Source organism: Halorubrum sp. Ea1 (assembly GCF_002252965.1).
GTDB lineage: Archaea > Halobacteriota > Halobacteria > Halobacteriales > Haloferacaceae > Halorubrum.
On the sequence record NZ_NHPG01000117.1, the window covers coordinates 53,910 to 101,600 of the forward strand.

Consider the following 47,691-nt stretch of genomic DNA (forward strand, 5'->3'; position numbering starts at 1 on the left):
GAAGTACTCGGCGTCGTCGGTGAACTCGAAGGTCGCCGACGACACGTGACCGACCGCGGAGCCGGAGATCATCGCGTCCCGCACCTCGTCGGCGTACGGTTCGGCCACGGTCCCCTCGCGGTCGCTGGCCCCGATCACGCCGTCGGACTGGACGATAGTGGTGAACGAGCCGTCGGTCGGCTGCCGGAGGTCTCCGACGATCGACGCGAGCGACACCTCCATGACGAAGTAGTTGCGCCGCGGCGTGTACGCGACGTACGAGACGTGCCGCTCGTCGTCCACCTCGTACGTCGGCGACGTGTAGGTGTCCTCGCCGATCAGGAGACCGTCGTTGAGCCAGTTCGTCTCGGTGATCGCGGTGCCGCGCTCGTGGTCGGTCGAGGCGATCAGCGTGCCTTCCTGCCGGTTGACGTAGTGGAAGGCGACGATCTCGTCGGGCTGCCACGAGAGCTGCGAGGTGAGATAGCTCTCCACCTCTTCGGGCTCTCTCGTGAACCCGAAGGCGTCGCTGTCGGCCGTCTCTCTGGCGATCGAGCGGTGATCGCTGGTCCACACGTCGATCTCCGTGGCGCTCAACTCAGCGACCGCGGTGTAGTCCTGTTGGGCGTTGGCCTCCAGGCGGTCCGTCGTCTCCGCGTAGGTGACCGCGCCGACGGCGCCGATGGCCAGGACGACGAGGATCACGACGACCGCGAACTTGGCGAGGTAGCTCCGAGTGATCGCGCCTGGACTCAGGCGCCGGAGGAGGCGATCGAGGCGAGTCGAACTCATTGACTCGACGGCCGCGGCACCGATGCTTTAAACCTCTCCCCGCGGTATCCGTCGTGATAATTAGGGGCGAGGTCCCGTGACCACGGCGTAGCAGTTCCCGCTGGAGACGGTCGATTCGACGACTGAGAGCCGGCTGTTATCGATATCGGCGTCGAACTCGTCGGGCGCGTAGACGTGATAATACCGCGGGACCGTCTCGCCGCCGGGGAGCGTCCAGTCGACGGTCGTGTCGAACCCCTCCGTCCGGTCGAAGCGGTCGTGGGCGGTGCTCCACGCGCTCACGAGCGCGACCCCGCCCGGCGCGAGGACCCGCGCGAGTTCGTCGAGGCTTCGAACGCGGGCGGCGCGGGGCGAGAGGTGGTGGAGCGTGGCGACGTACGTGGCGAGCCCGACCGCGTCGTCGGCGATCGGGAGGGCGGCGGCGTCGCCGTGAACGAGGTCCAGCGCGTCGGCGAAGTCGCGCTCGCGGGCCCGCGTCGCCGCCTCGCGCAGGAGCGCTCGGCTCAGGTCGATACCGACGACCGACTCCGCGCGGGCGGCGAGCAGCTCCGCGTGGCGGCCGTTGCCGCAGCCGACGTCGAGCGCGCGCGTCGCCGACCGACCGTCCAGGAACGACTCGACCTCCGGCCACGCGTACTCGCGGGTCTTCGCGAAGTGCGCGGCGATGCGGTCGTACGTCGACTGCGGGTCCGTTTCCATGCCGGTCGGTCGGCGCCGAGCGACATAGCTCCGGTGACTGGCGGTCCGGCGAGAGAGGGCGGTCCGGCGGGGAGACGACCCGGCGAGAGAGGGCTGCCCGACGCGCGTCCCGTCACACCATGCCGATGACGGCGAAGGTGAGGAGCGTCAGCGCGAGGAGGACGACCACGTGTTTCACCCCGTCCCTGACCGAGCCCTCGCCGAGCTGGCCGGCGACGATCCCGGAGCAGACGGCCTGCACGGCCGCGGCGTGGAAGAACAGCTGCTCGTAGGCGAACGCGTCGATGTCGCCGAGACCGTCGGTGATCCCGGTCGGGCCGCTCGGCGCGCCGGGAACGGTGCCCGCCCCGCCGCCGCTCGGGATCGCGGCCTCCTCGATGGCCGGGATGAAGGAGACGGACAGCGCGGTGATGATCCCGAGGAAGACGAGGAAGGAGATGTAGATCACGATGAGGTACGTGAGCATGACCTGCCGGCGCTCCCGGCGGAGCGACCACGTCGCTCGCGACTCGTCGGCCGCGATCCGGAGCACGGGCCCGATGTCGCCGCTCGCGTGCATCGCGTTCGTCACCAGCGCCACGGCCCGGGAGGTCATCGGCGATCGGACCCGGCGCTCCAACCGGCGGAGCGCGGTGCTCACGTCGGCGCCCCAGTTGATGTCGCGGCGGGTGCGCTTCAGGTCGGCCGTCAGCTCCTCGAGGTTCGAGTCGGCGACGCGCCGGACGCTCCCGACGACGGAGGTACCGGCCTCGTTGACGCTCGCGAGGCGGTCGAGGAAGTCGGGCACCGACGACTCGATCCGGCGGACGCGCCGCTTCCGGACCTCGTAGACGACCGCGTAGACCGCGAGGACGAACGCCGTCGCGACGACGATCGGCGTCTCGATCTGCGCGACCATCTCGGTCGGCGACCCGAGCGTGACCGGGAAGGCGAAGGCGAGCAGCCCGAGGACCGCGAGCGGCACGGTCAGGAGGAACGACGTCCACGGGGCCTCGACCGCGTTCTCGACTGGCGACGCGGCCCACCGTCGCAGTCGCCGGACTCGGTCGTACGCCCGGAGCCGCTCCCGGCTGACGGCCCAGCGGTCGGCCTCGCCCGCGACCCCGCCGGCGCCGCCCGGGTCGCTCTCGGTCCCCTCGGCGACGCCGCCGTCGGATCGGGCTTCGGCCGTCGCCGCGCTTCCCGCGCCGTCGGTCCCCGTGAGTCGGCCGTCGCTCTGACCGCCGGGAGCGGTTTCGCCGCCCCCGATGTCGCCGGTCACGCCGGTCGCGCTGTCGTCGGCCGGCTCCGAGAGGTCGACGCTCTCCGTTCCGCCTACCCCCTGCGTCACGCTGTCGACGTAGACGACGAACCCGAACGTCGCCAGCGGGACGCCGAGGTAGACGACGACGCGGAGCAGCGGGAGCGTGTCCTCCAGCACGAGGCCGATGACGACGAGGATGGTGATGAAGAAGAGCGGCCCGGCGACGAGGGCCGTGACGTACGCCTCCGCGAACGTCGACAGCAGCTCAAGGTAGCGCTCCTGTTTCGACTCGGCCTCCGCCTGGTACAGCTCGTACTGGTCCGCGAGGAACGCCGAGATCGACTGTCCGGTGCCGAGGACCGAGGCGAGGTTCTCAGAGAAGTCGGCCAGGTCGTCGCTCGGCGTCCGGCGCGCGGTGCGCTGGAGCGCGGTCAGGGCGTCGGTACCGAACGCGTTCATGTCGCGGACGGCGACCGACAGCTCCGTGGCCGCCTCGCCGTACACCGCCTCGTTCTCCGCGAGCGTGTCCATCACACGCGGGAACGCCATCCCCGACCGCGAGAGCGCGTACATGAACGCGACCGTCCGCGGGAGAGTGGCGTCGATCTCGGCGGCTCGGGCGTGCGCCCGTTGGCTCAGCAGCTCCCACCGCCCGTAGTAGGTGCCGGCCGCGAGCGCGGAGCCGAGCGTCGCCGAGGCGAAGGTGAGCAAGAGGAACAGCCCCGGGAGATCGAGCGTCGCCAGCCCCGCGACGCCGGCGAGGAAGGAGAGCGACCCCGGCAGCGCCGCGCGGATCGCCTCCGCGCCGACGTCGAGCGCGGAGAGGAGCGCGGCGGCCGCGTACACCCCGAGCACGCTCCCCGCGACGCCGAGCGCGCCGGCGTACAGCAGCGTCCGAGAGGCGTACGCCCGGTGGGTCCCAGCGACGTGGGCGGCGTGCAACAGGTCGCGCTGGCGCCGTCGCCGGGGGCCGTCCTCCGCGACATAGTCGCCGAACAGCGACAGCGCGACCCGAGTGACCAACAGGTCGACGCGGCGGGAGACGACCGGTAACAGCAGCGCCAAACAAAGTCCGAGCGCGGCGAACAGCGGGAGCGAAGCGATCATCGCGGCGGGTCTCCGACTCCGGGCGACTCCGTCTCGTCCCCGGCCGGCCCACGCCCGTCGTCCGGCGTAGTCGTATCGGCCGGCCCCCGCCCGTCGTCCGGCGTAGTCGTACCGGCCGGCCCACGCCCGTCGTCCGGCGCGGTCGCCTCGTCCGGCACAGCGGCGCCCTCGGCGTCCGCCGCCCGCTCCGTTAGCCGGTTCATCACGCGGTCGGGGTCGGCGTAGTACTCGTTGACGAGGGCCGTGAACGTCCGGTAGTCCGTGATGCCGAGCGCGCGGAGCAGCTCCAGGAAGCGCTCGCGGCGCCGGATCTCGCGGAGCAGCTCGGAGCGGGACCAGCCGCGCTCGTCGGCGATCTCGTCCATGAGCGACGAGTCGTTGCGGCGGAACTCGTCGGTCTCGGCGTCCCACTCGAACGCGGAGGAGTAGTCGAGCTCGCCGGTCCGCTGGTCGATGCCGCCGATCTCGCCGATCGTCTTCGCGCGCCGGACGCGCTGGTCGCCGGAGCGGGTCAGCGTCTGGATCGAGAGCATGTCGAGCGACTGCACCATCGCGCGCGGCACGTTGATCGGCTCGTTCTCCAGCCGGTTTATCACCGTCTCGATCGAGTCGGCGTGCATCGTCGAGAAGGTGGTGTGACCCGTGTTCATCGCCTGGAACAGCGTGATCGCCTCGTCGCCGCGCACCTCGCCGACGACGATGTACTCGGGGCGGTGGCGCAGCGCCGAGCGGAGCAGGTCGTACATGTCGATGTCGGTCCCCTCGTAGCGGCGCTCGCGGGTGACCGAGGAGAGCCAGTTGTCGTGGTAGAGGGAGAGCTCGCGGGTGTCCTCGATGGTGAGCACCTTCGCGCGCGGCGGGACGAACATCGACACCGCGTTCATCGAGGTGGTCTTCCCCGAGGCGGTGCCGCCGGCGAAGATGAGGCTCTTGTTGTGCTCGATACAGAGCCAGAAGTACGCCATCTGCTCGACCGAGAAGGTGCCGTACTCCACGAGGTCGATCGGCGTGAACGGGTCCTCCGCGTACTGGCGGATCGTGAACGCGGAGCCGCGGGGGGTCACCTCCTCGCCGAGCGCGAGCTCGGCGCGGGAGCCGTCCGGCAGCGTCGTCTCCACGATCGGGTCGCCGACGGAGACGTGGCGGCCGGACTGTTGAGCGAGCCGGATGACGTAGTTGTCGAGCTCGCCCTTCGCGAACGAGACGTTCGTCTCGATGTCGGTGTAGTCGTCGTGGTAGACGAAGATCGGGAGGTCGTACCCGTCACAGGAGACGTCCTCGATGTGGCGGTCGTTCAGTAGGGGGTCGACCTTCCCGTAGCCGCGGAAGTCACGGTAGAGGTAGTACGCGAGCGCGTGGAACGTCGCCATGTCGGCCTCGACGCCGTACCCCTCCAACAACGCCTGCAGCTCCTTCCGAAGCGTCTCCTCGTCGGTCTTGCCGGTCCCCTCGCGGTACAGCAGTGGATCGCGGATGTCGTCGACGACGCGGTCGAGGAGGTCGCGCTCGAACTCGTCGAGGTCCGGCTCGACCGCGTAGTACCGGTGCTCGCTCTCGGCGTCGTCGTAGGTGATCACGACGTACGCGTACGGGGCGTTCACCCAGTAGCGGTCGACCTCGCGCTCGCCCTCCGGCACCGTGAAGTCGGCGAGCGGGCCGTCCTCGCCCGGGCGGAAGGAGCGGACATCGAGTTCCGACCCCCGCAGTATCTCCCACGTTCGAGAGAGCCGCCGCCGGAGGGCCTCGAAGCGGTCCCCGGCGTCGTCGCGAGCGTCACTCGCCATCTCGTTACGGTCCGTATGCGGCGTGGTGGTTTAAATTCCACCGAGCGATTATCAACCGCGAGGCCGGGGGCGAGAGCCCGGCGTCAGCCTCAGTCTCGGCCGTCCGCGCTGGAACCCGCCCGTTACGTTGATACGTACCGACCGCAAACAACAACATAGGCAATGCGGCGTGACTACTTCGAACTGACCGTCGAGGGCGTTGGCGACGGCGCCGACGAGCGGGCGACGCCCGTCGTCCGGATCGATTTCCACGGGCCGGAGGGACTCCTACGCGACCGGCTCTCTGACACGGAGGGCGACCTTCTCGATGCCGCCGAGGTGGACGTGGCGTTCCGTCTCCGAGAACCGCTCTCCGACACTGCCGACCCCGAGGGCGTGGTCGGCGTGACGAACCGATACACCGGGGACTTCGTGCTGGAGCTCAACGAGACCGCGACGGACGTCCTCCCGTTCATCCACGCCGCGCGCGACTCGGCCGACGACGAGGACGCTCGCTACCGCGTCGTGATTGACGTCGAGGGCGAACGGCTCGTCTCCTACGACAAGGACACGTTCCTCGTCTACGACCACGAGGGGAACCTCCTCCGCAGCGAGAGCCTGATCCCCTCCGGCGTGGAGCTGTAGCGCCGGTCCCCGCCGCTCGTTTCTCCCGCGGCCGCCCAGATACTCACGTTGTCCCCCGCGACCGCTCAGATACTCACGTTGTCGCCGACGAGCCGAACCTCGTCGCCCGGCCGCAGCTCGAACGCCCCGTCGCCGCGGCCGTCGTTGACGTCGCACTCCACGTAGCCGTGGCTCCCGATCGTGACGAGTCGGTCGCCCGGATCGACCGCGCCGAACGTCTCCGCGACGGGCGTGAGCTCGCCGTTGACTCGGATCCAGTCGCTGCCGCGGACGAGCTCGCCCGGGACGTTCGTGACGACGTTACCGAACCGGTCGATGACGAGCACCTCGCCGTCGACGGCAACGGGGTCGCCGTCCTCGTCGCGCTCGACGGTCGGCTCGGGGAACGCGATGTCGACCGGGTCGCTCGCGGGCGAGAGGTCGGCCATCGAGTCGAGGGCGGCGGCGACTCCCTCCGGACCCGCGGCCGCGGACCCTTCGTCGAGCCGAGCGCGGACCCGCGCCGCGACCGGCGCGAACACGTCGCGGCCGTGGAACGTCTGGCTCGCGGGGTCGTCGACGTCGACGGCGAACGCCTCCACGTCGGGGGCGTCGCCTCCCGCTTCCGCGCCGGCGCTCTCCGCCGCCGACCGCTCGGCGAGCGCCCTCGCGGGCGGCATCGCGAGCCCGTTGTCGGGCGCCACGAGCACGTGGGCCCCGGCGCGGACGACGAGCGCGTCCCGGTCGGTGCCGACGCCGGGGTCGACGACGGCGCAGTGGACGGCCGGCGGGAACTCCGGGAGGACGAACCGGAGCCAGAACGCGGCCGCCCGCGGGTCGCCGCGCGGGAGGTCGTGGGCGACGTCGATCATCTCGGCGTCCGTGCGGCGTCGGATCACGCCCTTCATCGCGGCGGGGTACGGCGAGCCGAAGTCCGAGGCGAGCGTTATCATACGCGATCCGAACGCCGGCTGATTCCTAAAAGGCGGCGACTACGCGTCCACCGGCGACTACGCGTCCATCGGCGACTACGCGTCCATCGGGGGCTCGCCGTTCGTGTCGGTCTCGGCGATCCGGCGGATGCGCTCGACGCCGTCGATCTCCTCGATCACGCGACTGACGGCCTCCGGGACCAGCGCCTCCCAGTCGGCGCCGTGGATCATCCGCTCGCGCAGCTCCGTCCCCTCCAGCACGTCCCGGCGGAACATGGGGGAGCCGCGCACTTCGACGCCGGCCTCCTCGAACAGCCGGACGACGAGCGGGTTGTTCGAGTAGGCCACGTCGAATCGCGGGGTCATGCTCTGGACGTGGCTCACCCACACGGAGTTGCGGTCGAGGTCCTCGATGGGCACGACGTAGGTGGTGACGTCGAGGTGCTCGACGGCCTTCGTCACCATCATCACGCGCTCGCCGGCCGTGAACGGGTTCCGAGTGGTGTGGGAGTCGCCGGCGGAACCGATCCCCAACACGAGCTCGTCGACCTCGCCGGCGATCTCCTCGACCATGTGCCGGTGTCCGTCGTGAAACGGCTGATACCGCCCGATGTAGAACCCGCGCATGGATCCACGTTGGGCGGCCAGTATTTATAAACCCCGTGGGACGCCCCAAACGGAGATATCGGTGCCTATAGCCGCTCATGGACCGTTTTCTCTGTGTCTCAACGGATCGCCCGCGGGGAGAAAGTATATCAGTAGCCGACCCTTCGTTTTTCATAGCGATATCCGATTCTATGAGCAACGAAAAGGACGCGAACGACCCGCCGACCGAGGACCCCGAGAACCCGGACGAAACCGGGTCAGAGGCCTCGGATCCGGCGGGGAACGGCGAGGACGCCCCCGACGACGTCGCTCCCGACGACGGCGCTCGCGCGCCCGGCGAGGCCGACGAGGCCGAGGAGTCGGCGGACCGCGAGGAGCCGGACGAGGTCTGGGACGACGGGATCGTCGTCGACGACGACCCGCGCCCGGACGACGCCGAGCCGGGTCACGGGGACGAGACCGGCGTCACCCCCGAGGGTGTCACCGAACAGAGCGAGGACGGCGACATCGACGAGCTCGGGAGCTCAGTCGAGGTCGAGGGTGCCGAGATCGAAGAAGACCCGGACGAGGACGACCTCCTCGGGGGACTCAAGATCGACACCACCGCCGAACTCGAGATCCCCGACCGCCTCGTCGACCAGGTGATCGGGCAGGAGCACGCCCGCGACGTGATCATCAAGGCGGCCAAGCAGCGCCGGCACGTGATGATGATCGGCTCGCCCGGGACCGGGAAGTCGATGCTCGCGAAAGCGATGTCCGAGCTGCTCCCGAAAGAGGAGCTGCAGGACGTCCTCGTCTACCACAACCCGGACGACGGTAACAAGCCGAAGGTCCGGACCGTGCCGGCGGGGAAGGGCGACCAGATCGTCGACGCGCACCGCGAGGAGGCGCGCAAACGCAACCAGATGCGGTCGCTGCTGATGTGGATCATCATCGCCGTCGTGCTGGGCTACGCGCTCATCATCGTCGGCCAGATCCTCGTCGGCATCATCGCCGCCGGGGTCGTCTACCTCGTCTTCCGCTACCTCAACCGCGGCTCCGACGCGATGATCCCGAACCTGCTGGTGAACAACGGCGACACGAAGACGGCGCCGTTCCGCGACGCGACCGGCGCGCACGCCGGCGCGCTGCTCGGCGACGTCCGGCACGACCCGTTCCAGTCCGGCGGGATGGAGACGCCCAGTCACGACCGCGTCGAGGCCGGGGCCATCCACAAGGCGAACAAGGGCGTGCTGTTCATCGACGAGATCAACACGCTCGACATCCGCAGCCAGCAGCACCTCATGACGGCGATCCAGGAGGGCGAGTTCTCGATCACGGGCCAGTCCGAGCGCTCCTCGGGCGCGATGGTCCAGACCGAGCCCGTCCCGACCGACTTCGTCATGATCGCGGCCGGGAACCTCGACGCGATGGAGAACATGCACCCGGCCCTCCGGAGCCGTATCAAGGGGTACGGCTACGAGGTGTACATGGAGGACACCATCGAGGACACCCCGGAGATGCGCCGGAAGTACGTCCGGTTCATCGCCCAGGAGGTCGCGAAGGACGGCCGCCTGCCGGAGTTCACGGCCGAGGCCGTCGAGGAGATCATCCTCGAGGCAAAGCGCCGGTCCGGCCGGAAGGGCCACCTCACGCTGAAGATGCGGAACCTCGGCGGGATGGTCCGCGTCGCCGGCGACATCGCCCGCGGCGAGGACGCCGAGATGACGTCCCGCGAGCACGTGCTGCAGGCGAAGGGGCGCTCGCGCTCCATCGAACAGCAGCTCGCGGACGACTTCATCGAGCGCCGGAAGGACTACGAGCTCCAGGTCTCCGACGGCTACGTCGTCGGCCGCGTCAACGGGCTCGCCGTGATGGGCGAGGACTCCGGGATCATGCTCCCGGTGATGGCCGAGGTCGCGCCCTCGCAGGGGCCCGGCGAGGTCATCGCCACGGGCCAGCTGAAGGAGATGGCCCAGGAGTCGGTGTCGAACGTCTCCGCGATCATCAAGAAGTTCTCCGACGAGAACATCTCGGAGATGGACATCCACATCCAGTTCGTGCAGGCGGGCCAGCAGGGCGTCGACGGCGACTCCGCGTCCATCACGGTCGCGACCGCCGTCATCTCCGCGTTAGAGAACGTCGGCGTCGACCAGAGCCTCGCGATGACCGGCTCGCTGTCGGTGCGCGGCGACGTGCTCCCCGTCGGCGGCGTGACCCACAAGATCGAGGCGGCCGCGAAGGCCGGCTGCACCCGGGTCATCATCCCGCAGGCGAACGAGCAGGACGTGATGATCGAAGACGAGTACAAGGAGATGGTCGAGATCATCCCGGTCTCGCACATCAGCGAGGTGCTCGACATCGCGCTGGAGGGCGAGGCCGAGAAGGACTCGCTGGTCTCCCGGCTCAAGTCGATCACCGGCTCGGCCCTGAAGGAGGGGAGCGTCTCCGGTCCCTCCAGCCCGAGCCCGCAGTAAGACCGCCTCGACACCGCACCAGATGCCGGACTGGGCGGCGTTCGCGCTCGCGGCCGCCGCCCTGACGCTGTCGCTTCTCTTTCTGACTCGTCGCTCGGAGCGACTGCTGGAGCGGGCCCGGATCGCCGACTCCCGGGACGAGGTCAGCGACGCTCCGAGCGACGTCGGTGACGCCGGTCGCGACCCCCGAGGGGAAGCCGACGGGAACGCCGCCGACACCGAGAGCGACCCCGACGCTCCCGGCGTCGAGGGAGCCGCCGACACCGGGGCCGGCCCCGCGATCCGCCGGCCAGACGACCGCCCGGTCCTCACGACGCGACTGCTGCTCCTCAACGCCACCGCGTCGCAGGCGGGCGGACTCGTCGTCCTCGCCGCGGTCGCGTGGTGGGCCGCGGTGCCGGCGGCGGCGTTCGGCGTCGGCGGGACGCACCCGACGCTCGGCGTCGGGCCAGTCGCGTCGCTGGGGACCCCCGCGCTCGTCGCGGTCGGCGTCACCGCGGGAATCGCTCTCACCACCGGCAACGAGGCGGCCGCCCGACTGGGTTCGCGCGTCGGCCTCGCGCCGTCGGACCGGCTCCGCGCAGCGATGGCTCCCGGGACGGCCGGCGAGTGGGTCCTGCTGCTCATCGTCGCGCTCCCGGTCGTCGCGGTCTTCGAGGAGGCGCTGTTCCGCGGCGCGCTGGTCGGCGCGCTCGCGGCGGGCTTCGCGGTCGACCCGTGGCTCCTCGCGGTCGGCTCGTCGGTCGCCTTCGGCCTCGGCCACGGGGCGCAGGGGCGGTTGGGAATCGTCGTCGCGGGCGCGCTCGGGCTGGCGCTCGCGGGGCTGTTCGTCGCCACGGGGAGCCTGCTCGTCCCGGTCGTCGCCCACTACGTCGTCAACGCCGTCGAGTTCGCCGTTCACGAGCGGTCGTAGCGGGTCCCGCGGTGGGAAGCGCCCCGCCCCCTTTTTATTCCACCGGGACGAACGACGGACGATGAGCGGGAAACCGACCGTCGGCGAGTACATGACCCGCGACGTCGAGACCGTCAGCCCCGACGAGACGGTCGGCGAGGTCGCGCGGCGGATGGCCGAGAGCGACGGTCACAACGGGTTCCCCGTCACGCAGGGGCGGACCGTCGAGGGGTTCGTCTCGGCCGCCGACCTGCTGCTCGCCGACGACGAGGCCCCCGTCTTCACCGTGATGTCCGACGACCTCATCGTCGCGCACCCGGACATGAAGGTGACCGACGCCGCCCGGGTCATCCTCCGCTCCGGGATCCAGCGGCTCCCCGTCGTCGACGACGCCGACAACCTCGTTGGGATCATCTCGAACACGGACGTGGTCCGCTCGCAGATCGAGCGCGCCACGCCCAGCAAGGTCGGGAAGCTGATGCGGACCCTCGAACAGATCCACGGCGTCGCGCTCTCGGAGGAGCGCCGCGAGGTCCGGCTCACCGACCTCATCCCGACGCAGGCTCGGGTGTACGCCGACGAGCTGGAGGGGCGTCAGTACGAGCTGCAGCGCGGGCTCGCGGAGCCGCTGGTCGTCATCGACAACGGCGGCACGCTCCACCTCGCCGACGGCCACCACCGGGTGATGGCCGCCCACGAGGCGGGCATCGAGACGATGGACGCGTACGTGATCGTCCCCGAGCGCGCGGTCGACCTCGGGATGGCCAAGACCGCCGAGAAGGAGGGGTTAGACGACATCACCGACATCGAGATCGTCGACTACGCGCGACACCCCCTCGTGGAGACGACCAAGCGGCTGCAGTGACCGAGGAACGCGGACCGTCGGCGACCGGGGTCGACGACGGGTGGATTTATGTAATTAGACGGAAATGAATCGGCCATGGGATCTCGCATCCGACGCGCACTCTCCCGGGCAACGCTCGCCGCGGTCGGCGGGGCCGCCGGCGCCGCGGTCGGCGGACTGATCAGTCGACAGGCCGCGAGCAGCGGCGCCGCGCTCGGCGCGTTCGCCGGCGCGACCGTCGCCGATGTCCGGTCCGATCCGGGCGGCTTCCTCGCCGCACTGCGGTCGGACGACGAGGACGAAGCGCTCGACGAGGCCGACGACGCGGCGACCGCATAGCGAGGCGACGGGTCGGGCCGCCGAGCGCCCGTGGCCGTTCGGGAACGCCTATACGCCGGGGACGAGTAGCCGCCGGTAATGACCGACACCGACGCCGACGCGGGCTGGTTCGCGGGCCGCGCCGCGGACGAGGCGGCCGGGGGCGACGCGGCCGAGGCCGCCCGCGATCGGATCTCGGACGGCGAGGCAGAGGAGCCGCGCGACTGGCCGGCGCTCGCCGTCGGCTCCGGGTTCGCGGAGTCGACCGACGACTACTACGACCGGCTCCACGGGGCGACCGTGGCGGCGACCCGCGCGACCGTCCGCGAGCGCGAGCGCGCCGACGACCGGCAGCTGATCCACGCCGTGCGGGCGATGGACGACTGCGAGCGCACCGCCAACGAGCTGGCCGAGCGCGCCGCCGAGTGGGCGGGGAGCCTGTTTGACGACGCGGAGCCGGGTATCGAAGGCGCTCGGGCGGTGGCGGACCGCGAGCCCGAGAGCGAGCTGGAGCGCCGGGCCGTGTCGCTCGCGGAGCGCGTCGTCGGACTCGCCGACGAGCGCGACGCGCTCGCCGCGTCGATCGACCGGATCGCGCCCGCTGTCGCGCCGAACCTCGCCGAGATGGCCGGCCCGGAGCTCGCGGCGCGGCTGATCGCCCTCGCCGGCGGGCTGGAGTCGCTCGCGAAGAAGCCCTCCGGCACGGTGCAGGTGCTCGGCGCGGAGGACGCGCTGTTCGCGCACCTCTCCGGGCGCGCCCCCTCCCCGAAACACGGGATCATCTACACGCACGACTACGTCCGCAACACCCGGCCCGAGGACCGCGGGTCGGCCGCGCGCGCGCTCGCCGGGAAGCTGACGCTCGCGGCCCGCGTCGACCACTACGCCGGGGAGCGCCGGGAGACGCTCCACGCGGAGCTCCGCGAGCGGATGGCGACGATACGGGCGCGGGCGGAGCCGGACGCGGCGGCGGACGACGCCGCCACCGACGCGGGGGGTGACGCGTGAGCGACCCCTCGCTCCCCGACGGCGTCGAACGCCGCGAGATCGCCGGCGAGACGCGGCTCGCGACGCGCGGCCCGCCCGTGTACGGCGAGCCGACCGCCGACGGCTGGCGGGCGTGGGACCCGGAGCGCTCGAAGCTCGGCGGGATGTTCGAGCTCGGATTCGACACCGGGCTGACCGGGGGGGAAACCGTCCTGTACCTCGGCGCCGCCAGCGGGACGACCGTCAGCCACGTCGCCGACTTCGCGGGGCCGACGTACGCGGTCGAGTTCGCCCCGCGCCCCGCCCGCGACCTCCTCGACGCCGCGGAGCCGCGCGACCGGCTGTTCCCGCTGTTGAAGGACGCCCGGAAGCCGGAGACGTACGCGCACGTCGTCGAGGCCGACGTCGACGCGATCGTCCAAGACGTGGCGACCCGCGGGCAAGCGGCCGTGGCGGCGCGGAACGCGCGGTTCCTCGCGGACGACGGTCGGCTCCTGCTCGCGGTGAAGGCGCGGAGCGAGGACGCCACCGCGGCGCCGACCGACGTGTTCGAGGCCGCGCTCGACGAACTCGGGGAGACCTACGAGATCCTGGAGACGCGGCGGCTCGACCGGTACCACGAGGACCACCTCGGCGTCGTGGCGACGCCGCGGTGACGGGGTCGCGGCGACGCGGACGCGGCTACCAGGTCGGCGGCGAGAAGCCGGCGTCCTTTAGGATCGGCTTCCACCGCTTCTGCACGGAGAGCCGAGAGACGTCCATCGCGTCGGCGACGGCGGACTGCGACCGCTCCTGCCCGCGGATCAGCGCGGCGGCGTAGAGGCTGGCGGCGGCGGCGACGCGCTTCCCGCGGTCGTCGTCGGGCGCCCGCGATAAGAAGAGGTCCGTCGCCGTCGAGAGCGCCTCGTCGTCGAGGTCGAGCGTCGCGCACGCGTCGTCGATCCGGTCGATCCACGCCGCGTTGTCGACGCGATCGCTCGCTCGATACATATCCTTACGTTGGGGGGTGCGACATAAAAAGGCCGCGCGGGGAGAGGCCGGCTGACGGGGCGCTCGGGCGGCGTCGGTGGAGGCGTTCGTCGGTCCCCGTCCGTCGCCCTGAAGTCGACGCCGCCCGTACGTCTGGTATGTCCACGCAAGCGTGGGACGAGACGCGGGTGCGCGATCTGCACGACGACCTGGTGTCGCTGTACGAGCCGGTGGACAGGGTGGCCGAGCACGGCGCCGACCCGACCGCCGAGCCCGGCGAGGGCGTGCGCCAGCTGGTCACGACGATCCTCTCGCAGAACGTCGCCGACGCGAACACGAGCCGGGCGGCGGCGGCGCTGTTCGACCGCTACGACGACTTCGCGGCGATCGAGGCGGCCGCCCACGGCGAACTGGCCGAGACGATCCGCGTCGCGGGGCTCGCCGACCAGAAGGCCGCCCGGATACAGCGCGCGCTCGCCGCGGTCCGCGAGGAGACCGGCGGCGCCTACTCGCTGGCGTTCCTCGACGCGATGCCGACCGACGACGCGAAGGACTGGCTCACGGCGATCAAGGGGGTCGGTCCGAAGACCGCGAGCGTCGTCCTGAACTTCCACTTCGGCAAGCCGACGATGGCGGTCGACACACACGTCGAGCGCGTCTCGAAGCGCTTCGGGCTCGTCTCGGAGTCGGCCTCGAACCAGGCGGCCCACGACGCCCTCGACGAGCTCGTGCCCGACGAGCTGATCTACCCGCTCCACGTGCTGTTGATCCGCCACGGCCGGACCCACTGTTCGGCGCGCGGCGCCGACTGCGACAACCCCGTCTGCGCGGCCTACTGCGACTGCGAGTTCTGCGCGTGACTGCGAGCCCCCGCAGAAGGACGAGCGCCTATGGTCGTCCGGCCGATAGGGCCGGGCAAGCATGCACGCGCAGATCGGTGCGGTTCTGAGCGCGGTCCGGTGGGTCGACCGCCTCGCGGCCGAGTTCGTCGCCGCCGTCCGCACGCCGTTCCTGACCGAGATGATGACGTCGATGACCGGCCTCGGCTCCGTCACGGCCGGCGTCGTGATCGTCGGCCTGTTCTACCTCGCGGGCTGGCGCGAGGAGTTCGTTAAGAGCGTCGTCGCGCTCTCACTGCTCGGCGTCGTCGTCTGGGCGCTGATGTCGCTCGTCGAGCGCCCGTTCCCGCCGAATCCGGTCTGCGTGACCGAGGGCGGCGCCGGGACCACGAGCTCGTTCCCCTCCGGGCACTCCGCCGCCGTCACGGCGTACGCGGGGATCGCGTGGAACTCCGACGAGCTCCCGTTCGCGGCCACCGCGGGCTTCGCCGCTCTCATCTCGTTCTCGCGGATCTACCTCGGGACCCACTACCTCTCGGACACGCTCTTCGGGATCGGACTGGGGATCGCCGCGGTCCTGTTCGCGGAGTGGGTCCTCGACCGCGTCGGCGAGGAAGCGGTCCTCGACCGCCTGCCGTTCGAGGCCGACATCTGAGGGCGCCGGCGCGGTCGACGCCCCCGTAGCGACAACTATTTTTGACCGACTCGGGTACGGTAGCCCGCGTGCGGGTTGCCGAGCCAGGCCAAAGGCGTAGCGCTTAGGACGGCACAGCACCCCCGCAACACCGTTCTTGCGCACCAAAAGCGTTCGCTGTCTTGTGGTTTTGCTTGTGTAAGCACTATGACCGCAGATAATAGCGAAGTATCGTGGTCTCCGCCAACGATTGGTAAGTTCACTAGTCGGCGGGAACAGTATGAAGCGGTAGCGGAGGGGGCGGTACTAGGGTATCAACTACAAATCGTTGAACCTGAGCCCGCGTGAATTTCCAATACCGTTGGTTCGAGATGAGCAGATAACCGGTCACTCATCAGGCAGCGACATCAATTAGAATGACAGGGAATCTCGAATCGATGTGATGAGACCGCTTGAAGAGTCTGTATTCGTCTGTTCCTCTTCGACGAGACGTTCGATCTCGTCAAACAGCGTTTCTACTCTGGCTTCGATTTCATCTCGGACATCGCGGACAGTGTCCATGTCCTGTCCGTCGGGATTAACGAGATCCCACTCGTGGGACTCCACGCCGTACTGTGCAGGATCGAATTGCATGATAGAACACCCCATAGTAACCAGATAATCGCTGTTTTCGAGTTGTTCAAGTTCCGCGACCCACTTCGGGGTCCGACCAGCGATATCGATTCCCACCTCGGCCATCGCCTCAACGACCTCTTCGTGAACGGCGTCAGCGGGTTCTGTCCCGCCCGAATGTATCTCTACGAGTTCTTCTAACCCTCGTTTAGAGCGCTCACGCTCTGCGAAGGCGGCTGCCATCTGGCTTCGTCCCGCGTTGTGGACACAGACGAAGTCGAGCCGGATATTGTTATTTGCTATCATAGACCGATCTACTCTCGTACGGATAAGATAATTACTATGAGACACATATATTAATATATACTATTTGTGGCACAGTTTGCACTGCGTATCCCACACAGCGACCGTATCATGATGTGGATGATAAAATACGTTACAATTTTCGCCTTCCAATCGCTATATATTAGAATATATTACTATTAATTGGGATTCTTGTAGCTTGCGCACCGTCTTAGTATAATGCAATCAGCCGTACTTCTCAGGTGTCCAATGTGTAACGCTATTCACGCACTCGAAGGCCAACGAAACGAGTATTCAAAACAGGACCTGTACTCTCGTGTGAAGACTCATCTACGCGGCCACAACCTCAATGAACCCAAAATGGCGATTCGAAAGTACGGGATCGTTTCTGACGCCGTCGAAGTAGTCGTTTCTTCAGAGAACCGTCATCAACTTCCAATCGAGGCGTGGCAAAAACGTGACGACACGTGGCTCCCTGATGGTGTCCTATCCGACGGAGATACGTCTCCCACAGCGTCCGAATCGTCAGTTGAAGTCTCGTCTCACTGAGCAAATATGGGAGAGCAACCTATCGCAACGAAGCAAATCTGAAACATGAGTATTGATTATCTGTACATAGAGGTCCTCCCCACTGACTCAGAGATGGTAGGGCGCTTCCAATTGTGTATATTCAGAAGTCAGTCTGAAATATCGACTCCCCCTTGCCTATGATTCAATGACCGACAAAGACCTCACCGATCCCGAGTATTACCTCAACAGGGAACTCTCCGAGCTGGCGTTTCAAGAGCGGGTTCTCCGAGAGGGAATGGACGATCGGAATTTGCCGCTTGAACGACTCCGATTTCTCGCGTTCTTTACGAAGAACACTGACGAGTTCTTCATGAAGCGCGTTGGTGGACTCAAACAGCAGATCGATGCCGGTGTGACTGAGACAACACCGGATGGGCGGACACCAAAAGAGCAGTGGGTTGAAGTACTCGATACTGCACGCCCGCTCTTTCGACAGCAGTCAGAATACTGGCAATCTGTTCTCAAACCGACGCTTGCTGACGAAGGGATCGAGATCTGTACGCCCAATGAACTTCCCACAGAGTCACGAGAACAGCTACGGACGTACTTCGAAGAGTCTATTTTGCCGACGCTGACGCCACTCGCGTTCGATCCGGCTCACCCGTTCCCGTTCATCTCGAATCTTTCGCTTTCGCTCGCTGTACTCTCGTCGAATGGGAGTGACGAGCCGACCTTCACCCGAATTAAAATCCCTCCGAACCAACCTCGTTTGATCACTGTTTCTGGCGAGGCTGACAGGTATGTTCTCATCGAAGATCTTATTGAATGTAATCTCGATTTATTACTCCCGGATATCGATATTCGTGACGTATCGAAATTTAAAGTGACTCGAAACGCCGAGGTGCGTCGCAATGAGGAAGTTGCTGAAGACCTCATCGATATGGTTGAGGAGGTTATCGAACAGCGACGCTTCGCAACAATTGTTCGTCTAGAGGTTGACGCCGATATGCCCGAGGGGTCGCTGGCGATTCTCAAAGATCAGCTTGGGGTAGACGACCGAGAAGTGTTTCATCGGAAGGGGCCAATCGATTACGAGGACTTCTTCGAGCTTATTGATCTCGATCGTCCTGATCTTAAGCCCCCGTCGTGGTCACCCAAGCCGCATCCTCGATTGGGCTCAATAACGGGTGATACCGGTGACGAGACGACGAGTATCTTCGATGAAATCAAAAAGGGAGACATCCTCGCCCACCACCCGTATCACTCATTCGAGGGGACGGTTCAGCGGTTCCTCAACGCGGCGGCAACCGATCCCAATGTACTCGCCGTGAAAGCGGCGATTTATCGAACGGCGAGCGATTCGAAGGTCATTCAAAGCCTCATCAATGCCGCCGAAAACGGCAAGCAGGTGGCAGTGATGGTCGAACTCAAGGCTCGATTCGACGAGAAGAATAATCTCGAATGGGTCCGGCAACTCGAAGAAGAGGGCATTCACGTTGCCTACGGGACTGTGGGATTGAAGACTCACACGAAGACGGCGCTTGTCGTCCGTCAAGAGGATAATGGCGTGCAACTCTACTCACACATCGGCACCGGGAATTACCATTCAGGGACTGCGAAAGGGTATTCTGATTTGGGGCTATTGACAGCGGACCGAGACATCGGGTTTGACCTCACGAAAGTATTCAACTTCTTTACCGGACCGACACTCGATGATCGCTTCCGGAAGCTCCTGATCGCGCCCGTGACGATGCGTGAGCGGTTCACTGAGATGGTCAGACGGGAGGCCGATCATGCTCGTGCCGGTCGACAGGCGCGAATTGTAGTCAAAGTAAATGGCCTTGAAGACCCGTCGATGGTCGAGGAACTCTATCGTGCGTCGATGGCTGGTGTCGAAATCGACCTCATCGTCCGAGATATTTGTCGACTTCGTCCCGGTATCGATGGACTGAGTGAGAACGTCACCGTCCATTCGATTGTTGGTCGATTCCTCGAACACGCTCGGATATTTTACTTCGAGAACGGCGGCAGCCCCGAGTGGTACATCGGGTCCGCTGATTGGATGACCCGCAATCTCGACTATCGAGTTGAGGCCGTCACTCCCGTCGAAGACATAGAGCTGCGTAGACAGCTCCGATTCATTTTGGAGGCGTCGGTAACAGATAACCGCCGTCGATGGGTGATGCAAAGCGACGGACGCTACGAACAGGTCTCTTCGGATGATGAACCGGTCCGAGACATCCAAGAGATACTGATGGCGGCCACGGAAGCGGCCGTTGACCGCGGATACGGCTTGGGAATGGTCGTCGATACGGAGCTCATTGATTCAGAGCTGCTGGTCGAAGATGTCGAAGGCGGCGGGGCAGATTCCGGGTTCGAGGGATCAAACGGAGACGATCCTGATGCTGAGGAGAAACAGGCTGATCCGGACGGGGGAGAGATATCTGTGTTCGACGCACACGCCGACCGCTGGTATCGCCCCGACAGCGAGACGTACGACTGGGCGGTTCGAACGAGCGACGGTGAACGCCGATATTTCAAGACACGTGACGGAGCGCGGAAGCGGCTTCAGGCCGAATACGAGTAACCTTGCGTCAGGAACGGCGGCTGATTAACTCGTAGGTGTTCTTGTCAAGCGACAATCCTCGGTGCGAGTAGGCGAGAGCGGTTAGGCCGGATCAACGACCTTCGAACTGGCGCGTTCCTGGTGTGTCTTCGCATCCATGGTGAGGAATTCGTCGTTCCGGTAGTCGTACGCGGTGAGTGTACCGCCGTAAACGCAGCCGGTATCGAGAGCGACGGCGTGTTCACGCTCTACCGGATGGTCATGGACGGTGTGGCCGAAAAAGACGCGGTGGGGTCCGTCGTACTCATCGTACCAGAACGGACCGTTATACCCGTCACCGTGAGGGGAACGCATTGTCAACAGCTCTTCGACGGTATGGTCTGCAAGTGACCGTTGGGGATCGATCCCGCCGTGTACGACGAGCACGTCCTCGAACGAAATGGCGACCGGAAGTGATTCGAAATACTCGCGGTCGCCGTCGCGGAGCCAATCCGGATCCTTATCACCGCGCACGATTTTCTGCTCGTTGTTTCCGCGGACGCTGACGAGACGCGGGTCCTCTCGGACGAGATCAATAACACCAGGGCTGTCCGGCCCTTTTCTCACAAGGTCACCGACGAAGACGACAAGATCGTCGTCATCCAATTCAAGCTCTGTAAGGAGTCGGTCGAGAATTTCTCGGCTTCCGTGAACATCCCCGACAATGTAAATCTCTCCGTAGTTGTCGGTCTCGAACCGGTCGTGTTGTGCTTCAACGTCGGTAGCGAACTGAGGCTTTGTGTTCATGTGGTCAGGTCTAGAGCCGAAGCAGTTAGCCCGGGAATCAAACTTCAAGCTTTACTATTACCCACCCGAATTAATCAGTTTGTAATAGTAGACTATACCCCTATGTAGTTCTTGGTGAGGTGTCATACTCTTCCGTGGTATCCGGTGTCGCTTTGGGCGGGAGGTACAGAGAGACCGCGTTTCCTCCTGACGCTCGCGTCCTGAACGAGACCTCGCCGCCGAGAGATTCAATACACCACTTCATGACGAACAGTCCAATTCCGGATCCGTGAGACGTGTTCGTGGTCTCAGTTGGTGCGAAGAGTACCTCAAGCTCTTCATCTGAAATCGTCGAGTTTGTATCCTTGATACAGATCTCGACGCGACCGGTGTTCGGTGATGGCCCAACGTTTATCTCCACGACTGGTGTATCGTCGTTGCTATGGATGATCGCGTTCTCAACCGCATGTGTGAGTGCGTAACCGAACGCGTCATTAATATCAATCCACATCCTCTCACGTTCGTTAGTCGAGATCTCCGCGGCAGGATAGTCTGTACTAATTTGGGTTGTGATATCTCGAACACCGACTATTGCAGGACGACGAGTACATTCTGTATATGAATCTGTCACTGCCTGCTCAATCTCTTTAACCGACTCAGCCATGTTACCAAGGTTCTCACCTCGTAACCGAATCGTTTCAATAATATCTTTTACATCTTTTATTTCGGCATGTTCCGTGAGCTGATTCGTGTACCCCAAAATGATCGCGGCCTCGTTTCGAAGATTGTGTCGAAGAATACGCCAGAATAACTCTGCTCGGTGATGCGTCTCGTAGTAGTCTGTGATATCTCGTATTTTAACGTGGACGCAGTTTTCCCTCCCAGAGCGTTGTTGTGTCATAAACAGTTGAACCCAGATGAGTTCGCCATCCTCTCGTTTGACTCGCCAGGTAAACTGCTGTGACTGTCCGTTAGCACTTTCACGAAGTCGGTCGTGAAATTCAGATTCCGAGTGCGGGTACGTGTTTGCGGTGTATTCTGCCACGGAAAGGTGACGTAACTTTTCCACGTTGTATCCGAGTATCTGTTCTAGCCGCTCGTTCGTATCTAGAATGGTTCCTGTCTCCGGGTCATAGACTGCGACACCGATGTGGAGCGTATCATATTCGGACGGCAGTTCAAAACGCTTCTTCGAAGACATATTACGGATTGTACGAACCTACTACCCCGCTTTGTTGTTACTATGAGGAGTATATATTTCTCCGGTTGACTGTCTACTAATTCTTACACCTATTATAAGAATTCAACCGCTCTTCGGTGTTAACACCACTTGAGCAACACGTGACTCCCGATATCGATCGGAGACCGATCAACGAAGATACCGATGAAAGAACAGCATTTGAGGCCGGTTACAGTAATTTAACTCACCAGTTCGATAGGCGAGCTTCGGGTTCAGACCGAGTTACCGTGTTCCCCGCAGACGCGACGGATGACACCAAAATGTCGACGTGGATGACTGTCAATGTCGGGTGTGTGAAAAAGCTCGAATGTCTCCGATAGAAATTCACGCGGTACCGAGGAATACAACTTTCAACGGTGAATTAAACCGATCCCGGGGGGACGCACCGAATGAGTCGCTTGCGTTACTGAGAGGTGAAAATGGAGACTTCTTTTTGTGGTTATGAGGCGGCGGAAGTTTCTCAAAGGAGTATTTGATCAAGCCACGCTCGGCGCAGCCGTCTCCATAATTATCGGTCTATTTGAGGTGTGGTGCCCAGGTGTCTGGTCGTACCTAAGTACGGATACGCGTCCAACATCAATCACCACGGAGAGTAACATATCTCGAATAACCAATGATAACAGATACATATTGACATATAATTGGAGCGATCAGTCTAACTGGCGGTGGCGTTCAGAGTTTTCTATCAAGCAGTCCGTATACGCCGAGGCAGCCGAGCAGTCTCATGGATATTTTAGTGCGTACGAGGACGCAAAAACGAGCCGACACGTCGAACGGCTGACGGAACGGTTTGCTACCACTACCCTCGTGGAGGGAAACCCTGACCAGCCGCTTTCTGAATCAGCACGTTTTGAACGAGCACTCGGATTTGTACACTCGCTCGAATACATGACAGATATTGATACAAAAGGGGTCCCAGAGTATATCCGACCTGCCGAAGAGACGCTGGTCGATGGAGGTGGCGATTGTGAGGATTTGACATATCTATTGGCAGGGATTCTTTCACAGCCGTCGTTTGGATACCGAACTGCGATGGTACTACTTCCCGGACATATGCTTGTGGGTGTGCATAAAAACGACCTCCCAGTTGCGTATACCGGAGCACCTACACTCCCAGGAGACGAGTACGTGGCGATCGAAAGCGTCCGGCCTCAACCGGTTGGAGTCTACCGAGATGAGCCTGTGTTAGCCATTTATAACGATGGGTTTGAGTATGTCGATCGATCGGCAGTCATCGATACCACTACAAAATTCTTCCAAGACCCAACAGAATTTCAAACGGTCGCGGATCTTCGTATATAAATTATAGTAGATGACATTGTTCGAATTATTTGTTGACCACCGATTCAAAGACTATGCTACACACACATGCATGCCCGTCACTATTTGATTATCAAGGGTCTGGGTCGTACTCGTGAGTCGCCTCCCAATAGGCACCAATACGGGTGACTAACTGATCGGGATGTTCTGCAAAAAGCCGCTCGCCTAAGGGCCGACCTTGCCGATGGTATTCAGACCGCTTTGCGGTACTGATCTCGTTCAATATCTCTCTGATTTCCGGTGTAAACAGTTCTTCCTCATTCATTACTATGGCGAATTCAGCGAGATCGTTTTCATAGCCGATGATATCAGATAGTTCTTTGAGCTCTGTTCGCCGGCTTTTCATCGGTCCAACCCATACTCGCCGGAGCAATCTACAGTGGTAGCGATGGTATTTGATTCGCTTGCGCCATTCGTGAAAATGCTCGAACTCCGGATCGTCGTACGCCTCTTGCATTCGGTTACGAGCCCGTTTGTACGACTTGCGTAATCCACCAGCTACCGAGTCGAACCCCTCTGTTGCGATGGGGAGGTCAGACACTCGCTTTCGTCCGTCGACCAAGTCCGCACGAACCTCACTCAACCGTCGTTCCACATTTTGCTCGGCAGCTATCGTATCACGACGGGTAACTAGTGTTGTCCGAATATCACTGAGCGTCGCGTCATCTAAGGCATCACGCGCTTCAATCGCAGGTTCGAGGTGGTTATCGAATGTTTCGATGGCAGCGTGGGCATCGCGGATGGCGGAAATGCGTCTCGCGGCATCCCGGTAGTGGACATTCTCCCGTTTGTATGTCGGTAAGACCGGACGGACAAGACGAACAGCCGCTCGTATCTCTTTACAACGCTTACGAACCTCATGGACCGTCTCGTGGGTATCTGTATCACTGTCTATATGATCAATACCCCGTTGTACTTTTGTGTCGATAATGCGCTTGATCCCATCTGAAACGAGCTCATCGGGTTGCAGCGTGTAGTTCATGTGTGTTTTGGTTAAGTTTCAATCTCCTCCGAAATTTCTCTAAGGGCCTTTGCGACGGCTTCGACTTCGAGAGTAGATCCGAAGGACTCGAACTCATCAAGTGCGGTATCCGACCAGTTCCCTGTGGCTTTTTGTTCTTCAATAAATCCTTCGAGGAAGACTGCGGCCCGGTAGGCCTCTTGAGGATTGGGATTAGGAGGAATATCTGATGGAACAATTGAGTTGAGATCGTTCTGGTACTCTCGGATCTCGAACTGCCACTCCCCCGAAGCGTCGCAGAACGAATCATAGCGCGTCTCATAGGTGGGGGTGTCTGATGTACGTTTCACATTCATGTGCTTATATAGTAGTATGTTATACAATGTATTCTTCGGTTGAGCCAGGGCTACTGAAGATCTCCTGTATATTCAGGAGATAGTTTTGGCGTGTTTCAGACAGAACAACAGCCAATTCAGTAGTCGCCTCCCCCCTGCTGACCGGAATCAGGTCAAAATCGAATGGCTGAGAAGCAAGTCACCAGCACCCCAAGAAGAGAACACTCGTGTCTCAATAGCAGCCCCGCCGAGTACCAGCACCCCATAAACGTGGAAACTGACTTTTAGAGATGCGGCACGGTCGTGTGTGAGGAGGCGTGACGAAGCATTTTGCAATATTTTATGTAAGGTGATCCCACGTCGACAAGCGCATATGACGGACGAAGACGACCCAAGCGGATTCAAAGAAGAGGAGGAGTATTTAGAGACGGCATCGATGGGACCAGCAAAAGAAAAAATCAAACTCGGAGAAGGGATATCTCCGACTCGAATTCTAATCGAAATCACCTACGTAACCGGGTCGGAGAAAGACGCAACTGGCAGTATCGAACTTGTCAACCTCTGTCGGCACGACGCCAGCGACGAGTATGATGAAGAGACACGGGAGCTCGATTATAGTGACTTAGAGAGAGACCTACAGTTGCGAGTCGATGCTTTAATCGATTATACCCGATTCGACACGTCCTCCTCTGAGTCAGAGGGTGAGTCTGACGCAGATGTACTGAAACGATATCACGGAAAAGGGGGCGAGTGAGATAGCCCGCGGGACAAGTGCGGGACCGGATGCGGAGCGGCGGACCCCTACGGGATTGCGTCCTCAGCGCGGACGCGAATGGTTGTATCGCATAACGCTACGCCGTGGATTACTTTTAAGTAAACAGGGTGAGACACCCGCGATACAAGCAAAAGCACGGGATACGAAATGGCTATAAGCGAGCGCAAAATATGCGCACATGACGCGGTAGAGCCCTTGTGGTTGGCGATTAAGTGGCTCTGACCGCAAGAGTAAGCGCGGGTTGCCGAGCCAGGCCAAAGGCGTAGCGCTTAGGACGCTATCCCGTAGGGGTCCGCCGGTTCGAATCCGGTCCCGCGCATGCTTCTCCGAGCAGTTCGCGAGGAGAAGCATCACGACGAGGATTCGAACCCTGCAAGACGCAGCGCGAGCGAAGTGAGCGACCGTCTTGCTCCGGTTCGAATCCGGTCCCGCGCATGCTTCTCCGGGCAGTTCGCGAGGAGAAGCATCGCTATGAGGTGTGTCGGGGACGGGAACCAGGCCGAACGGAGCGACAACGGAACGAACGACCGCTTTGCTCCGGCCGAGGTCACCACTTGAGGGCGACTGTTCGAGAGGCGACGGAACCCCGCGACCGACGCCGGGAGCCCGCGCTCACCACACGCTGCCGCGGTACTCGAGAGACATGTGGTCGATCGTGTCCGGCGGGATTCCCATCTCCTCGAACAAGGTACGGAAGACGGCGCGAACGGCCGCCTCCTCGAACGACCGGGACGCGCGCGTCTGCGCGTCGACCTCGACGCCGCCGTGGTAGTCGAGGTGAACGCGGTAGGTGTACCCGTCCGCTTCGTGCGTCACGGTCGCCCGGGAGAGCACGAAATCGACGCTCCCGAGCCGCCCGTCGCCAGCGTAGTACTCGCGCTCGTGCCAGCCGTCGCCGGGCGACGAGGTCGCGTTGACGGTCGCCGCGCTCGCCGTCAGCGCGTCGTACGTGGCTTCGAACGCCACCGGCTCGCCGACCTCGACGCTCGGGGTGCCGGCGCCCGGTTCGGCGGGATCGGTCGTCCTGATCTCGGTTTTGATCTCCTCGACGTACGCCTCCGCGGTGGGCTCGTCCATCTCGAACAGGAGCGTGAGGCGGTCGACGAGCCACTCGTCGGGCGGGAGGTCGTCGACCGTGAAGCCCCCGCGCGCGTCGTCCGCGAAGAGCGTCACGACGGTCGTCCCCTCGTCGGCGTAGAACGTCGCCCACAACCGCTTCGTCTCCGAGTGGTCGAACGTGACTCTGAACGCCTCGTACTCCGGGCCGAGCTCGGCGTCGAGCTCGTCGATGCCCTCGGGGTGGAAACCGCTGGACTCGACGCGCTCGACCGCGTAACCGGCGGCTCCGGCCCGCGAGAGCGCGTCCTCGTACGCGACGCCCGAGACGGTCACGCCGTCGGAGGAGTACGACGCCACGTCGGACCCGATCAGGACCCCGGCGAACACCGCGTACGCGGCGACGCCGACAACGACGACCCCGACGAGGGCGACCGCGACCCATCTCCATGCCTTCATACTGAATGACACTTCTCGCGAGGGTATAGCTGTGCCGTCGACACCGCCGGGACAGACGGTCTCCGCATCAGGTGCGGAGGTCGACCGCGGTTGCGACCGAGCTCCCGTCAACGCTTGCCGCCGACCGCGTCCCTGCACAAACGCGACCGCTATCGCGGAACGCCGACAGCGTTCGCCGTTGTGACCCGCGTTAAACCGATACGAGCAGATGAGCGGGTATGGACACTGAATTCGCGTACTGGGTCCCGAACGTCAGCGGCGGGCTGGTCGTGTCGGACTGGGAGACGGAGACGGACTGGACGTACGACTACAATCTCGACCTCGCCCGCACGGCGGAGGACGTCGGCTTCGACTACGCGCTCGCACAGGCGCGCTTCTTCGGCAGCTACGGCGCCGAAAAGCAGCTGGAGGCGCTGTCGATCGCCAACGCGCTCGCGGCGCAGACCGACGAGCTACACGTCATCGGCGCGGTGCATCCGGGGTTGTGGGAGCCCGGCCCGCTGGCGAACTTCATCGCCACCGCCGACCGCATCAGTAACGGCCGCTTCTCGATCAACGTCGTCTCCGGCTGGTTCAAAGGGGAGTTCACCGGGTTCGGTCAGCCGTGGCTCGCGCACGACGAGCGGTACGCCCGTTCGACCGAGTTCATCGAGGTGTTGCAGGCGCTGTGGACCGAAGACCGGGCGACCTACGACGGCCGATTCTACACGATCGGAAAGGACATCGACGGCTTCGAGGGCGCGCCGATGGAACCAAAGCCGGTCCAAGACCCGTACCCGCAGGTGTTCCAGGGCGGGAACTCGCAGGCGGCCCGGGAGATGGCCGCGAAGCACGCCGACGTGCTGTTCATCAACGGGGGAAGCCTCCAAGAGATCCGCGCCGTCATCGAGGACGTCGAGGAGTACGCCGCGGAGTTCGGCACGGAGCCGCCGCGGTTCGCCGCGAACGCGTTCGTCATCCAGCGGGACACCGAGTCCGAGGCCAAGGCGGTCCTCGAGGGGATCATCGAGAACGCCACCGACGAGGCGGTCGACGCGTTCAAACAGCAGGTGAAACAGGCCGGGCAGTCGTCGGCCGAGGGCGACGGGATGTGGTCGGACTCCGAGTTCGAGGACCTCGTCCAGTACAACGACGGGTTCAAGACCGGGCTCATCGGCACCGACGAGCAGATAATCGAGCGCGTCCGGAAGCTCGACGCGATCGGCGTCGACATCGTCCTCGCGGGCTTCCTCGACTTCGAGCCGGAGCTCGAACGCTTCGGCGAGACGATCATCCCGGCGATCGAGGCGGCCGACCCGCTCGATCCGGACGAGATCGAGGCGGTCGACGAGATCGAGGACGTCGGCGGCGCGAAGGTGGCGAAGTGATGGCCGAGCGAACGCTCCTCGGGATCGTCGGCAGCGTCTCCGCCGACTCCCGGACTCGGACCGCGGTCGAGGTCGCGCTGGACGCGGCGGCTGACACGCATGACGTCGACACCGCTGTCCTTCACCTCGCCGACTACGACCTCGCGACCGCCGACGGGCGCGGGATCGGCAACCACGAGGGGGACACCGCCGACGCGCTCGAACTGATCGTCGAGGCCGACGCGTACGTCGTCGGCACGCCCGTCTACCGCGGGTCGTACTCGGGCGCGCTGAAGAACCTCTTCGACATGGTGCCCCGCGGGGAGTGGCAGGGCGACGTCGCGCCCTTCGAGAACGCCGCGGTCGGGCTCGTCGCGACGGGCGCGACCGACCACCACTTCCTCGCGGTCGACCAGGAGCTCCGCCCGGCGTTCGCGTTCTTCGGCGCCCACACGGTCGGGGGCGCGACGTACGCGAGCGGCGACGACTTCGCGGACGGAGAGCTCGTCGACGGGGGGGTTGGCGACCGGCTCGCGACCCTCGGCGAGGCCACCGTCGAGCTGGCGGCGGCGATCGACGATGGCGACGCACTCGGGTCGCTCGGACCGGCGGTGTAGCGTCCCCGGGCCCTCGGCGTCACCAGGGTCCGCGAGATCACCGAGACGACGGCCGCGGCGCTCGTCGGATTCCTACGGCGCGGTGCTCGGTGCCAGTCAGAGTTATGTCGCCGCCGGCACGACCGCCGCGTATGACCACCGACGCCTCCGGGACGCTCGGCGACCGGTTCTGGCGGCGGCACTCGAACCCCAAGAGCGGCTGGACGCGCGTCCCGCTGGGTCCGGTCATCGTGTACGCCGTCTACCGCCGCGACTGGCGACTGCTCTGTGCCGCGCTCGCGTGGACGGCGATCAACCCGCTCCTGTTCTCGCCGCCCGAGACCGACGACGCCTGGATGACCCGAGCGGTGCTCGCCGAGCGGTGGTGGATCGGCGAGGCGGGGAACCGGACGGTCGGGCTCGGCTATCCGAACGTCTGTAACGCCGCCGGAGCGCTCGGCTTCGTCTACGCACTGTCCGCCGCGTGGCGCCGGTCGCCGAGGGGCGCGACGCTCGGCGCCGTCGCCAGCGTCGCCCTGAAGCTCTGGTGGCTCCGCGTGTTGGTGAGGCGGTACGACCGCCGAGACGAGTAGCGTCGCGAACGCGCGTTGGCGTTGTCGCCGAGCGACTCGTTGCGCTGGCTCTGTTAAAATCGTCTTCCTCAGACGTATTCTCGTTTGAAACGCCCGGGCGCTGAGGCGTACTAACTGATTGTTACGGATTCTACTAGTTCGAAGAGATGTCCCGACAGTCGTGCGAGATACACAGCGCGAATGCAGTACGAGGTCGCCCTATTGCCTGTTTAACGCTGAACAGCTAGATTGAATTCACCAACACACCAACAATATCGGCCGCATTAAGCTCTACACGCGGATCGTAGACTTCCTCGACGATCACGCTGACTCCAGCGATTCGCCTCAGTCGTCAGGTTCGACAGGGATGTCAACGCCGCCGTCCGCCCTGCCGCCGGCCCCATCTGTCTCCACCGCCTCGGCGAGGTCTTCCAGCGTGAGCGCGACGTTGCGCTTGTTCGCCTTCCAGAGCGCGTCGACCACAGTACCAACGTAGGGGATGGATCCCCCCACCACGTCGATACTGATGTTCGTGAGCATCTCTACCAACGTCGTGAAGGAGACTCCGAGATACGCCGACTCGGCGACGATGTACAGGGAGAAGGCGGCACTCACTAGGTCGCCAGCGACGGGGAGTGCTCCCAGAACGGGATCGATTCCGATGCGGAAACCGATGCCGGGAACGCGCACGCTCTCGTCGAGTATATACGCGACCGTCTCCATTCGCTTGAGCGCGGCCTCGTCGACGTTCTCCGGTAGTTCACCATCGTAGTCGATGTCGAACCGTGATTCGAAGGCCGCGGGCATGGCCCAACGTTTCGGGTGGGAGACGGAAAACCTGCGTGGTGGATGTCGTGCGACACGAGTGGGAGTTCGATCGCGAGGTACTATCCTTCTAGTATGGGTCGCCTATCGGCTGTATCTAGCAGTTCGGGTCTGAAGCAACCCTAGTTGGTAATTTTGAGGGAGGGAAAACCTCAGATATTCTCCTCGTCAGCGACGACCCTGTGGCATGGCTGAACACTGTGATAAGTGCGGGACTGAACTTGACCCATCGCAGGCCCGCCACCAGCAATACCAAATTGAGCACGCATCGGATTCGATCGAGACGCTGGATGGTCGTCTGTGTTCGGATTGTTTCTGGGAGTTTAAAGAGTGGCTCGAAACGGAGCAAGTCACCTAACGGCATTCCGAAGACTGCCCGATACGCCCTCTGTATCGGTTACACCCATACTGACAGACTGCAGAGAATATGAAACGGCGCTGCTGTATACAAGCCGCGAGTCTTGCACGGTAGCATCCCAGCAGACCGAGCAGAGCAGCCATCAAATATACTACTCTGGCGACACAGTCGTCTCTCAGCCTTCCTCCCTTTTTTTGATAGTGGCAAAGACGTATATGCACTAAAACGATAGAAAAGGTGTGAATCAAATTAACGTGGCTGACGTAGCGGACCAGTTGGCTGAGGACGGAGAAATGGAAACCGAACTGATGCGTGAGGTCTCGTTCAGTCTCCAAGTGATGCGGTTCGAGCCGGGTGACGAGGATCCGATGCATGCTCACGCTGAAGAGGAAATTTACCTCGTTAACACGGGCGAAGCGACACTCGTGACCGAAGACGAGTCCGTTGAGGTCGCCTCGGGTGATGTTATCCATCTCGGGTCCGGGACAGATCACCAATTTACCGACTTCGACGACGAGTTCACCGTCACGGTGATATACGCGCCCGCAGAGGGCTCTCAAGCGGTATAATGATTGATTGACCTCGCAGCAGGATAGTCACTAACTCCGCCCCTGCCTAACGCTTCCGCCCTGAGCCGTCCCGGACGGCCAGTTCGACTCATCTAACGAACCAACTCCGGTTGCTGACTACAGCCTCTAAATGTTGCACGAGTGTTTTACCAGTCGGTGGATCGTTCGTCGTTCTCCGCGTTACTTCGGTGGGCTAGATTTCGTATCAAGACTTTCGTGAACGCGGCATCACGATTGAATGACGGATGACACCACGAGTGCAACTCAACGAGTGGGATACACTGGTTGACGAACTACGTCGATTCGGTCGTGCGGGTGATGTAACGGCTACTGATGATCGGATTCACATCGACATCGGCTCTGCACGTGTCGAATTGTCGCGCGATGGGACGCTCCAGGCTGGGATGCCATTGCACGATTTCACGTACGATGACACCGTTGCGGTTGTCATAGATCACGACGCCGGCACTCTCACAGTTGACACAGATACGGTAAGCTACACATTCAGGCGGCCAAGTGGGTGATGACTACATCCTCTGTATCTCGCACGTCGTTTCTGACACGATGTGGGGGAAAGACTCTGCATTAGTGGTGCGTCTCCTGCCCAAACCGGAATCGACTCAGACCCGATCAACTGCTACGTGTCGTAGGAGCCGTTGCACTGAGAATTCTTCGGGATTCCGGGATACCGAAAGGTCCCGCTCGGAGCGTGAGACGCGGGGGCCGCGAACACTCACTCCTCGCTGAGGCCGGCGACCACCACGTACAGGCCGAACGTCGCCATCACCGTTCCCGCCAGCTGCGTGCCTGCGGTCGGGAGGAAGCCGACGTCGGGGTACAGCAGCGGGGCCAGCATGAACCAGCCGCCGAACGCCGTCGTCAGGACCGCGGGCGGGAGGCTCGGCTCCCCCGTCGCCCGGAGCAGCTGGAGGTTCCGCGCCGCGAACACCAGTCCGAGGAGCCCGCTCGAACCGATGCTCCCCGTGAACGCACGGGAGCTATCGACCGCGAGCGGGAGCACCGCGACGCCGGCACACGTGACAGCGCAGATGGCCGTCGACGCCAAGAGGAACCGCGACGGTCGGTGTTGCACACGATTGCGTTGGGTTCGCGTTCAATAATTCTTCCGTCGCGACCACAGTCGGCGGGGTCGGTCTCGGGATATCACCGCCGCCGAGTGGGCGAAGATCGGAACGAAAACAGATTCCGTGTACACCGTCATTGATTGCTGGTTTCATCACTCATATGTGGGCGTGTCGTATCCGTTGACACATGGCGGGACCGCCGATCCACGAGTTACACTTCGCGGAGGAACCGAGCGTCGACCGAGTCCCCGGCCCGAACTCGCGGCGCCTGCTCGACAGACAGGACACCATCGACAGCAGCGCGGTCGCGTACCCGAACGACATCCCCCTCGCGTTCGAGGAGGGGAAGGGCGCGACCCTCAAGGACGCCGACGGGAACGTGTTCCTCGACTTCTTCGCCGGCATCGGCGTCTACAACGTCGGTCACGCGAACCCGTACGTCAACGAGGGCGTCCACGAGCAGATCGACAAGCTCACCCACACCGTCGACTTCCCGACCGAGCCCCGCCTCGATCTCATCGACAAGCTCGACGAGATCGCGCCCGGGAGTCTCGCCGGCAACAGCCGGTTCGTCTTCGGCGGTCCCACCGGTAGCGACGCCGTCGAGGCGTCGATCAAGCTCGCGAAGTACAACACGGGCGGCAACGGGCTGCTCGCGTTCCGGAACTCCTACCACGGGGCGACGGCCGGCGCGATGAGCATCACGTCGAACAAGAAGTTCAAGAAGCCGTACGCGCCGCTGTTGCCCGACGTGGTCCACGCGCCGTTCCCGTACCCCTTCCGCGAGGGGCGGAGCCCCGAGGAGTCGGTCGACCGCGCGCTCGAAGAGGTCAGGGCGATCGTCGAGGAGCCGTACGGCGGCCTCACGGACCCGGCCGGCATCTTCGTCGAGCCGATACAGGGCGAGGGCGGCGTCGTCGCCCCGCCGGACGGGTTCCTCTCGGGACTCCGCGCGATCGCCGACGAGAACGACCTCCCGCTGATGTTCGACGAGATCCAGGTCGGGATGGGACGCACCGGCGAGTGGTGGGCGTCCGAACACTACGACGTGACGCCTGACGTGATGACGACCGCGAAGGCGCTCGGCGGGAACGGCCAGCCGCTGTCCGGGACGATGTACCACGAGGACCTGGACACGTGGGGGCCGGGCGACCACGCGGGCACCTACCGGGGGCACGTCCCCGCGATGGTCGGCGGCCTGCGCGCGATCGAGTACATCGAGTCGCACGACCTGCTCGACCACGCGACGGAGGTCGGCGCGTGGATCCGCGACCGCCTCCGCGACGCCGGCGACGGCGACCCGGGGCTCGGCCAAGTCCGCGGCAAGGGGCTGTTCGTCGGCGCCGAGTTCGTCGACGCGAACGGCGACCCGGACGACGACCGCGTCGAGGCGATCCAGGAGTACTGCTACGAGCACGGCGTGCTCGTCTGGACGGCGGGCCAGTACGGCAACGTCGTCAGGCTGCTGCCGCCGCTGGTCCTGACCCAGCGGCAGGCGGAGGTCGGCACCGAGGTCATCGCCGACGCGATCGAAGCGACCGCGGAGCTGGCGATCGCGGAGTAGTCGGGCTCCGGCAACGTATCGCGTCCCGGTTCCGGTGGAATCGCGCGCGCTCAGAAACGTCGCCCGCGGCCGGGAAGCGACCTCACGCGGGCAGCGCCGAATCGGGCACCGTCCCGTCCTCGTCCCACCCGCGGTGTTCGTAGTACGATTCGATGGCGTCGTCGAGCCCGGGGAGCTCCTCCTCGTACGGGAGCCGGTCGTCGTCGACGTCGAGCCCTCGCTGATTGTTGAAGTGGCGCTCTAAGGTGACGGTCCGAGCGCCCGCGGCGAGCAGCTCCTCGAAGTCGGCGTCGAAGAGGAGCTCGTAGCGCTCCGGCGTCATGAAGTCCCGAGAGAACTTGCAGACGACGCCGCTGTCGTTGAGCGCCATCAGGTTCTCGCGCTCGACGAGCCGCTCCGCCTTCCCCTCGAACCCCGCGGGCTCCATCGCCTCGCCCTCCTCGACGAGGGGGTACTCCACGGAGTAGAACGTCGCGTACATGTGGTCGGCCCCGCGGTTCGCGACCGCGTACGAGAGCGCCTGCCCGTGGAGGAGCCGCCCCTCGTGGGCCGCGAAGTCCATGTTCTTCACCGACCAGTTGCCGACGCCGAGGTCGTCGTGGATCCGGCCGATCCCCTCCGCGAGCCGGTCGCCCACGCCGTCGCGGTGGGCGATCTGCTCGACGAGGTCCCAGATGAGCTCGCGGTTGCCGAACTCGTCCTCGGCGGCGAGGTACGCGGCGATCGTGTTGCCCGCGGAGATGGCGTCGAGCCCGTACTCGTCGCAGAGCCGGTTCGACTCCATCACGTCGACGATGTCGTCGACGCCGGAGTTCGAGCCGAACGCCATCGCCACCTCGAACTCGGGCCCCTCCGTCTCGACGCCGCGGGCCTCGTCGCGGGTCGGGAGCTTGCAGGCGAACGCGCACGCCGAACACGTCCCCTTCTTGTACTTCTTGTCGGCGACGGCGGCGCCGTTGATCCCCTCGACGCCCTCGAAGGAGCGCTCGGAGAAGTAGTACGACGGCAGCCCGTCCATCTCGTTGGCGAGGTCCATCACGGCCACCGTCCCCTGCTCTTTCATGATGTGGTCCTCGGTGGCGGCCTCGCGGTGGACGTCGTTGGCGGTCGCGTCGATCGAGAGCTCGGGCGCCGAGTCGCCGCCGAACGTGACGGCCTTGACGTTCTTCGAGCCGAGGACCGCGCCCAACCCGCCGCGGCCGAACGCGCGCTCCTCGGTCGTCATGATCGACGCGAACCGGACCTCGTTCTCGCCCGCGGGCCCGACGGCCGCCGTCCGGTCGCTGGAGATGTCGTGTTCGTCGTCGAGGTAGTCGGCCGTCTCCGAGATGGTCGCTCCGGCGAGCTCCGGCACGGTTTCGAACTCGACGCCGTCGTCGCGCACGTGGACGACGACGAGCTCGTCGCTCGCGCCCGCCAGCTCGATCGCCCCGTACCCCGTCGCCGCGAGGTGGCGCGACACGAAGCCGCCGGCGTTCGACGACAGCAGCCCGTCCGTCAGCGGCGAGAGGGCGGTGCAGTTCGTCCGCCCCGTGAAGCTCATCTGGGAGGCCTGCATCGGCCCGGTGGTGAACACGGCGCGGTTCTCGTCGCCCAGCGGATCCGCGTCGAACGGGATCCGCTCGTGCGCGAGCCGCGTCGCCACGCCCCGTCCGCCGATGTATCGCTCCTGAACCCCCGTGATGTCCGTCTCGGACGTCGTCCGCTCGCCGACGTCGATCGACAGCAGCGGCCCGGTACTGTGTAGCATGTGCGACTATCAGTAGACGCGGTACAAAAAACCGACCCAAACCGCCCGAATTGAGGGTTTCACGCCCTCTCGACCGCGCTCACGAGACAGCTCGCGCGGCGTCTCAGCGACGCTTCGGGGCGAATTCGCGGGATTCGCGGGAGATGCGTACACAGTATCTGTTTTTAATGTACACGATAAATTTATACTCCTGCTGTCTGATCCCCTTCGTAGACGTCCTGTTATCATGCCACGGGAACACATCTTCGACGAGGCCGAGTACGAGCGGCGGGTGGCTCGGACGAAAGAGCGGTTGCGCGAGCGCGACCTCGACGCGATCGTCGTCAGCGACCCGGCGAACATGAACTACCTGACCGGCTACGACGGCTGGTCGTTTTACGTCCATCAGGCGGTCGTGGTGACGCCCGACCGCGACGAGCCGATCTGGATCGGTCGGGACATGGACGGCGACGGCGCGCGGGCGACGACGCACCTCGCCGAGGAGAGCGTCCGCGCGTACAGCGACGACCACGTGCAGTCGCCCCAAGACCTCCACCCGATGGACTACGTCGCCGGCGTCCTCGAGGAGCTGGACGTCGCGGACGGCCGTATCGGCTTAGAGATGGACGCCGCTTACTTCACCGCGAAGTCGTACACCCGACTGCAGGGGAACCTCCCGGACGCCGAGTTCGCGGACGCGACGCTGCTCGTCGGCTGGATCCGGGTCAAGAAGTCCGACCAAGAGCTGGAGTACATGCGGCAGGCCGCCCGCATCTCCGAGAACGCGATGCGGGCCGGCCTCGACGCCGTCGGCGAAGGCGTCCCGGAGTACGAGGTCGCCTCCGGCATCTACCAGCAGCTGATCGACGGGACCGACGAGTACGGCGGCGACTACCCCGCGATCGTCCCGTTGATGCCGTCGGGCGACCACACGGGGACGCCCCACCTCACGTGGACGGACCGGCGGTACGAGGCGGGCGACCCGGTGATCATCGAGCTCTCCGGCTGTCGGCACCGCTACCACTCGCCGCTGGCGCGGACGACGTTCGTCGGCGAGCCGCCGGCCGAACTGCAAGAGACCGCCGATATCGTCGTCGAGGGGATCGAGGCGGCGCTCGACGCGGTCGAGCCCGGCGTCACGTGCGAGAGCGTCGAGCAGGCGTGGCGCACGACGATCGAGCGGTACGGGCTCGAGAAGGAGGACCGCATCGGCTACTCGATGGGGCTCGGCTACCCGCCGGACTGGGGTGAGCACACCGCGAGCATCCGCCCGGGCGACGACACTGTCCTCGAGGAGAACATGACGTTCCACATGATCCCCGGCATCTGGACCGACGAGATCGGCATGGAGATCAGCGAGACGTTCCGCGTCACGTCCACCGGTGCGGAGACGCTGGCCGATTTCCCCCGAGAGCTGTTCACCGCCTGACCGAGATTGAGCGAACGAGGCCGACCACGCCGCACCGACCGTCCCGCGCTGACCACGCCGCACCGACCGTCCCGCGCTGACCACGCCGCACCGACCGTCCCGCGCTGACCACGCCGCATCAACTGTCCCGCGCCGACCACACGAGCCACGCTACGGCCGACACCACTTATGAGCACGACACCCACCGTCGACGACGAAGAAGCAGAGACAGAGTCCGAATCGACCCTCGCGACCGCCCGGAAGCAGCTCCAGCGCGCCGCGACCAACGTCGACGTCGATCCGGCGATCATCGAACGCCTCAAACACCCGACGCGGGTCCAGCAGGTCTCCGTGCCGCTCGAACGAGAGGAGGGCGGCGTCGACGTCTTCACCGGCTACCGCGCCCAGCACGACGACGTCCGCGGCCCGTACAAGGGCGGGCTCCGGTATCACCCGGAGGTCACCGCCGACGAGTGCACCGGCCTCTCGATGTGGATGACCTGGAAGTGCGCCGTGATGGACCTCCCCTTCGGCGGCGGGAAGGGCGGGATCGCGGTCGATCCCAAATCGCTGACCGACGACGAGCGCGAGCGGCTCACCCGGCGGTTCGCGGAGGAACTGCGCGACGTCGTCGGGCCGACGAAGGACGTTCCCGCGCCCGACATGGGGACCGACGCCCAGACGATGGCGTGGTTCATGGACGCCTACTCGATGCAGCAGGGCGAGACGATCCCGGGCGTCGTCACCGGGAAGCCCCCCGTCATCGGGGGGTCGTACGGCCGCGAGGCGGCGCCCGGCCGGTCGACGGCCATCATCACGCGCGAGGCCGTCGACTACTACGACCGCGAGCTCGCCGACGCGACCGTCGCGGTGCAGGGGTTCGGCTCCGTCGGCGCCAACGCGGCCCGCCTCCTCGACGACTGGGGCGCGACCGTCGTCGCCGTCAGCGACGTGAACGGGGCGATCTACGATCCGGACGGCCTCGACACGCGCGCGGTCCCAACCCACGAGGAGGAGCCCGAAGCGGTGCTCACCCACGAGGCGCCGGAGACGCTGTCGAACGAGGCGGTCCTCGAACTCGACGTGGACGTGCTGATCCCCGCGGCCGTCGGCAACGTGATCACCGCGGGCAACGCCGACGCCGTCGACGCCGACATCGTCGTCGAGGGGGCGAACGGGCCGACGACGTTCGCCGCCGACGCGATCCTCGCCGAGCGCGACGTGGCGGTGATCCCGGACATCCTCGCGAACGCCGGCGGCGTCACGGTGTCGTACTTCGAGTGGCTCCAGGACATCAACCGGCGGACGTGGTCGCTGGAGCGCGTCAACGAGGAGTTAGAAGAACAGATGCTGTCCGCGTGGCGCGACGTGCGCGACGAGGTCGACGCGCGCGACCTGACGTGGCGCGACGCCGCCTACGTGGTCGCGCTGTCCCGGGTCGCCGAGGCGAAGGGGGCGCGCGGGCTCTGGCCCTGACGGGTCGCGGGCGCTGAGGCGCCGCGCCCGGCGCCTGTCACCGCGCGATACGGATCCGCCCGATCAGTCGTCCGCGTCCGGCGTGACGACCGCGTTCTCCAACTCGCCGCCCTCCTCGAGCGCCGCGACGTTGGTCGCGACGATGTCGGCCAACCGGTCCCAGTGCTTTGGCGTGTGGCCGCCCGTGTGCGGAGTGATGAGGCAGTTCTCTAAGTCCCAGAGGACGTGGTCCGACGGGAGCGGCTCGGGGTCGGTGACGTCGAGGGCGGCGCCGCGGATGCCCTCGGTCTGCAGCGCGGACACCAAGGCGTCGGTGTCGACGAGGCCGCCGCGGGCCGCGTTGACGACGACCGCCTCGGGCGGGAGCGTCGCCAGCTCCGCCTCCCCGACCATCCCGCGGGTCAGGTCGTTGAGCGGACACGCGAGCACGACGTAGTCGCTCCGCGCGAACGCCGCGTGGATGTCCTCGTCGTCGAACCCGAGCACCTCGTCGGTGGGGCCGCCCTTCTCCGGCGTGTAGCGGATCCCGATCGTCTCCACCTCGAACCCGGCGAGCCGCTGGACGACCGCCTGTCCGATCGAGCCGAGCCCCACGACGGTGACCGTGCTGTCGGTGAACTCGCGCGACTGGAAGTGGCGCCACTCGCCGTTCGTCTTCCGGCGGAACCCCTCGTGGAGGTCGCGCGCGAAGACGAGCATGTTGGCGATCGACTGCTCGGCGATTCCGGGGGCGTGGATACCCCCCGCGTTCGTCACGCAAACCCCGTGATCGCGGAGCGCGTCGGTCGGGACGTGGTCGGTGCCGGCGAAGGTGCACGCGAACAGCTCAAGTCGGTCGGCGCGCTCGAGGAGGTCGGCGTCGAGCGTGATGCCGGTCGCGACGCGGGCCCGCGGCACGAGGTCGCGCTCCTCGGCGGGCGTCCGCGCGAGCGCGACCGTGCGGTCCGGGAGCCGCTCGCGGAGCGCGTCCGCGTACGACGCCATCGACAGTCCTTCCGTTCCCTCCCGCAGCACGACGACGTCCGGATCGGCGGTCTGGTGTGAACTCATGAGCGGTGGGCGCGTCGGAACGACGCGTTGGCGGATCAACGCGAGGGGGTTTCTTAGCTTTTTGTGTATCCTACGTACACGACAATTGTGTACGATCAACTACTCTTAAGACGGTCGAGTGAGAGAGCCACTCGCATGAACGAACCGATCCGCGATCGGCTCGCCAGCGTCCGCCGACGATTCCACCGCCACCCGGAGCCGGCGTGGCGCGAGTTCCTCACGACGGCGACGCTCGCCGAGGAGATCCGGGCGATCGGCGTCGACGAGCTCGCGATCGGTCCGGACGCGTACGACCCGGCCGACCGCATGGCCGTCCCCGAGGCGGACCTGGGCCCGTGGGTCGAGCGCGCCCGCGAACGCGGCGCGGACCCGGAGCTACTCGACCGCATGACCGGCGGAAACACCGGCGCCGTCGCCGTGCTCGACCGCGGCGACGGGCCCGTAATCGGGCTCCGCGTCGACATCGACGGGCTGTTCATCGAGGAGTCGACCGACCCCGACCACGACCCCGTCGACGAGGGGTTCCGCTCCGAGATCGACGGCACGATGCACGCCTGCGGCCACGACGTCCACATGACGTGGGGGCTCGCGGTCCTCGAAGCCATCGCCGAGAGCGACTTCGCCGGGCGGCTGGTCGTCTTCTTCCAGCCGGCCGAGGAGACCGGGGGCGGCGGTCACCCGATGGCGGAGAGCCGGTTCGCGGACGACCTCGACTACCTGCTCGCGGTCCACGTCGGCCTCGATCACCCGACCGGCGAGGTGGTCGCCGGGATCGAGAAGCCGCTGGCGATGGCGCACTTAGACGCGACGATCGAGGGCACGTCGGCGCACGCGGGGAAGGCGCCGAACGAGGGCGACAACGCGATGCAGGCGATGGGGACGGCGATCGTGAACGCGTACGGGATCGCCCGCCACGCCGACGGGATGACGCGCGTGAACGTCGGGAAGGCGGAGGCCGGCACCGCGAGCAACGTCATCGCCGAGCGCGCTCGGATGGAGGCCGAGGCGCGCGGCGAGACGACCGCGCTGATGGAGTACATGAAACACCGCTTCGAGACCACCGTGCGCGCCGCCGCGACGATGCACGGCTGTCGCGGGACCGTCGACGTGGTGAGCGAGTCGCCCCGCGCGGACAGCGACCCGGAGCTGCAGGCGTTGGTGACGGACGTGGCCGGGGGAGTCGACGGGATCGACACCGTGCTCCCGGCGGCGGACTTCGGCGCGAGCGAGGACGCGACGTTCCTGATGGAGCGCGTTCAGGAGGCTGGCGGGCTCGCCTCGTACCTCATCGTCGGCACGGACCACCCGACGAGCCACCACACCCCGACGTTCGACGTCGACGAGCGGAGCATCGGTCACGGCGTGGACGTGCTCGTCGGCGCGATCCGCGACCTCGAACGGCGACACCCGGTTCCGCGGGCCGAGACGCCCGGAGACGCGCGTCCGAACTTCGAATGACCGAGGGCGATCCGGCCGAACGCGACTCCATCGGCCGCGACTCCGCCGACAGCGACCCGGACGCCGGGGAGCCGGGCGCGTCGGCGACCGTCACGCGCGGTGACGTCGAGGACGCACGCGACCGACTCGCCGGCGTCGCGCATCGGACGCCGCTCGACATCTCGCGCACCTTCGCCGAGATGAGCGGGGCGGACTCGCCGGGGCTCAAGCTCGAACAGCTCCAGCGGACCGGCTCGTTCAAGATCCGCGGGGCGTACAACGCGATGGCGCGGCTGTCCCCGGTCGAGCGGGAGAAGGTCGTCGCCGAGGCGCGGCTCGCGCTCGCGTCGTGGCCGGCGCGGGTCGGCGAGGTCGTCGACGCCGTGACGGCCGAGGGCGCCGAACTCGAAGCCCTCGAACGGGCGCGCCGCACGGCGGTCGCCGAGGTCAACGGGGTGTCGGTCGTCGAGCGATCGGTCGTCGACGGGAGCTGAGAGGGGGGCAACGGAGACCGAAGGACTCTACCAGTTCAGAGAGGCGTTTCGATAGCCGTGCGAGAGATTATTACACTTTGCTCTGTAGTAGTTACATGACCGTCCTAGCCGAGTTCTCCATAGAGGCTGACCAGTTTCTACTGGGGAGGATCATCGCGAACTTCCCTGATGTCGCCGTAGAAATAGAGCGGGTCGTCCCGACTGGGAACCGAATCATGCCGTATATCTGGGGATACGGTGACGATTTGGACGAGTTCGTTACGGCGATGCGAGAGCATCCGAACGTCGAGTCGATTACCGCCGTGGATCGGGTCGACAACCAGGCGTTGTACAAAATCGAGTGGGAAGACCCTACGGAACAGCTCATCGCGGGGCTCGCAGAGACGACGGCGACGATTCTCAAGGCACAGAGTGACGACACGTGGACCTTCGAGATACGCTTCGAGGATAACGGGGGGCTGGCCGCGTTCAGCGAGTACTGTGCCTCACACGGTATCGAGTATCGGCTCAAGCGCGTCTCGGCGTTGACCGACTCGGAGTATTTTCAAAAAAGCTACGCCTTCACAGAACCCCAATACGAAGCGCTATCACTGGCAGTCGAACGCGGCTATTTCGAAATTCCGCGAGAAGTCACGTACGAGCAACTGGCTGGTCAACTCGGCGTCTCTGAGCAGGCGGTGTCGGAGCGCGTCCGCCGCGCGACGAACAAGGTGATGAGAGCCGCTATGGCTGGGCAACCGTCGTTTGATCTCTGAGCGGCCAGAAACGCAGGCCAGCTGTAACATTAATCGGCTTTACTGTACAAGGGTTCAAGTTTAGATAACACACACTAATAACTAATGTAGCGATGATCGAGCCAATACCGCTATCGCGACTCAGCGAGGACGAACTGTTGGATACGCTGTACAAAGCCTTGGCCAACCGGAAGCGGCGGAGAATGCTCCGGTATTTGGCCGATCATCCGGAACCGGTCCCGACCACACAGCTAGCGACTGAAATGTCGGCCCTCGAGTACGGTTCCGAATCGTCAGCCGTCCCGACCGAACAGCAGTCAGATACGCACGTCTCCCTCTCCCACGTCCACCTCCCGATGCTCAACGAGGCCGGAATGGTGAGTTGGGATAGAGATAACGACACCATTGCGATCGCTCCCGCTCTACGGGAACTGGTCGTTACGACGACCGGCGACATCCTCGGCGTTTCGGCTTCTGTAAACGAATTATTATGAATAGCGACGCGTTTTGCCCGGATTTGTAGCAGACGCAATATGAGCAAATACAGCGTTCAGATTGTGCGCAGAGTCGCCGAGAAAGAAGGTGTCCACCCGACCGAGTTGGATGATACGCTGGGTGACGTAATCGATCCTGATGCGCTAGATCAGTTGATGATGTCTTTGGAAAGGAACCAGCGAGATTCGGTCGGTGCTCTCAGGTTCGAATTCTGTGGATACACGGTGCGTGTGTCTGCAGCAGGTGACATCGATATCCAGTGAAATGCGAAGCAGACCCGCCTTTACCGACGTCTCACGCGGGAGATAGTAGCAGAGTACACGGGTCCGGAGGAGACACTCGAGCGTGTCCAAGTGCCTCCAGAGCGAGAGCGCGTGCGACAGCCCGAACGCGCCGCAAACGTGAGTTGACGCGTCCCCGACCGCAGAACCATCCGTGTCTCGCGAGGCGTTCCTGACGGAAGCGATAGCGGACCGAATCCGGTCCGCAGGTGATCCGTACTGATCGAAACGAGCCGGACTGTTTCTCCGAGTGAGTGATTTAACACGCGCCGCACTGCCGGGTTCAGTTCCTCAGTTCGCCGCCGCGCTCGCGCTGACGGCGTCGATCGCGTCGAGGAAGAGCCCCGTACCGAGCGCGATCTCGCGTTCGGTCGCGTCGAGCGGGGGAAGGAGTCGGATCGTCTTCGTCCCGCAGCCGAGCGTCAGGAGCCCGCGGTCGAGCGAGGCCTCGACGACCGCCGAGCGCCGCTCCGCCGTGTCGAACTCCACCGCCAGCATCAACCCCTTGCCGCGGACGTCGACGACGGTGTCTGGCGCGTCGTCGCGGAGGAGCTCCCTCGCCTGCCGCCCCCTCCGGGTCGCGTTGTCGAGCAGGTCGTGTTCCTCGATCGCCTCCAGCGTGAACGCCCCCATCATCGAGCCGAGGAGGTCGCCGCCGCCGAACGTCGAGCCGAGGCGGTTCTTCTCCGACGGGAACACCTCCGACCGGGAGATCGTCGCGCCGACGCGCAGCGCCTTCGCGGCCGCGATCACGTCCGGCTCGATGGCGTAGTGGTCCGCCGCCCAGATCTCCCCCGTGCGGCCCATCCCCGACTGGATCTCGTCGACGACGAGCGGGATGTCGTACTCGTCGGTGACGGCCGCGACCTCGTCCATGAACGCCTCGCTGGGGAAGCGGTAGCCGCCGACGCCCTGGATCGGTTCGAGCGTCAGGAAGGCGATCTCCGCGGGGTCGACGTGCCCGCCCTCGGGCGCGAGCATGTTCCGGAGCCGCGAGCCGCCGCCGGCAAAGAAGCCGCAGTCGCAGGTCGCGGCGTCGCAACCGCGGTCAGCGCAGAACGGCACCGTCTCGATGCCGCTAATCTCCGGGTAGTGCCGGGTGTACACGTCTTTCGACTTCGTCAGCGAGAGCGTTCCGAGGGTGCGGCCGTGGAAGCTCCCGTCGAAGGCGACGCCGTACTTCGCCGGCGACCGGTGGTCGTGCGTGATCTTCATCGCGTTTTCCATCGCCTCGGCGCCGGAGTTCGAGAGGAAGACGGTGTCCATCCCGTACTGGCTGGAGACGTCGGTCAGCCGGTCCATGAGGTGGCTCGACCCCGGGAAGTCGGCCTCCTCCGGGCTCGGTCCGGAGCCGAAGTACATGTCCTGGCCGGCGATCTTCATCGGCTCGACGAGGTCGAACTCGCGGAGCTTCGAGAGCACCTTCTCGTTGTTGTAGCCGAGCGGGGCCGCGCCGATGTGACAGGTGAAGTCTAAGAGGACGTTGCCGTCGACGTCGGTGACGAAGGGCCCGTCGGCCTCGCGGGTCACGTCCCAGACGAACTCGTGGGAGTACTCGCTGGGCGCGGAGTGCGACTGGTGGAACTCGACCCAACGCTTCGCGTTCGGACCGGGGAGCGCGTCCGCGGCGGGTTCAGCCGTATCCCTATCCATACACAGATTATGTATACGTCGTACATTAAAACTTGGTATAAACGAGGGTAAAACGGAACGCGAGCCGTCAGTCGTCGTCGGATCCGGCGGACTCGAACGAGGCCGACCGGGAGTCGCTCTCCTTGGACCCCCCGTACAGCACGGTCTCGTCCTGCAGTAACACCCGACCGTAGTTCGAACTGAACTCTCTGATGAGCGAGAGCATCGCGAGGAAGCAGACGAAGGCGAACGGCGCGCCGGTGATGATGACCGCGTCCTGCAGCGCCCCCGCTCCGCCCGCGCCGCCGATGATCATGAGGATGGCCGCGGTCATCCCGAGCACGACGCCCCAGAAGACCCGGTTGATCGTCGAGGGCCGCGCCTTCCCGCCGGTCGTCATCATCGAGACGGCGAGCGTCGAGGAGTCGGCCGAGGTGATGAAGAACGTCGTCACGAGGATCATGAACGCGATCATGAACACCGTTCCGAAGGGGAAGGCGCTGAAGAGGATGAAGCCCGAGATCTCCGGGGTGAAGTTGTTGATCACGGGAGCGAAGTCGGCAACGCCGGTGTGGTGGTACTGCAGCGCGGTGCCGCCGACGAACGTGAACCACGGGATGGTCGCCGCCGATGTCGCCACGATACCGGTGAACGCGACCTCGCGGACGGTCCGACCCTTGGAGATGCGGGCGATGAACAGGCCCGCGAACGGGGACCAGGAGAGCGCCCAGGCCCAGTAGAACACCGTCCACGCGTTGACCCATCCGGTGCCGCCCTCGGTTCCGACGCCGGCGAAGAGGCTCATCGAGGTGAAGTCGGCGATCATGCCGCCCACCGCCTGCGACCCCAGCGTGAGCAGGAACAGGGTCGGGCCGAGGATGAACGTCGCGAGCATGAGCGCGACGAAGAGGATCATGTTGAAGTTCGACAGCCGCCGGATACCCCTGTCGACTCCGAGCACCATCGAGATCGTGAACAACAGCGTCATCGTGGTCACCACGAGGAGGATACCGACGTTCCCCAAGTCGATCCCCCACTGGTAGTTGAGGCCGGCGATGAACTGGCTTCCGATGAACCCGAGCGACGTCGCCACGCCGCCGATCGTCGCGAAGACGGCGAGGATGTCGATGACCTTCGCGGCCGGGCCGTCGAGGTTGTCAGCGCCGAGGACGGGCGTCAGCGCCGACGAGACGCGCAGCGGCACGTTCTCGTAATTGTACGCGAAGTAGGCGATCGCGAGCCCCATGATCGTGAAGACCGCCAGCTGGGGCAGTGCCCAGTGGAACAGCGTCTGCTGGATCGCGATCGGAACCGCTTCCGCCGTCCCGCCTTCGATGCCGAACAGCGGCGACGGGCTGTCGTAGTAGAACAGCGCCTCGGTCGGTCCCCAGAACACGACGCCGGCCGCGAACCCTGCCGAGTACAGCATCGCGAAGAACGAAAGGAAGCTGTACTCCGGATCCGTGTCTCCCATCTTGATCTTCCCCCAGGGGCCCACGATCAGGAACAGCAGGAAGACGACGATCAGGAACACGATCACCAGCAGCGCCCAGTTGAGATAGGCGAGAACCTGCGACTGGACGGTCGCGATTCCGCTGGAGACGAACTCTTGATCGATGAAGAACGCCGCGATCACGCCGACCGTCAACAGCGCGCCGAACGCGAAGACGACGGGGTCGATCTCGTCGAGGAACTCCTCGACCATCCCCCGGTCCGCACCGCTCATACGGGGCCACCCCGACGACCGTGACCACTAGTTGGCCCGCGATCCCTCCGCCGGTCGAGTACCATGCCACGTGCTGGCATGGGATGTCGATCGAAAGTATACACAATAAGTGTTTCTCAATGCCCGAAAGTATAACCGTATTATGTAATCCGTATATGTATTCAACGTATTCTGAAATGAGCGGTTGACTCACCGCTATTGGCATATCTATCTGAAATAATTGAACGTTTGAATAGAAAAAGCGACTCTACCCGAAACACCGGCTGGAATCACGTCGGAATCTGGACGGGGGCATCCCGATCTCCGACGGCCCGGCACGCGGGCGATCCCGGGGCGGGCAGCGAGGTGTCATCGATATCCGTTACCGGCGGAAATTAGTCGGTACGCGGCAGCGGATCATCGGTCGGGTAGCGTGCCGAGGTGGAGAAGGCGGCGGGAGCGAGCGAGTCGCCGACCCGTTCAGTTCGTCAGCTCTTCGAGCGTGCGCTCGTGAGAGGTCGCGCTCTCCGTCAGCTTCTCGGCGAACTCGTCGACGCGGTCTTTGATCTCCTCGCCGGCCTCCTCCGGCGAGAACGATTCCGACATGGTCAGCAGGCGGACGAACGCGCGAAGCTCCTCGTCGGTGAGCTCCGCGAACTCGTCGTTCTCGAGCTTTTCGACCACCTCGTCGACGTCGATCTGGCCGACCGGCTCGACGTTGAACTCCACGTTGACCATGCGGTAGTTCGACCCGGCGAGCCGCTGTTCCGCCTTCCCGACGCCCTCGGAGAGCATGTCCTTGAACGGGGTGTGGTATCCCATCGTGCCGAGATGGAGGAACGCGAGCATGTCGGTGATCCCCTGCGTGTACGCCTCGCGGTCCTCGCCGTCAGGGTCGAACACCGTCTTCCGGTCCCGCTCTTCCAGACACTCGAAGAGGATGCTGAAATCGAGGATCGCGTTCCGGACGCGGCGGCGGATTCGGTTCCGCTTCTGCTTCCGCGAGTGGTCCGTGTAGTCCGTCTTCCGTCCGAGCAGAAAGTCACGGTCGGAGGGCGTGAGGATACCGCGAGGCCGGTCCGACTCGGCCGCCGCCTCCAGCGACTCCGGCACGTCGTTCTGGCTCATGGCCTAAATACCGAGGGCCAGCGGATTAACGGTACTGGTCGTGCCAACGGGTCCCGCCCGTCGACCGATCCGACGCCTCCCGCCGGCGCCCCGTTACGGGCGCCGCCGGGAGAGCTCGACGAACGCGTCCGTTAGCAAGTCGACGCCGATCGCGAGGCTCGCCTCGTCGACGTCGAACGTCGGGGTGTGGTGGCTCGTCGGGTGGTCCGTGCCGATGAGCAAGTACGAGGCGAGCCCGTCCGCCTCTTGGACCTGCCGCATCAGGAACGTCGCGTCCTCGCTCACGCCGAACTCCTCGGTCGGGATCACGCGCTCGACGCCGTCGACGTCCCACGCGACGTTGCCGACGACCTCCCGGAGCGCCGGGTGGCTGTCGACGCACGGCGACTCGCTGATCACGCGCGGGGCGACGTCGCAGTCGTGGAGCTCGGCAGCGGCGTAGAGGATCCGCTCGAGCTCGGTGCGCGCGTACGTCATCAGCGCGGTCGTCTCGCCGCGGACCTCCGCCTCGATGGTCACTTCCTCGGCGATGACGTTGCTCGCGGAGCCGCCCTCGATCTTGCCGACGTTCACCCGCGTCGCCCCGTCGCGGTGGCGCGGGATCCCGTACGCGTTCTGGAT

General features: G+C 64.8%; 44 protein-coding genes, 1 tRNA gene and 1 pseudogene (1 of these 46 cut by a window edge). 25 read left to right on the forward strand and 21 right to left on the reverse strand.

Features of this window, described 5'->3' with window-relative positions; genetic code table 11:
* The 4 genes from DJ73_RS14585 to DJ73_RS14600 all read right to left on the reverse strand — a co-directional run.
* On the reverse strand, nt 1–771 hold the start of the coding sequence (locus tag DJ73_RS14585; protein ID WP_094558317.1) for a methyl-accepting chemotaxis protein. Its footprint begins 1,665 nt before the window's first position; only the first 771 of its 2,436 coding nucleotides appear in the window; the start codon lies at nt 769–771; the stop codon falls past the left edge of the window.
* A 60-nt stretch (nt 772–831) separates the two neighbouring features.
* Nucleotides 832–1,470, reverse strand: a complete 639-nt coding sequence (locus DJ73_RS14590; RefSeq protein WP_094558318.1) for a class I SAM-dependent methyltransferase — start codon at nt 1,468–1,470, stop codon at nt 832–834.
* A gap of 112 nt (nt 1,471–1,582) precedes the next feature.
* Nucleotides 1,583–3,820 carry a type II secretion system F family protein gene (locus DJ73_RS14595; protein ID WP_094558319.1) on the reverse strand — a complete coding sequence of 746 codons (2,238 nt, stop codon included), beginning with the start codon at nt 3,818–3,820 and terminating at the stop codon, nt 1,583–1,585.
* Nucleotides 3,817–5,604, reverse strand: coding sequence for a type II/IV secretion system ATPase subunit (locus DJ73_RS14600; protein WP_094558320.1), 1,788 nt, complete (start codon nt 5,602–5,604; stop codon nt 3,817–3,819). The genes DJ73_RS14595 and DJ73_RS14600 overlap by 4 nt, the downstream gene beginning before the upstream one ends.
* A 162-nt stretch (nt 5,605–5,766) precedes the next feature.
* Here DJ73_RS14600 and DJ73_RS14605 point away from each other — a divergent pair, with 162 nt between their 5' ends.
* Nucleotides 5,767–6,228, forward strand: coding sequence for a DUF5793 family protein (locus tag DJ73_RS14605; protein ID WP_094526938.1), 462 nt, complete (start codon nt 5,767–5,769; stop codon nt 6,226–6,228).
* Between the two features lie 65 nt (nt 6,229–6,293).
* Here the strand turns inward: DJ73_RS14605 and DJ73_RS14610 are convergent, their stop codons facing one another.
* On the reverse strand, nt 6,294–7,160 hold the full coding sequence (locus tag DJ73_RS14610) for an S-adenosyl-l-methionine hydroxide adenosyltransferase family protein (protein ID WP_094523877.1): 867 nt from the start codon (nt 7,158–7,160) through the stop codon (nt 6,294–6,296).
* 75 nt (nt 7,161–7,235) lie between these two features.
* Complete coding sequence (locus DJ73_RS14615) at nt 7,236–7,766, reverse strand: nicotinamide-nucleotide adenylyltransferase (protein ID WP_094523878.1); 531 nt, start codon at nt 7,764–7,766, stop codon at nt 7,236–7,238.
* Between the two features lie 170 nt (nt 7,767–7,936).
* On the opposite strand from DJ73_RS14615, the gene lonB reads away from it, so the two are divergent.
* The 6 genes from lonB to DJ73_RS14645 all read left to right on the forward strand — a co-directional run bounded on the left by lonB (nt 7,937) and on the right by DJ73_RS14645 (nt 13,898).
* Nucleotides 7,937–10,201 (forward strand): ATP-dependent protease LonB, encoded by a 2,265-nt coding sequence (lonB, locus tag DJ73_RS14620; protein WP_094523879.1) that lies wholly within the window; start codon nt 7,937–7,939, stop codon nt 10,199–10,201.
* A 22-nt stretch (nt 10,202–10,223) separates the two neighbouring features.
* Entirely contained in the window at nt 10,224–11,114 is an 891-nt protein-coding gene (locus DJ73_RS14625) for a CPBP family intramembrane glutamic endopeptidase (protein WP_094558321.1), read from the forward strand.
* A gap of 61 nt (nt 11,115–11,175) precedes the next feature.
* Nucleotides 11,176–11,958 (forward strand): CBS domain-containing protein, encoded by a 783-nt coding sequence (locus DJ73_RS14630; RefSeq protein WP_094523881.1) that lies wholly within the window; start codon nt 11,176–11,178, stop codon nt 11,956–11,958.
* Nucleotides 11,959–12,033: 75 nt separating this feature from the next.
* The gene (locus tag DJ73_RS14635; protein WP_094523882.1) at nt 12,034–12,276 is read left to right on the forward strand and encodes a hypothetical protein; all 243 of its coding nucleotides are present in this window, start codon (nt 12,034–12,036) and stop codon (nt 12,274–12,276) included.
* 78 nt (nt 12,277–12,354) lie between these two features.
* On the forward strand, nt 12,355–13,263 hold the full coding sequence (locus DJ73_RS14640; RefSeq protein WP_094558322.1) for an NOP5/NOP56 family protein: 909 nt from the start codon (nt 12,355–12,357) through the stop codon (nt 13,261–13,263).
* Nucleotides 13,260–13,898 carry a fibrillarin-like rRNA/tRNA 2'-O-methyltransferase gene (locus tag DJ73_RS14645; protein ID WP_094558323.1) on the forward strand — a complete coding sequence of 213 codons (639 nt, stop codon included), beginning with the start codon at nt 13,260–13,262 and terminating at the stop codon, nt 13,896–13,898. Before DJ73_RS14640 ends, DJ73_RS14645 begins: the two co-directional genes overlap by 4 nt.
* 25 nt (nt 13,899–13,923) lie before the next feature.
* On the opposite strand, the gene DJ73_RS14650 is transcribed toward DJ73_RS14645, so the two are convergent.
* Nucleotides 13,924–14,232: a cyclin gene (locus DJ73_RS14650; RefSeq protein WP_094558324.1), complete on the reverse strand. Its 309-nt coding sequence runs from the start codon at nt 14,230–14,232 to the stop codon at nt 13,924–13,926.
* A gap of 137 nt (nt 14,233–14,369) precedes the next feature.
* Between DJ73_RS14650 and nth the strand changes: the two genes are divergently transcribed.
* Together nth and DJ73_RS14660 are read left to right on the forward strand one after the other, a co-directional pair.
* Entirely contained in the window at nt 14,370–15,071 is a 702-nt protein-coding gene (gene nth, locus DJ73_RS14655; protein WP_094523886.1) for an endonuclease III, read from the forward strand.
* 61 nt (nt 15,072–15,132) lie between these two features.
* Nucleotides 15,133–15,705: a phosphatase PAP2 family protein gene (locus DJ73_RS14660; RefSeq protein WP_094523887.1), complete on the forward strand. Its 573-nt coding sequence runs from the start codon at nt 15,133–15,135 to the stop codon at nt 15,703–15,705.
* A 390-nt stretch (nt 15,706–16,095) separates the two neighbouring features.
* On the opposite strand, the gene DJ73_RS14670 is transcribed toward DJ73_RS14660, so the two are convergent.
* Nucleotides 16,096–16,602: a low molecular weight phosphatase family protein gene (locus DJ73_RS14670; protein ID WP_094523888.1), complete on the reverse strand. Its 507-nt coding sequence runs from the start codon at nt 16,600–16,602 to the stop codon at nt 16,096–16,098.
* 712 nt (nt 16,603–17,314) lie between these two features.
* Between DJ73_RS14670 and ppk1 the strand changes: the two genes are divergently transcribed.
* Complete coding sequence (gene ppk1 / locus DJ73_RS14680; protein ID WP_094524919.1) at nt 17,315–19,696, forward strand: polyphosphate kinase 1; 2,382 nt, start codon at nt 17,315–17,317, stop codon at nt 19,694–19,696.
* Nucleotides 19,697–19,777: 81 nt separating this feature from the next.
* On the opposite strand, the gene DJ73_RS14685 is transcribed toward ppk1, so the two are convergent.
* Entirely contained in the window at nt 19,778–20,461 is a 684-nt protein-coding gene (locus DJ73_RS14685; RefSeq protein WP_094524920.1) for a metallophosphoesterase family protein, read from the reverse strand.
* Between the two features lie 100 nt (nt 20,462–20,561).
* Nucleotides 20,562–21,641, reverse strand: coding sequence for a PAS domain-containing sensor histidine kinase (locus DJ73_RS14690; protein ID WP_094558326.1), 1,080 nt, complete (start codon nt 21,639–21,641; stop codon nt 20,562–20,564).
* Between the two features lie 846 nt (nt 21,642–22,487).
* On the opposite strand from DJ73_RS14690, the gene DJ73_RS21065 reads away from it, so the two are divergent.
* Complete coding sequence (locus DJ73_RS21065) at nt 22,488–22,982, forward strand: hypothetical protein (RefSeq protein ID WP_254921675.1); 495 nt, start codon at nt 22,488–22,490, stop codon at nt 22,980–22,982.
* 91 nt (nt 22,983–23,073) lie between these two features.
* Here the strand turns inward: DJ73_RS21065 and DJ73_RS14705 are convergent, their stop codons facing one another.
* Both DJ73_RS14705 and DJ73_RS19880 read right to left on the reverse strand, forming a co-directional pair.
* The gene (locus tag DJ73_RS14705; protein WP_094558328.1) at nt 23,074–23,982 is read right to left on the reverse strand and encodes a CHAD domain-containing protein; all 909 of its coding nucleotides are present in this window, start codon (nt 23,980–23,982) and stop codon (nt 23,074–23,076) included.
* Nucleotides 23,983–23,993: 11 nt separating this feature from the next.
* A complete protein-coding gene (locus DJ73_RS19880; RefSeq protein WP_141212968.1) occupies nt 23,994–24,311 on the reverse strand; it encodes a hypothetical protein in 318 nt (105 codons plus the stop codon).
* Nucleotides 24,312–24,669: 358 nt separating this feature from the next.
* On the opposite strand from DJ73_RS19880, the gene DJ73_RS14710 reads away from it, so the two are divergent.
* Both DJ73_RS14710 and DJ73_RS14715 read left to right on the forward strand, forming a co-directional pair.
* The gene (locus DJ73_RS14710) at nt 24,670–25,050 is read left to right on the forward strand and encodes a hypothetical protein (protein WP_094558329.1); all 381 of its coding nucleotides are present in this window, start codon (nt 24,670–24,672) and stop codon (nt 25,048–25,050) included.
* Between the two features lie 255 nt (nt 25,051–25,305).
* Nucleotides 25,306–25,390: transfer RNA gene (locus DJ73_RS14715), tRNA-Leu, on the forward strand.
* Nucleotides 25,391–25,683: 293 nt separating this feature from the next.
* Here the strand turns inward: DJ73_RS14715 and DJ73_RS14720 are convergent.
* Nucleotides 25,684–26,586, reverse strand: coding sequence for a hypothetical protein (locus tag DJ73_RS14720; RefSeq protein ID WP_094558330.1), 903 nt, complete (start codon nt 26,584–26,586; stop codon nt 25,684–25,686).
* A 218-nt stretch (nt 26,587–26,804) separates the two neighbouring features.
* Here DJ73_RS14720 and sfnG point away from each other — a divergent pair, with 218 nt between their 5' ends.
* The 3 genes from sfnG (at nt 26,805) to DJ73_RS14735 (ending at nt 29,121) form a co-directional block, all read left to right on the forward strand.
* On the forward strand, nt 26,805–27,953 hold the full coding sequence (sfnG, locus tag DJ73_RS14725) for a dimethylsulfone monooxygenase SfnG (protein ID WP_094524925.1): 1,149 nt from the start codon (nt 26,805–26,807) through the stop codon (nt 27,951–27,953).
* Nucleotides 27,953–28,549, forward strand: coding sequence for an NADPH-dependent FMN reductase (locus tag DJ73_RS14730; protein ID WP_094524926.1), 597 nt, complete (start codon nt 27,953–27,955; stop codon nt 28,547–28,549). The genes sfnG and DJ73_RS14730 overlap by 1 nt, the downstream gene beginning before the upstream one ends.
* A 131-nt stretch (nt 28,550–28,680) precedes the next feature.
* Nucleotides 28,681–29,121 (forward strand): DUF6653 family protein, encoded by a 441-nt coding sequence (locus tag DJ73_RS14735; RefSeq protein ID WP_094524927.1) that lies wholly within the window; start codon nt 28,681–28,683, stop codon nt 29,119–29,121.
* A gap of 324 nt (nt 29,122–29,445) precedes the next feature.
* Here DJ73_RS14735 and DJ73_RS14740 read toward each other — a convergent pair whose 3' ends face one another.
* Nucleotides 29,446–29,907, reverse strand: a complete 462-nt coding sequence (locus tag DJ73_RS14740; protein ID WP_094524928.1) for a DUF4112 domain-containing protein — start codon at nt 29,905–29,907, stop codon at nt 29,446–29,448.
* A gap of 630 nt (nt 29,908–30,537) precedes the next feature.
* Between DJ73_RS14740 and DJ73_RS14745 the strand changes: the two genes are divergently transcribed.
* A complete protein-coding gene (locus DJ73_RS14745; protein ID WP_254921676.1) occupies nt 30,538–30,852 on the forward strand; it encodes a cupin domain-containing protein in 315 nt (104 codons plus the stop codon).
* A gap of 733 nt (nt 30,853–31,585) precedes the next feature.
* On the opposite strand, the gene DJ73_RS14755 is transcribed toward DJ73_RS14745, so the two are convergent.
* Nucleotides 31,586–31,945 (reverse strand): hypothetical protein, encoded by a 360-nt coding sequence (locus tag DJ73_RS14755; RefSeq protein WP_198948055.1) that lies wholly within the window; start codon nt 31,943–31,945, stop codon nt 31,586–31,588.
* A 179-nt stretch (nt 31,946–32,124) separates the two neighbouring features.
* On the opposite strand from DJ73_RS14755, the gene DJ73_RS14760 reads away from it, so the two are divergent.
* Nucleotides 32,125–33,501: an aspartate aminotransferase family protein gene (locus DJ73_RS14760; protein WP_094526003.1), complete on the forward strand. Its 1,377-nt coding sequence runs from the start codon at nt 32,125–32,127 to the stop codon at nt 33,499–33,501.
* Nucleotides 33,502–33,583: 82 nt separating this feature from the next.
* Here the strand turns inward: DJ73_RS14760 and DJ73_RS14765 are convergent, their stop codons facing one another.
* Nucleotides 33,584–35,251: an aldehyde ferredoxin oxidoreductase family protein gene (locus tag DJ73_RS14765; RefSeq protein ID WP_094524932.1), complete on the reverse strand. Its 1,668-nt coding sequence runs from the start codon at nt 35,249–35,251 to the stop codon at nt 33,584–33,586.
* Between the two features lie 226 nt (nt 35,252–35,477).
* On the opposite strand from DJ73_RS14765, the gene DJ73_RS14770 reads away from it, so the two are divergent.
* Both DJ73_RS14770 and gdhB read left to right on the forward strand, forming a co-directional pair.
* The gene (locus DJ73_RS14770) at nt 35,478–36,659 is read left to right on the forward strand and encodes a M24 family metallopeptidase (protein ID WP_094524933.1); all 1,182 of its coding nucleotides are present in this window, start codon (nt 35,478–35,480) and stop codon (nt 36,657–36,659) included.
* A gap of 168 nt (nt 36,660–36,827) precedes the next feature.
* Nucleotides 36,828–38,114 (forward strand): glutamate dehydrogenase GdhB, encoded by a 1,287-nt coding sequence (gdhB, locus tag DJ73_RS14775; RefSeq protein ID WP_094558331.1) that lies wholly within the window; start codon nt 36,828–36,830, stop codon nt 38,112–38,114.
* Between the two features lie 63 nt (nt 38,115–38,177).
* Here gdhB and DJ73_RS14780 read toward each other — a convergent pair whose 3' ends face one another.
* Entirely contained in the window at nt 38,178–39,164 is a 987-nt protein-coding gene (locus tag DJ73_RS14780; RefSeq protein ID WP_094558332.1) for a D-2-hydroxyacid dehydrogenase, read from the reverse strand.
* A gap of 135 nt (nt 39,165–39,299) precedes the next feature.
* On the opposite strand from DJ73_RS14780, the gene DJ73_RS14785 reads away from it, so the two are divergent.
* From DJ73_RS14785 to DJ73_RS14805, 5 genes and pseudogenes are all read left to right on the forward strand, one after another.
* Nucleotides 39,300–40,622: an amidohydrolase gene (locus DJ73_RS14785; RefSeq protein ID WP_094558333.1), complete on the forward strand. Its 1,323-nt coding sequence runs from the start codon at nt 39,300–39,302 to the stop codon at nt 40,620–40,622.
* Nucleotides 40,619–40,922, forward strand: a pseudogene (locus DJ73_RS21375) (serine/threonine dehydratase); the annotation flags it as partial. The gene DJ73_RS14785 and the pseudogene DJ73_RS21375, both read left to right, overlap by 4 nt.
* A 268-nt stretch (nt 40,923–41,190) precedes the next feature.
* Nucleotides 41,191–41,850, forward strand: a complete 660-nt coding sequence (locus DJ73_RS14795) for a helix-turn-helix domain-containing protein (RefSeq protein WP_094524937.1) — start codon at nt 41,191–41,193, stop codon at nt 41,848–41,850.
* A gap of 92 nt (nt 41,851–41,942) precedes the next feature.
* The gene (locus DJ73_RS14800; protein WP_094558334.1) at nt 41,943–42,323 is read left to right on the forward strand and encodes a hypothetical protein; all 381 of its coding nucleotides are present in this window, start codon (nt 41,943–41,945) and stop codon (nt 42,321–42,323) included.
* Nucleotides 42,324–42,362: 39 nt separating this feature from the next.
* A complete protein-coding gene (locus DJ73_RS14805) occupies nt 42,363–42,587 on the forward strand; it encodes a HalOD1 output domain-containing protein (RefSeq protein ID WP_094558335.1) in 225 nt (74 codons plus the stop codon).
* Nucleotides 42,588–42,896: 309 nt separating this feature from the next.
* Here DJ73_RS14805 and DJ73_RS14810 read toward each other — a convergent pair whose 3' ends face one another.
* The 4 genes from DJ73_RS14810 to DJ73_RS14825 all read right to left on the reverse strand — a co-directional run.
* The gene (locus DJ73_RS14810) at nt 42,897–44,258 is read right to left on the reverse strand and encodes an aminotransferase class III-fold pyridoxal phosphate-dependent enzyme (protein ID WP_094558336.1); all 1,362 of its coding nucleotides are present in this window, start codon (nt 44,256–44,258) and stop codon (nt 42,897–42,899) included.
* 67 nt (nt 44,259–44,325) lie between these two features.
* Nucleotides 44,326–45,963, reverse strand: coding sequence for a BCCT family transporter (locus tag DJ73_RS14815; RefSeq protein ID WP_094524941.1), 1,638 nt, complete (start codon nt 45,961–45,963; stop codon nt 44,326–44,328).
* 459 nt (nt 45,964–46,422) lie between these two features.
* Complete coding sequence (locus DJ73_RS14820; protein ID WP_094524942.1) at nt 46,423–47,070, reverse strand: hypothetical protein; 648 nt, start codon at nt 47,068–47,070, stop codon at nt 46,423–46,425.
* A gap of 93 nt (nt 47,071–47,163) precedes the next feature.
* On the reverse strand, nt 47,164–47,691 hold a 528-nt coding region (locus DJ73_RS14825; RefSeq protein ID WP_176451146.1), incomplete at its 5' end, for a peptidase dimerization domain-containing protein.

Coding starts and splice junctions, on each gene's coding strand:
- DJ73_RS14795 (WP_094524937.1), top strand. CDS start 41,191: ATGACCGTCCTAGCCGAGTTCTCCATAGAGGCTGACCAGTTTCTACTG.
- DJ73_RS14635 (WP_094523882.1), top strand. CDS start 12,034: ATGGGATCTCGCATCCGACGCGCACTCTCCCGGGCAACGCTCGCCGCG.
- DJ73_RS14640 (WP_094558322.1), top strand. CDS start 12,355: ATGACCGACACCGACGCCGACGCGGGCTGGTTCGCGGGCCGCGCCGCG.
- nth (WP_094523886.1), top strand. CDS start 14,370: ATGTCCACGCAAGCGTGGGACGAGACGCGGGTGCGCGATCTGCACGAC.
- DJ73_RS14670 (WP_094523888.1), bottom strand. CDS start 16,602: ATGATAGCAAATAACAATATCCGGCTCGACTTCGTCTGTGTCCACAAC.
- DJ73_RS14660 (WP_094523887.1), top strand. CDS start 15,133: ATGCACGCGCAGATCGGTGCGGTTCTGAGCGCGGTCCGGTGGGTCGAC.
- DJ73_RS14595 (WP_094558319.1), bottom strand. CDS start 3,820: ATGATCGCTTCGCTCCCGCTGTTCGCCGCGCTCGGACTTTGTTTGGCG.
- DJ73_RS14610 (WP_094523877.1), bottom strand. CDS start 7,160: ATGATAACGCTCGCCTCGGACTTCGGCTCGCCGTACCCCGCCGCGATG.
- gdhB (WP_094558331.1), top strand. CDS start 36,828: ATGAGCACGACACCCACCGTCGACGACGAAGAAGCAGAGACAGAGTCC.
- DJ73_RS14630 (WP_094523881.1), top strand. CDS start 11,176: ATGAGCGGGAAACCGACCGTCGGCGAGTACATGACCCGCGACGTCGAG.
- DJ73_RS14805 (WP_094558335.1), top strand. CDS start 42,363: ATGAGCAAATACAGCGTTCAGATTGTGCGCAGAGTCGCCGAGAAAGAA.
- DJ73_RS14690 (WP_094558326.1), bottom strand. CDS start 21,641: ATGTCTTCGAAGAAGCGTTTTGAACTGCCGTCCGAATATGATACGCTC.
- lonB (WP_094523879.1), top strand. CDS start 7,937: ATGAGCAACGAAAAGGACGCGAACGACCCGCCGACCGAGGACCCCGAG.
- DJ73_RS14650 (WP_094558324.1), bottom strand. CDS start 14,232: ATGTATCGAGCGAGCGATCGCGTCGACAACGCGGCGTGGATCGACCGG.
- DJ73_RS14765 (WP_094524932.1), bottom strand. CDS start 35,251: ATGCTACACAGTACCGGGCCGCTGCTGTCGATCGACGTCGGCGAGCGG.
- DJ73_RS14720 (WP_094558330.1), bottom strand. CDS start 26,586: ATGAAGGCATGGAGATGGGTCGCGGTCGCCCTCGTCGGGGTCGTCGTT.
- DJ73_RS14705 (WP_094558328.1), bottom strand. CDS start 23,982: ATGAACTACACGCTGCAACCCGATGAGCTCGTTTCAGATGGGATCAAG.
- DJ73_RS14820 (WP_094524942.1), bottom strand. CDS start 47,070: ATGAGCCAGAACGACGTGCCGGAGTCGCTGGAGGCGGCGGCCGAGTCG.
- ppk1 (WP_094524919.1), top strand. CDS start 17,315: ATGACCGACAAAGACCTCACCGATCCCGAGTATTACCTCAACAGGGAA.
- sfnG (WP_094524925.1), top strand. CDS start 26,805: ATGGACACTGAATTCGCGTACTGGGTCCCGAACGTCAGCGGCGGGCTG.
- DJ73_RS14785 (WP_094558333.1), top strand. CDS start 39,300: ATGAACGAACCGATCCGCGATCGGCTCGCCAGCGTCCGCCGACGATTC.
- DJ73_RS14605 (WP_094526938.1), top strand. CDS start 5,767: ATGCGGCGTGACTACTTCGAACTGACCGTCGAGGGCGTTGGCGACGGC.
- DJ73_RS14710 (WP_094558329.1), top strand. CDS start 24,670: ATGACGGACGAAGACGACCCAAGCGGATTCAAAGAAGAGGAGGAGTAT.
- DJ73_RS14730 (WP_094524926.1), top strand. CDS start 27,953: ATGGCCGAGCGAACGCTCCTCGGGATCGTCGGCAGCGTCTCCGCCGAC.
- DJ73_RS14685 (WP_094524920.1), bottom strand. CDS start 20,461: ATGAACACAAAGCCTCAGTTCGCTACCGACGTTGAAGCACAACACGAC.
- DJ73_RS14770 (WP_094524933.1), top strand. CDS start 35,478: ATGCCACGGGAACACATCTTCGACGAGGCCGAGTACGAGCGGCGGGTG.
- DJ73_RS14760 (WP_094526003.1), top strand. CDS start 32,125: ATGGCGGGACCGCCGATCCACGAGTTACACTTCGCGGAGGAACCGAGC.
- DJ73_RS14735 (WP_094524927.1), top strand. CDS start 28,681: ATGACCACCGACGCCTCCGGGACGCTCGGCGACCGGTTCTGGCGGCGG.
- DJ73_RS14590 (WP_094558318.1), bottom strand. CDS start 1,470: ATGGAAACGGACCCGCAGTCGACGTACGACCGCATCGCCGCGCACTTC.
- DJ73_RS14615 (WP_094523878.1), bottom strand. CDS start 7,766: ATGCGCGGGTTCTACATCGGGCGGTATCAGCCGTTTCACGACGGACAC.
- DJ73_RS14810 (WP_094558336.1), bottom strand. CDS start 44,258: ATGGATAGGGATACGGCTGAACCCGCCGCGGACGCGCTCCCCGGTCCG.
- DJ73_RS14780 (WP_094558332.1), bottom strand. CDS start 39,164: ATGAGTTCACACCAGACCGCCGATCCGGACGTCGTCGTGCTGCGGGAG.
- DJ73_RS14625 (WP_094558321.1), top strand. CDS start 10,224: ATGCCGGACTGGGCGGCGTTCGCGCTCGCGGCCGCCGCCCTGACGCTG.
- DJ73_RS14800 (WP_094558334.1), top strand. CDS start 41,943: ATGATCGAGCCAATACCGCTATCGCGACTCAGCGAGGACGAACTGTTG.
- DJ73_RS14815 (WP_094524941.1), bottom strand. CDS start 45,963: ATGAGCGGTGCGGACCGGGGGATGGTCGAGGAGTTCCTCGACGAGATC.
- DJ73_RS14740 (WP_094524928.1), bottom strand. CDS start 29,907: ATGCCCGCGGCCTTCGAATCACGGTTCGACATCGACTACGATGGTGAA.
- DJ73_RS14600 (WP_094558320.1), bottom strand. CDS start 5,604: ATGGCGAGTGACGCTCGCGACGACGCCGGGGACCGCTTCGAGGCCCTC.